Origin of the sequence: Saccharothrix sp. (genome assembly GCF_031180885.1) — a bacterium.
GTDB lineage: Bacteria > Actinomycetota > Actinomycetes > Mycobacteriales > Pseudonocardiaceae > Actinosynnema.
Window position 1 is genome coordinate 89,104 of sequence record NZ_JAPSLK010000001.1, and the last position, 56,098, is coordinate 145,201.

Sequence of the window (56,098 nt, forward strand, 5' to 3'; positions counted from 1 at the left end):
TCCATACCCACCACTATCGACCGCCGGCCGGTTGTCGCTACGCCACCCGCACCCTTACCCGAACCCCCGCTCGATCGCGCCGCACATCTGCGGGGAGCAGCCGTTGTGGTCCGGATCATCGGGGTGTAGGACCTGAAGGCGGCGCACGGGGCGGGGCGGATCGTGGTGGACTCGGTGGACGAGTTGGACCGGATCACCGATGCCAAGGTGTTGCTGAGGGTGCTGCCCGGGATCGCCGCCGATACGCATCCTGCGCTTGCCACCGGGGATACCGGGCAGAAGTTCGGGCTCGGGGAGGGAGAGTTGAGGCGGGCGTTGGATGTGCTTGGTGGGCGGCCGGATCTTGAGTTGGTTGGGTTGCACTGCCACATCGGGTCGCAGATTCGGCACGTTGCCACATACGAGCAGGCTGCCCGTCGCATGGTCGGGTTGATCGCCCGGCTTGGCCGTCCGGTGCGCGAACTCGACCTTGGTGGTGGGTTTGGGGTGGCCTACACCAGTGCTGAGGCGGAGTTCGACCTTGTCGGGTATGCCGAGCGGGTCAAGCGGGCGGTTCGGTACGAGTGTGGGGTGCACCGGGTTCCGGAGCCGCAGCTCGTGGTCGAACCGGGGCGGGCCATTGTGGCCAAAGCGGGGGTCACGCTCTACCGGGTGACGTCCGTGAAGCACCCGTTCGTGGCGGTGGACGGTGGCATGAGCGACAACGCCCGGCCCGCCCTCTACGGTGCCCGCTACCAGCCACGACTGCTGCGCACCGGGCCGACCGCGCGCATGGTGCTCGTCGGGCGGCACTGCGAAGCCGGTGACGTGATCGCCGAAGTCGACCTGCCGAGGGACGTCCACCCGGGTGACGTGGTCGCGGTGCCGGTCACCGGCGCGTACCACCACTCGCGCGCCTCGAACTACAACCAAGTGTGCCGCCCCGCACTGGTCGGCGTGCGGGACGGCACGACGCGCGTCCTGGTCCGGGCGGAGACCGAGGAGGACCTGCTCCGCCGGGACGTGGGCTAGCTGGTCACGCTTGGCACGTCCACAGCCCAGTACAGTCGTTCCCGGCGTCCCTTGGTCCGCCTCCCCGGTAATAGGTATAGACCAATTTCGGTCCGGGGATCGACGCTAGGGCGGGCGGTGAATGCAGCGGGAACGTGCGCGGAAGCGTGGCAGCGATCGTCCGGCGGATGCCTGGCCAACCTCCGTGAAATCGGGTTTGACCTGCGGTTTTTCCGAAATTGTCGTACCCCGCCGGCACCCTGTTGCCCATGACCGTCCAGCTCGAAGCCTGGTCCACCGCGGACCTCGGCCTGCTGCACCGGCTCAACACGCCGGAGATGACGGCCCACCTCGGCGGGCCGGAGTCCGACGAGCGCGTGGCCGACCGGCACCGGCGTTACCTGGCGCCGGGTTCGGGCATGTTGCGGGTGGTGCTCGACGGGGTGGCGGTGGGGGCGGCGGGGCTCTGGCCCAAGGAGTGGCAGGGGCGTGACGGCGGCCAACGAGTCGCTGATGGGCGGCGGCGGGGTGGACGGCGCGATCCACCGCGCGGCCGGTCCGCGGCTGGCCCAGGCCGGCGCGGAGGTGGGTCCGTGCGAGCCCGGTGACGCGATCGCCACACCGGCGTTCGACCTCACACCCCCGGTCCGGTACGTGATCCACACGGTCGGCCCGGTGTGGGAGGGAGGCGGCTTCGGGGAGGAGGCCGTGCTGACGTCCTGCTACCGGCGGTGCCTGGAGGTCGCGGACGGGTTGTCAACGAAGGAGCCGTCGCCCGCCTGAGGCGCGCCTTGGCCTGACTACGGATGCGGGCCGATCGTCACGATGGTCAACTGGCCGTCGCCCGGGCCGTGGATCCACCAGATCCGCCATGCCGACGGTGTCCGGTTCTCCACGTACGACTCCCACAACGTGACGCCACCCGGTCCCGGCACCGACTGGTAGTCGTGCGAGTGGAGTCCGGGGTGGCGTGGTCCGGCCTGCTCCAGCAGGCGAAGTGCTTTGCGGACCTTCTTGAGCTTCGGCGCGTATTGCTGCTTAAACCGAAGATCTTCGAGAACCTTCTCCGCCTCACGCGTGTACAGCAGTACGAACGGTGGAGCGCTCACGCGTCTTCGGAGTCCTCGTCGTCAGCGGTGACCCAGTCCAGGGGCCGCGCGTTGCCCTCGGCCGCGTCCGCGAGGCCGCGGAACAGCGAAGCCCGCAGTTCGTCGTTCTCCCAGACCATCAGCTCGCGCCTCGGGATGCTCGCCAACGGCGTCAGCAGGATCGCGCCATCGGGGTTGACCGCCACGGCGTAGCGGTCGTTCTTGCGCGCACCGGCCTTTCCGACCGCGACCCGCGCGCGTTCGTCGGCTGTCACTTCGGCCACGGGCCGGAAGTCGTCGAGTACCGACATGCGTCCTCCTCGAATGGAGCCGGGGCGGACAACGATACGCCCGCCGGGGTATGTGGGCAATACCCACAAACCCCGACGGATTCGGTCGTATGGCGTCCGCCACTTCCGTCGCTGGGTGACAATGGCCTGGATGTCCACCGCACTCCAGACCTCGACAGACCTCCGGATCGGCCCCTACGCGGTCGACCCGGCCGTGGTGCTCGCGCCGATGGCGGGCATCACCAACGTGGCGTTCCGGCAGCTGTGCCGGGAGTTCGGCAGCCCCACGTCGTTGTACGTCTGCGAGATGATCACGGCCCGCGCCATCGTCGAGCGCGACTCCAAGACCATGGAGATGATCACGTTCGGCGAGGCCGAGCACCCGCGGTCGTTGCAGCTCTACGGGGTCGACCCGCACTCGATGAGCGAAGCCGCGAAGATCATCGTCGGTGAGGACCGGGCGGACCACATCGACATGAACTTCGGGTGCCCGGTGCCCAAGGTCACGCGCAAGGGCGGTGGGGCGGCGCTGCCGTACAAGCGGCGGTTGTTCCGGGACATCGTGCGGGCCGCGGTGAAGGCCGCGGAGCCCGCGGGGGTGCCGGTCACGGTCAAGTTCCGCATCGGCATCGACGACGACCACCACACCTTCCTGGACGCGGGCCGCATCGCCGAGGACGAAGGCGCGCAAGCGGTTGCGCTGCACGCCCGGACCGCCGCCCAGCGGTACTCCGGGCAGGCCGACTGGGACGCCGTCGCGCGCCTCAAGGAGGCCGTGACGAGCATCCCCGTCCTGGGCAACGGCGACATCTTCAGCGCGCAGGACGCCCTCGACATGGTCGCCAAGACCGGCTGCGACGGCGTCGTCGTCGGGCGCGGCTGCCTCGGCCGCCCCTGGCTGTTCGGCGAACTCCAGGCCGCCATGAACGGCCAACCCGTCCCACCGGCGCCGAAGCTGGGCAAGGTCGCCGAGATCATCGCCCGCCACGGCCGCCTGCTCGCCGCGCACCTGGGCGAGGACAAGGGCATCCGCGACCTGCGCAAGCACATGGCCTGGTACCTCAAGGGGTTCCCGGTCGGCTCGGACCTGCGGCGCGGCCTCGCCATGGTGTCCACCACCGCCGAGCTGGACGACCTGCTGGGCCGGCTCGACCCGACCGCCGAGACGCTCGACGCCGAAGGCCCGCGCGGTCGGCAGGGCTCCCCGGGCAAGGTCGTCCTCCCGGAGGGCTGGCTGGACGACCCGGAGGACGGGATGGTCCCCGCAGCGGAAGACATGCACTCCGGTGGCTGACCGGGCGCTGCGCGTCGCCGCGTTCGTCGCCTGCGCGGTCCTGCTGGCCGCGTGCGGTTCGACGGTCGCCGGGACGCCCCGGCCGCTGCGCGTCACCGACGTCGAGCGCGAACTCGTCGCCAGCTACTTCGCCGCGCTCAACGAGGCCGCCGGCCAGGGCGTGTCCGAGCAGCACGAACTGCTCGCCGACACCCAACACCCGGACTTCCGCGACGAGGACTGCGAGTTGCCGAAGGGCATCATCAAGGTGCAGCCGACCATGTCCACGCTCCGCCTCGACCCGGACTGGACGCCGCCCGGCGAGGACGAGCACCCGCGCGGGGTCGTGCTGGTGGTCGCGGTGACGCTCACCGCGTTCCAGGAGGGCACCGAGATCGGCAGCCAGATCGGCTCCCAGCACATCGTGCTGCTCAACGGCAAGGCGTACGGCTTCGCGCCCTGCGCGGCCTGACCACGCTGGGCACACGTTCCGGCTAGTTGATCACCGAACGTCACCAGTTCGGAGCAGTGCACGGTCAACCGGTAGAGGGAAATCCCCCTGTGACGCGTCCCGCCGGCTCAAGCACCGCGTTGCAACAGACGACACCTTGGCAAGTAGGGAGGTGAGCGCGATGACCGCACTGCGACCCGAAGTCGCCGACTTCGACAGAGACGGCCGGTCCGAGGAGGACCGGACCGCGTCGGAGGGCACCGGGCTGGTGCAGCTGCACGAGTCGATCGCCGCGCTGCTCGCCTCCCGCGGTCAGTGGCGGCAGGCGTACCAGCACCTGCGGTCGGCGTTCGACCTGGTCTACGCCGACCAGGACGAGCAGCCGCACGTCCCCGAGCAACTGCGCCGCGAGGTGGACCGGCTGCGCCGCGAGCACGCCGAGGCGCGCGAGCAGAGCCTGAGAGACAGCCTCACCGACAGTTACAACCGGCGGTACCTGGACGAGCGGTTGCTCGGCATGGTGACCGACCGGGGCGCCACCGCCGACGGGCTCGCCATCGCGTTGATCGACCTGGACTGGTTCAAGCAGGTGAATGACACATTTGGCCACCTCCTGGGTGATCGTGTGTTGCAGCGCGTGGTCGAGCTGTTGCAGGAGGAGCTGCCCGAGGACGGGTTCTGCGCCCGCTACGGCGGCGAGGAGTTCGTGCTCGTGCTGCCGGGCGTGGACGCCGCCGGGAGCGTGGAGATCGCCGAGTCGGCCCGCATGCGTGTCGAGCGTCACGCCTGGGCTTCGCTGGCGCCCGGTTTGCGAGTGACCGTCAGCATCGGGTTGGCTTACGAGCCTCCCGCGGGGGACTCGCCGACCCGTCCGCAGGTCGCTCCGGAGCAACAGCTGCTGCGGGCGGACAGCCTGCTGTACACCGCCAAGCAGTCAGGACGGAACGCGGTCGCCTACCGGGAGGGTGGTCGGGTGCGCCTGGCCGGTGCCGCGGCGGGCCGGCGCGGGATCGCCGAACCGAGGGTTGCCGGTTACTGAGTTTTTGCGGCAGCTCACCCGTTCGGACGTAGCCTGCTGAGCGCAACTGACTACACACCACCCCAGTCTCACCGGGAGTGGTCGTCAGGACTGGCGGTCATCCGTAGTATCGCCAAGGCAAGTGACACGCCGTTGGTGCAACCAATGTGTCCTTGATGTCGTCAACTCGTGATGACGACCCCGTATTGACCGCTGTTGCTGAAGGGAGACCGGGTGCCCGACGAGCCCCGCCGTGGCGGCCCCGGACCTCGTGGTGACCAGCCCGTTCCCGACGACCAGCCCACCGGCCGCCGACGGCGGTCGATGGAGGGCAGCGGCGGGCTGAGCGTTTCCGAACTGCTGGAACAGCACAGCCGGACGAACATCCCGCGCCCCGTGCCGCCCACCGACGGCCGCAGACCGGAGTCGACCGGCAGGCGTGCGGCACCCGAGGCGGAGTCCACCGGCCGCCGGGCGCGCCCCAACGGCTTCGCCCCGTCCGCGGGGGACTACGCCGCTCCGGCCGAGCCCACGGGCCGCCGGGCCGCTCCCGAACCGACGGGCCGCCGCGCCCTGCCGGACGACCTCGCCCCCGCCGACCCGACCCGCCACCAGGACACCGGCCGCCGGCGTCGCCCGACCCCCGAGGACGCGCCGGCGCCCCACTTCGGCCCCGAGTCGACCGGCCGCCGCGCCCGCCCGGACCTGTCGACCGACCAACCCCCGGCCCGCCGCGCCGCCACCCCCGAACCACCCCGCCGCCAACCCCCGGCCGCACCTCCACGAGACCTGGGTTCGCCCCGCGACGCGGCCACCGGTGCCCCGCGCGACCTGGGCCTGCCGCGCGACACTGCGGCCGGTGCACCCCGCGGCCGCGACGCGGCTGCCGGCGCTTCCCGCGAGTTGGGCCTGCCCCGCGATTCCGCGGCCGGCGCCCCTCGCGACCTCAGCTCACCCCGCGACGCCGCGCCCGGCGCTCCCCGCGACTTGGGCTCACCCCGCGACGCGGCGGCCGGCACCTCCCGCGATCCCGGCTTGCCCCGCGACGCCGCAGCCGGTGCTCCGCGCGACTTGGCTCCCGGCGTTGGCCGCGACACCGCTCCGCGCGACGGGTCCCCCCGCGTCACGCGCCGCGAACTGGCCGGCAGCCCGCACGACCTGGGCCAGACCCCGCCGCGCAACGGCGCTCCGGCACCTTCCCGCGACCTCGGCGCCGACGGTCCCCGCGACCCCGGCCACCTCACCCCTCGCGACCTGCCCCAGAACGGCCGCCGCGACACCGCACCCGCCGGCCCGCGCGGCGCCGCTCTCACCGGTCCGCACGACACCGCACCCGCCGGCCCCCGCGACGCCGCACCTGCCGGCCCCCGCGACGCCACACTCAACGGCCCGCGCGACGCCGCTCTCGGCGGTCGGCGCGACGTGGCACCTGGTGGTCCGCGCGAGACCGCGCCCGGCGGTGCCCTGCGCGAGACGGCACCCGGCGGCCCTCGCGACGGCGGCATCAGCCCTCGGGACACCGGACCGCGGGATCTCGCCCCCGGTGCTCCCCGCGACTTCGGTCCGGCGAACCCGCGTGACCTCGCGGACGGGAGCGGACCGCGACGGCTTGCCGAGGGTGGCCCGGCCGACACCGGTCGTCGGCCCGTGGATCCCCGCCGTGCCAACGGAACCGGTCCTGACCCGCGCGGGTTCGCGGCGCCGGGGCGTCCCGGTGGTCCGGACGGCAGTGGACCACGGCGTCTCGCGGAAGGCGGTCCGGACGGCAGCGGTCCCCGACGACTCGCGGAAGGCGGTCCGGACGGCAGCGGTCCCCGACGACTCGCGGAAGGCGGTCCGGACGGCAGCGGTCCCCGACGACTCGCGGAAGGCGGTCCGGACGGCAGTGGGCCGCGTCGCTTGGCGGAAGGGCCGGGCGCTGGACGCCGGGTCGCCCCGGGCGGTCCGGACGGCAGTGGGCCTCGACGGCTCGCCGAAGGCGGACCGGACGGCAGTGGGCCGCGTCGGCTTGCCGATGGTGCGCCGCGGTCCGGTGTGGACGGAGACCTGGCGCGGGGTGGCGCCGCGGCCGTGGCTGGGGCTGTGGCCGGTGCCGGCGTTGAAGGGGCGGACATCGCGGGGAGGCTCGGGGGTGCGCCCGCGCCCAGTCCGCGTGACCAGATCGACCCCCTGAGCCTCACCACCGAGATGGAGGCCATCAGCGACGAGGTCAAGAAGCGTCGCGAGGTCGACCACACGCTCGCCCGCTTCTCCGCCGTCCACGACGAACTGGCCGAGCAGGAGCGCCAGAAGAAGGAACGGCGCCAGAAGCTGCTGCCCTGGAAGCAGGACCACGACGAGGACGCCACCGTCTTCGCCGAACCCCTGGACGACCCCGACGACCCCGACACCCCGCGCCGCCGGAAGGCGCGCACGGCCAAGCACAGCAAGATCGTGCGGATCGTCAAGGTGCTGTCGCTGACCGGCGCGGTGCTGGTGTTCGTCGCGACGGGCCTCGGGTGGGGCGCGATGCAGTACATCGACAGCAAGTTCACCGAGATCGACGCGCTCAACACCAACTCCGCCGCCGTGCACCAGGCCGAGAAGCAGTTGGGCGACGAGAACTTCCTCATCGTCGGCTCGGACACCCGCGCGGGCGCCAAGCCCGAGGACGGGGTCGGTGACGCGGACGCCGAGCCGGGCGCGCGGTCGGACGTGCTGATGCTGGCGCACATCCCGGCGGACCGGAAGCGGGTCGTCGTGGTGTCCGTGCCGCGCGACCTGCAGATCACCCGGCCCGAGTGCGAGAAGTGGAACTGGGAGACCGGCGAGTACACCGGCGAGATGCTGCCCAAGGCCAAGGGCGTCAAGGCCAACCAGGCCTACGCCGACGGCGGCCCGCGGTGCGTCAGCACGTTCATGACCGAGCTGACCGGCCTCACCATCAACCACTTCATCTCCGTGGACTTCAACGGCTTCAAGGGCATGGTCGACGCCGTCGGCAAGATCAAGGTCTGCGTGCCGAAGGTCATGGAGGACGAAGAACTCGGCATGATCTTCGACAAGCCGGGCCAGTACGAGATCGACGGCGCGAAGGCCCTCGACTACGTCCGGGCCCGCAAGGTCACCAACGAGCCGCTCGGCGACTACGACCGGGTGAAGCGGCAGCAGAAGTTCCTGTCCTCGTTGCTGCGCACGGCCCTGTCGTCGGAGATGCTGCTCAACCCCGGCAAGCTCAACAACTTCCTCAACGCGTTCGCCGCGTCCACCGTGGGCCAGAACATCGGCGTGAAGGACATGCTGACGCTGGCGCAGTCGTTGCAGGGCATCGAGGCCGGCCGGGTCAGCTTCATCACCGTGCCGCACCGGACGGACGAGGGCCCGACGAAGTCCAACCACGACAACATCGAGCTGTTGCTGGAGGACGAGACCAAGGCGCTGTTCCAGGCGATCATCGACGGCACGCCGCTGCCCGGTGAGACCCCGGACGCGACCCCGACCACGTCGACCCAGCCCGCAGCCCCGACGTCCAACGCGCCCGCGCAGCCCAAGCAGGGCAGCGTGATCGACCCCAAGGGCCTGAAGATCCAGGTGTTCAACGGCGAGGGCGGTCGCGACGGCGCGGCCAAGCTGGCCAAGGACAGCCTGGAGGAACTCGGGTTCAGCGTCGTCAACTGGGGTGGCGGCGAGGCCACGCCGAAGACCGTCATCCGGTACGGCATCGGGGGCGAGGACGCCGCCGCCACGCTGGCCGCGGCGGTCCCCGGTGCGACGCCGGAGTTCCGGCCGGAGATGGGCGGCTCGGTGCTGCTGCTGCTCGGGCCGGAGTGGGACCGCAAGGTCGTCGCCCCCCAACCGGGTGGTACCCAGGGTCAGCCGGGCAAGGCGACCCCGCCGCCGGTCGAGGTGGTCAACGCAGGCGTGGACCCCTGTGCGTAGCCCATCTGGACGTTTCGGGTTCACCTCGGGTTCACTGGGGAATGTCGCCGCCGCGACCACCTGCACGTAGGCTGACGCCCATGCGTGAGGCCTACCACGACCAGCTCGGACAACTCGCCGACCGGCTCGCCGACATGTGCTCGATGGCCGGTGACGCCATGGAGCGCGCCACCGCGTCGCTGCTCCAGGCGGACCTCGCGGTCGCGGAGCAGGTGATCGGCGACGACGCCAAGATCGACGACGTCCGCGCGAGCATCGAGGAGCAGGCCTACGCGCTGCTGGCGCTCCAGGCGCCGGTGGCCACCGACCTGCGCATCGTGCTGGCCGTGATCCACGCGGCGGAGAGCGTCGAGCGCATGGGCGACCTGGCGCTGCACGTGGCCAAGGCCGCGCGCCGCCGGCACCCGAACCGCGTGCTCGCGGACACCGTCGAGCCGTACTTCGCGGAGATGGGCCGCATCGCGGTCAACCTGGCGCGCGAGGCCACCGAGGTCATCCGCACGCAGGACGTCGAGCGCGCCCGGTCCATGGAGGACGCGGACGACGCCATGGACGACCTGCACCGCCACCTGTTCACGGTGATCATGGACAAGGACTGGCCGCACGGCGTCCCGTCCGCTGTGGACACCACCCTGCTGGGCCGCTTCTACGAGCGCTTCGCCGACCACGCGGTGTCGGTCGCCAAGCGCACGGTCTTCGTCGTCACCGGCCGGATGCCCGGCTACGGCGGCGACATCGACGACTGAGCGACGCTCGGAGGCCGGCCCAGGCGGCTGGGGTGGCGGAAGAGCCTGAGGCTCTTCCGCCGTTCCCGGTCAGTCCAGCAGACCTTTGGTCGGTTCCGCAGGGCGTTGGTCAGTTCAGCAGGGCGTTGAGTTCCTGGGCCAGTTGGCCCGCGATGCGCGCGTTGTCGGCCGGGGCGTGGGTGAGCCACTTCTGGCCGTCCTGGCCCTGCCGGGTCTGCGACATGTAGCGGCCCTGGTCGTTGTCGAACCAGGCGATCTGCGGTGCGCGCTGCTCACGGCCGTGCCGGCCGCGGACGGTGACGCCGAACTGGCCCGCGCGCAGGCGGGGCCGCTCGAACACCGCTTCCAGGGCGCGGACCTGCGACCCGCTGGTCGAGCGGGGCGCCATGGCCTGGGTGAAGGTGGCGTTGCCGAAGTCCTCGTCCTGGCGGGGCCGGGGCGGCGGCGCGGACGTGGGCATGGCCACGGTGACCGACTGGCCCGGACCGGGGCGGCCCGGCGGGATCAGGTCCACGACGGCGCGCAGCAGGGACGAGGACCGCATGGTCTCGACCTTCATCTGCCGGTCGTCGAGGACGGCGAGGACCGCCAGCTCACCCTGCGCGCCGCTGCGGGCGAGGAGCTGGCGCTCCACGTTGCGGGCGTCGAGCGAGGCGACCGCGTTGAGCGAGTAGTCGAAGCGCACGAGCAGGGTGAGCGCCTCCTCGACCTCGGCCGAAACCCGGCCCCGCGACGCCAGGCCGCGGGACTCCAGGTCCTGGTAGACGGCGTTGCGGATGCCGCGGCGCTCGTCGAGCGTCTGACCGAGGTAGGGGAACTCGAACGGGTAGGGCCGGCTGCCGAGCTTGAGGTCCTCCCACAGCATGTCGGCCGCCGCGTGGGACAGGGCGAACGAGAACACGCTCACCCGCCGATGACCGGGGGCGCGACCATCGTGCCGTCACCGAAGACGTCCTCGGTCTCGACCAGGTACGACGCGGCCTTGTGCTCCTTGTCCTCGTCACCCTGGCCGTTGGCGGCCCCGGCACCCATGCCGGCGCCCATGCCCGCGCCCATACCGGCGCCACCCCGACCACCGGCACCGCCCAGGCCACCACCGGCCGGCCCGAAGCCGCCCGCGCCGGCCTTGCCCGACTCGCCGAGCATGCCCGCCGCACCGCCCGGCCCGAACCCACCGGGCCCGAACCCGCCGCGCCCGGCCGCGGCCGGGCCACCGGGCCCCATGCCGCCGCGTCCGCCGCCGGGCATGCCGCCCGGGCCACCGGGACCGCGTCCACCACCGGGACCACCGCCGGGCATGCCGGGCCGTCCGGGAACGCCGGGCGGGCGTCCACCGGGCGGGATACCCGGGCCGGGGTAGCCGGGAGTGCCGGGACCACCGGGGTAACCGGGACCGCCCGGGTAGCCGGGGCCACCGGGGATGCCGGGACCGCCGCCGGGCGGGATGCCCGGGTTGCCGGGCGTGCCCGGGATGAGGCCGGACTGGTTGAGGTTGCCGCCACCACCGGGAACGCCGCCACCACCGGGGATGCCGGACCCGCCGATGCCGCCGGGCCCGTCAGGGATCGTCGGCCGGCTGCCGGTGCCGGGCTGCGTGCCACCCGGGTCGCCGCTGCCGCCGGTGCCCTCCATCGGGGGCGGCGGGACGAACGCGGGCATCGTCGAGCCGGACTGCTGGAAGCTCGTCGACATGTTCGTCATGACTTCGGCGGCACGCTCGTGCGCCTGCTGCTTCTCCTCGAACTTCTGCTCGATCTTGTCGATCGTCTCGGCCCACTTGAACGGGTTGGGCTCGGAGAAGAACATCTTGTAGGCGTCGGCCGTGGAGAACTTCACCGGCTCCGGCATGCTGGTCTTCGCGGTGTCCGCGGCCTGGCTCTGCTCGTAGAGCTTGTTGCCGGTGAGCTGCGCGCCCTGGGCGGCGTTGCCGGACCAGGCGGCCATGCTGGTGAAGTATCCCTGCGCGGCCTCGGCGGCCTTGCCCTGCCACTCGCCCTTGCCGGCCTCGGTGGCCTTGGTGAGGTTGTTCTGCAGGTCGACCAGCGTGTTGCCGATCTTGGTCCAGGCCTCGCCCTGCTCGTTGGCGGTCGAGGGGGCCATGTTGTCGGTGACCATCGCCTTGAGCTGGTCGTGCGAGTAGCCCATGTAGAACGAGCCGGCCGTGGACATCGGCGGCCGGTAGTTCTCGACGACCTTCTCCAGGTCCTCCTGCTGCTTCTGCTGGTTCTGCGCGGACTGGATCTTCCAGCGCAGGTAGTCGTCGATCGTCGTGAACTGGCCGAAGAAGCCGGGGTTCTCCCGCTGCGCCTTCTCGTACTCGGCACGCAGCTCGGCATCGGTCTGGCCGGCGTAGGTGACCTTGGTCGCGTTGGGGTTCTGCTGCGTGTTCGGCGGTGTCACGACTCTCCTCCTGTCCTACTTCGGCAGCTTCGGCTCGATGGCGGTGGCGAGCTTGGTCGCCGCGTCACAGGATTCCTGGACGGACGCCGTGGCCTCGGCGACGAAGTCGACCCGTGACTTCGGCCCGACCTCGACCGCGATCAGGCACGACGTGTCGGTGAAACCCGCCTCCACCTTCTTGGCCTTCCGCGAGCCGATGTTGGTGTCGATGAACCGGGCACCACTGGCCCCGACGGCCTCGGCGATGCTCAACTCGGGCTGCACCTTGAGACCGACGGAGGTCGTCGTCTGTCCCCAACGCGCACCACAACCCCTGCTCTCCGCCTCGATGCGTGTAAGGGAGAACTGAGCCGCGACAGCGTTCATCGCGGCGCATGGGTCGAAATCGGCCAAGGCGTCGCCGCCGGACTGCTCCGACGTCGTGGTCGGCTTGCTCGCTGTCGTGGTCGTGGCGGTGGCACCCGCGGACGGGTCTCCCGGTTCTTTCGTGGTGCAGCCCGCCAGCGCGACACCGACCACAGCGATCGACAGGATCGAACGGATCGCCAGATTCCCGGTCAAGTGAATCCCCATCTCAGTAGCGCTTGAGGCCGCTCGAGGCCGCGTCGTCGACTTGGCGGTAGTTTTCAATGGCCTTCTGAACTGCGGCCTTGGCATCTGCCAACGCCTCGCGCAGCTGCTTGATGGCCGGAACGATGCCAGTGGTACCGCCGCCGCCGGTCGCGCTCTCCATGTTGTAGCGGCTCATGGCTTGGGCGTCGGGGCTCGTCCCGAGCTTGGTCTCCTGGCTGACGGTGTTCAGCTGGCGGCTCATGGCGTTCAGCTCGAATTCGGCGTCGTCGATGGCCTTGATGTAGGCCTCCGCACCGGCTTGGCTGATGGCGAAAGAGCCCGACTCCGCTGCCTGCTTCAGCCCCTGCATGCTAGCGGTCATCGCGCTCATCGAGCGTGCGCTCCACGCAGTCTCTGGCGCCACCACTACCCCCTGCGATCACTCAATTCCCGCCAAGCACGTTACCGCGCATGTCAGACCGTGTCCCAGCTATGACGTGATCGGAACAATCCCGGTTCCCCCACCGCACGTCGCAGCCCCATAGCCACCCGATCAGGTGACAGACACCACACGACAAAGGGGTCCTCCCGCACGCGGCGGAAGGACCCCTCTCCCCGAGGCGCAGCCGGTCAGCCGAAGCGGCCGGAGATGTAGTCCTCCGTGGCCTTCTGGCTGGGGTTTGAGAAGATCTTCTCCGTGTCGTCCACCTCGATCAGCCGGCCCGGCTGACCGACGCCCAGCAGGTTGAAGAACGCGGTCTGGTCGGACACGCGTGCCGCCTGCTGCATGTTGTGGGTCACGATGACGATCGTGTACTCCTTCTTCAGCTCCGTGATCAGGTCCTCGATCGCCAGCGTGGAGATCGGGTCCAACGCGGAGCACGGCTCGTCCATCAGCAGGACGTCCGGCTGCACCGCGATCGCGCGCGCGATGCACAGGCGCTGCTGCTGGCCGCCCGACAACCCACCACCGGGGCGGTCGAGGCGGTCCTTGACCTCGTTCCACAGGTTGGCGCCGCGCAGGGAGCGCTCGGCCACCTCGTCGAGGTCCTTCTTGTTCCGGTTGCCCGCCAGCTTGAGGCCCGCCACGACGTTGTCGCGGATGGACATCGTCGGGAACGGGTTCGGGCGCTGGAACACCATGCCGATGGTGCGCCGCACCTGCACCGGGTCCACGGCGGGGGCGTAGATGTCCTCGCCGTCGAGCAGCACCTTGCCCTCGACCCGGGCGCCCGGCGCGACCTCGTGCATGCGGTTCAGCGAGCGCAGCACGGTGGACTTGCCGCAACCGGACGGTCCGATGAACGCGGTCACGTTCTTCGGCGGCACGGACAGCGAAACCCCGTCGACGGCGTGGAACTTGCCGTAGAACAGGTTGAGGTCTTTCACGTCGATGCGCTTGGCCATAACCGCCCGCTCACTTGGTCTTCGGGGCCAGCCACCGCGAGATCACGGTCGCCAGCAGGTTGAACAGCGTGATGATGAGGACCAGGGTGATCGCCGCACCCCAGATGCGCTCGAAGCCCGCCTGCGTCGGGTTGTTCCGCTCCGTGGTCATCATCAGCGGCAACGACGCCATCGGGCCGTCGAACAGGTTGTAGTTGATGAACGGCGCGTAGGCGGCGAGCACGAGCACCGGCGCGGTCTCGCCCATGACGCGGGCCAGGGCGAGCATGATGCCGGTCAGGATGCCGGACAGGGCGGTCGGGATGACGATCTTGACGATGGTCTTCCACTTCGGGATGCCCAGCGCGTAGGACGCCTCGCGCAGCTCGTCCGGGACGATCTTGAGCATCTCCTCGGTGGTCCGCACGATCACCGGCACCATGAGCAGCACCAGCGCCAGGGAAACCGCGAAACCGCTCCGGCTGAACCCGATCGTCGTGATCCACAGCGTGTAGACGAACAGCGCGGCCACGATCGACGGGACACCGGTCAGGATGTCGACCATGAACGTGGTGGCGCGGGCCAGCTTGGACCGGCCGCCGTACTCCACCAGGTAGATCGCCACGAACAGGCCGATGGGCACCGAGAGCAGGCCGCACACCAGCGCCTGCGCCAGGGTGCCGTAGATGGCGTGGTACGCGCCGCCGCCCTGCTGCCGGGACAGCAGGCCGGACAGCGACTTCTGCCACCAGTCGCCGTCGAGGATGACCGGGAAGCCGCGCTGCACGACCGTGTAGAGCACCCAGACCAGCGGGATGATGGCGATGCCGAACGCCAGGTACATCAGCACCGTCGCCACGCCGTTCTTGACCTTGCGCGCGGCGCTGACGCTCTGGAACGTCGGCGGGGTCGCGAGGCGGTTCAGGTCCGCCGTCTCGGTCGTCATTCGTACTCCTTGTGACCGGCGACGATGGACCGGGCGATCGCGTTGACCACGAAGGTCAGCAGGAACAGCACCAGGCCGGCGGCGATGTAGGCGCCCGCGGACTTCGGGTCGTTGAACTCCGGCGCGGCGAGCGCGATCTTGGAGGCGAACGTGGCGCCGCCGTCGAACAGGCTCCAGCCGAACGCCGCGCTGGTGCTGCTCAGGATGATCATCAGCGCGATGGTCTCGCCGAGCGCGCGGCCGAGGCCGAGCATCGAGGCGCTGACGTAACCGGCCTTGCCGAACGGCAGGACCGTGGTCCGCACGACCTCCCACTTGGTGGCGCCGAGCGCGATCGCGCCCTCGATGTGGGCCACCGGCGTGCGGTCGAACACCTCGCGGCTGACCGCGGTGATGATCGGCAGGATCATCACGGCGAGGACGATGCCGGCGGTGAAGATGGTGCCGCCCAGCTCGATGCTCACGTTGCCCTTGGCGAACAGCGGGATCCAGCCGAGGTTGTCCATCAGCCACTCGGCGAACGGCGTCAGCACCGGGCCGAGGACGAACAGGCCCCACAGGCCGAAGATGATCGACGGCACCGCGGACAGCAGGTCCACCACGTACGCGAACGGCCGGGCGAGCCGGCGGGGCGCGTACTGGGTGAGGAACAGCGCGATGCCCAGGGCGATCGGCATCGCGAGCAGCAGGGCGAGCGCGGACGACACCACCGTGACCAGGAGCAGGTCGAGGATGCCGAACCGCAGGTTCTCGACGTCGCCGGTGGACCACTCGCGGCTGAAGAGGAAGTTGACCTGGTCCAGTGCGAGGGAGGGGATCGCCTGGAGCAGCAGGAACAGGCCGATGGCCCCGATGAGGACCACGATGAAGATGCCCGAGCCGGTCGCGAGGCCGCGGAAGATCCGGTCACCCGGCCGGACGTGGGGTGCTTGCTGGTCGGCTTCCGTGGTCGGGGGAATCGGAGCCTCCGAGTCGGGTCGAGCAGCCGGAACGCCCCGGCGGGCACCGGCAGTACCGGTGCCCGCGGGGCGCTTGGCCACGATGCGTTCGTTCATCGCGATGGCGCTGGCGTGGAGAAGTGTGCCGGCCGGATCAGGCGATGGCCTTGATGGCGGTCAGCACCTTGTCCTGGAACTGCTTGGGCAGGGGAGCGTAACCCGCGTCCGCGAGGCCCGCCTGACCGTCGGTCGCGGCCACGGTCAGGAACGCCTTCACGGCCTTGGCGGTGTCGGCGTCGTAGCCCTTCGAGCACACGATCTCGTAGGTGGCCAGCACCAGCGGGTAGGCGCCCGCGGTGGTGGTGCCGTAGATCGAGTCGAGGTCGAGGACCAGGTCGTTGCCCTCGCCCTTGATCTTCGCGCCGTCGATGGCCTTGCCGACGGTCTCGTTGGTCAGCTCGACCGCGCCGGAGCCGGTGTCGATCTTGGCGATGGACAGCTTGTTCTCCTGCGCGAACGACAGCTCGACGTAGGTGAGGGCGCCGTCGATGGAGGCGACGGCCTGCGCGACACCGGCGGACTTCTCCTTGCCCTCGCCGACACCGCCCTTGAAGGCGTTGCCGTCACCCTGGGTCCACGCGCCCTTGGACGAAGCCTTCAGGTACTTCTGGAAGTTGTTCGTCGTGCCCGACTCGTCGGAGCGGTAGACGACCTTGATGTCCTTGTCCGGCAGGTTGGCGCTGCCGTTGAGGGCCTTGATGGCCGGGTCGTTCCACTTCTTGACGGTGCCGTTGAAGATCTTGGCGGCGACCTCGCCGGTCAGCACCAGGTCGTTGACGCCCTCGAGCTTGTAGCCCAGCGCGACCGGGCCGAACACCAGCGGCAGGTTCCACGCCGGGTTGCCCTTGCAGCGCTCGGCGGCCTTCTCGATCTCGCCCTTGTCCTTGTTCAGCGGCGAGTCGGAACCGCCGAAGTCGACCTGGCCGGCGATGAAGTTCTTGACGCCCGCGCCGGAGCCCGAAGCGTTGTACGCGAGGTCGGAGCCCGGGCACTTCTGCTGGTAGACCTGGACGAACGTGTCGATCGCGTTCCTCTGGGCCGTGGAGCCCTCAGCGCTGAGCTTGGACTTGCCACCGCACTCGACAGCGACACCGGACGCGGTCGCGCCCGTCGTGCCGCCGGTACCGCCGGTGTTGTCGTCGCTACCACACGCGGTGAGCAGAAGCGCACCGGCCGCGAAAAGGCCGACAACGGCGCCGTGCCGCTTGGTCTTCACCTGGGTCCTCCACCTAACGGAAGCGGGGTCGGGCGGCGAGCACCGCCGCACGACACGGACGGTAGGCAGCGATGGTGGACAAGCGCCCAGTAGAAGATGAACGGGGGGTGAACTCCACACGGGAGGTGACTAGGGACACCGCCCTTCGGGTGAACCCGTGACCTGCACGTTTGCGTGACGTGACCGGTCTGTCACTACTTGGCGTACTGGACGTCGGAGTCCCACTTCTCGAACCCCAACCGGGTGTACACGGCCAGTGCCGGAGCGTTGTCGGACTCGACGTAGAGCATGACCTCGGTGCGCCCGGTCCCGCGCAGGTGCTCCAGCCCGGCGAGGGTCAGCGCCTTGCCGAGACCGCCGCCCTGGGCGTCCGGGTCGACGCCCACCACGTACACCTCACCCAGGTCGCCGGTGTGCGTCTTGGTCCAGTGGAAGCCCAGCAGCCGCTCTTCGGCGTCCACGGCGAGCAGGAAGCCCTTGGCGTCGAACCAGTGCTCGTGCTCCTTGTCGCGGACGTCCTCGATGCTCATCGCGCCCTGCTCGGGGTGCCAGGAGAACGCGCGGTGGTTGACGTAGACGACGGCCGCCTCGTCCCGGCCCGGCTCGAACGGGCGCAGTCGGACGCCCTCGGGCAGCTTCGGCTGGGGGAGGGTGTCGTCGAGGGGGCGGCGCAGGCGCAGCAGCTCGCGGACCTTGCGGTAGCCGAGCTTGGCGGCCAGGGCCTGCGCGCCGGGGTGGCCGCCGTGCGACCAGATCCGCAGCGGGGTGGCCCGCTCGGCGACCGCTTCGGCGAGCAGGGTGCCGACGCCCTTGCGGCGGTGCTCCGGGTGGACGGCGAGTTCGGCGACCTTGTTGCCGTCCGCGTCGCCGAAGAGGTCGAGGTGGAGGTAACCCACCAACGTGTGATCTTGGCGCACGAGCAGGTGATTGCTCCCGCGAGCACCCGGGCGGAGGCGCAGAACCACCGCCTCGCCCACCGGCGCGACGCCCCCGTCGGCGTACCGGGCGGCTTCGACCAGGTCCATGACCTCACGGACCTGGTCGTCGGTCAGCTCCTCGAACCAGCTCGATTCCACGCCACCGAACCTACTTGGTGATCATCGAACCGTCAGCGGACGCATCGCCGCTTCAGGCCGCGAGGCCGCCGTCGGCTTGTCGCGTCGCCTTTCCCGACGATCAATTTTTCCGATCGGCGGGAAACGCGGCGCGTTGAGCCGACTTCCGGGCGGCCTCGCCGCGCGACGGAGTCGCGCCATCAAGCACGGAAGATCAGCTCTGCCTCGTCCATCGGAGTGTCCAACTCCATCACGTGCTCGGGACGGCGGGAGGCACCCGGGCGCGGCGGGCGGACGAACTTGTAGCCCACGTTGCGGACGGTGCCGATCAGCGACTCGTGCTCGGGGCCGAGCTTGGCGCGCAGGCGTCGGACGTGGACGTCCACGGTGCGGGTGCCGCCGAAGAAGTCGTAGCCCCACACCTCCTGCAGCAGCTGGGCGCGGGTGAAGACGCGGCCCGCGTGCTGGGCCAGGTACTTCAGCAGCTCGAACTCCTTGTAGGTGAGGTCGAGCGGGCGGCCGCGCAGGCGGGCGGTGTAGGTGGCCTCGTCGATGACCAGCTCGCCGAGCTGGAGCGAGCCGTCGCCGCCGGGCTGGGTGGTGCCGCGCCGCGAGCGCACCAGGCGCAGCCGGGCGTCCACCTCGGCCGGGCCGGAGGTCGGCAGCAGGATCTCGTCGACGCTCCAGTCCGAGTTCACCGCCACCAGGCCGCCCTCGGTGACGACCGCCACCACGGGCACGTCCACGCCGCTGGAGTCGAGCAGGCGGCACAGGCTGCGCGCGCCGACCAGGTCGGTGCGGGCGTCCACCAGGACGATGTCGTGCGGACCGGCCTCCAGCAGGGCCGACACCTCGGGTCGCAGCGGGCGCACGTCGTGCGGCAGCAGCGACAGCGCGGGCAGGACCGCCTCGGGGTCGGAGTCGGTGGTCAGCAGCAGCACGTCGATGCTCATCGCGGCGCCCTCTCGTTCGGCCGGTGTCTGGTCACCGGACCAGACAGCGCGAAGTACGGTGACCGGGCCCCGTTGCCTGCGGATGACGGAGACGATACCGGTGCTCGGCACAAAAGGCCCAGGTCAGCCGGCCAGGGTCACAGTTGTTTCCACAAGCGTCACGCGTGTTACACGCATGTCACACAACGCCGTGCTCCTGAGCGGTGTGCACGTGAGCCCCGCTCACCAGGGCTCCGACCTGGCGTTCGTCGTCGGCCACGGGTTCACCAACCACGTCGGCAAGCCGTTCGTGGCCCGCGTCCTGCGCCGGTTCGCCCACCACGGCGGGGTCGTCGCGCTCGACTTCCGGGGTCACGGCCGATCCCAAGGACTGAGCACCGTGGGCGCCGACGAGGTCCACGACCTGGCCGCCGGGGTTTCGCTGGCCCGCGAACTCGGGTACCGACGCGTCGTGACCGTCGGGTTCTCCATGGGCGCCTCCATCGCGCTGCGCCACGCCGCCCTGCACGCGGAGCGCCCGGACGCCGTCGCCGCGGTGAGCAGCCCGTCGCGGTGGTGGGTGCGCGACACGCCGGCCATGCGGCGCGTCCACTGGCTGCTGGAGCAGCCGCACGGCAGGCTGGCCGCGCGGGCGCTGGGCGTCCGGCTGGCGCCGCCGTGGCGGACCGCGCCGGAGAGCCCGCTGGAGGTGGTGCACCGCATCACGCCCACCCCACTGCTGCTCGTGCACGGTGCGGACGACCACTACTTCGACCCCGCGCACGCGCGGGCGTTGCACCGGGCGGCCGGCGGTGCCGCCGTCCTGTGGGTGGAACCACGGATCCGCCACGCGGAGTCGGCGATGACGCCCGCTCTGGTAGACCGGATCGCGACCTGGCTGGACCACGAGTCTTCGTAAAGGGAAGTCGATGACCGTCACGCAGACAAAGCGCCGCCCGACGCGGGGCCGCAAGCTGATCATCGCGGGCCTGGTGGTCGTCGGCCTGCTGGTGGCCGCCGACTTCGGCCTCGCGGCGGCGGGCGAGTACCAGATCGCGCAGCGCATGCGGGACAAGCTGAACCTCACCGAGGACCCGTCGGTGCGGATCAACGGGTTCCCGTTCATCTTCCAGGCGGTCTCCGGCGACTACCGGGACATCGAGATCACCGCGACCGGCGTGCCGGTGCGCGACGACCTGCGCGACCTGGAGGTGCGGGCGAACCTCTACCACACCCGCATCGGGCTGTCCGACCTGCTCGCGGGCGACACGTCCAACGCCACCATCGACCAGGTCAAGGGCAGCGTGAAGATCAAGGCCGCGGACCTGAACCGGCTGGTCAACAACGTCACGCCGTTCACCGACATGGCGATCGAGCCGGACACCCGGCCGGAGGCCACGCCCACGCCCGCGCCGGAGAAGCCGGACCCGACCCGGGCCGCGGTGAAGCTGAGCGGCAACACCACGGTCGCCGGGCGCAAGCTGCGGATCACCGCGTACGGGACGGTGGCGCTGGTCAACGAGCAGGTGGCGGTGGCCGTGCAGGACGTCGAGCTGGACGACACGTCCCTGGCGGGGCTGGCGGAGGTGCTGGGCGCGGTGCGGTCGGCGTTGAGCGTGACCATCGACCCGGGCCGGCTGCCCTTCACGGTGACGCCGACTGCTGTCAAAGTGGAGAGCGGGGCCTTCACCGTCGAGGGCACGATCAACGACATCCCCCTTGATGGAGTGCGATGACCGGGGTGTGGGCGGTGCTCGGGGCGGTCGCCGTGGTGGCGGCCGTCGGGGTGCTGCTGCGCTTCCACGGCGGGAGGGTGCGGGTGACCGCGAAGCCGCGTGAAGACCTGCCGGGCCCGGTGCGCGACCTGCTCGACCCGGCGACCCCGGTGACCCTGCTCCAGATCTCGACGACGTTCTGCGCGCCGTGCCGGCACACCCGTGTCCTCCTGTCGGACCTGGCGGACCGGACCGACGGACTTCGGCATGTCGAACTCGATGTCACCAACCTGCCCGAAGTCGCCGCCGGCCTGGGTGTGTTGCGCACCCCGACGACGCTCGCCCTGGATGCGTCGGGTGCCGAGTTGCTCCGCGTCGGAGGGGTGCCGAAGCGGGACACGCTCATTGCGGCTTTGCGGCCCCACCTGCCTCGACCGATCGGGTGAAACCGGGTACTCCCACGTTCTGGACGCCTCTCCCGGCATGGGGGACGAGCGGCTAGTCTCGTCGCCATGAACAGCCTGCTGACCAAGCGACTCGCGGTGGACCTGTGCCGCGTCCGCAGCAGCCTGTGTCGCGCGGCGAGCTGACCGGGCGGATCACCGGCAGCCGGACGCCCTTGACGGGTGGGTCCGACAGCCCCTAACACCGCCTGAAGACGGACTGCCCAGTCATGTCACCGTCAGGAGGTCGCCGTGTCGAAGGATTCACCCGTGGACCCCCGGGGTCCCCGCTTCAGCGCCTGGATCACCACCGCCATCCTCGCGGTCGTGCTGCTGACCGGGTCGTGGCGGCTCCTCGCGGCGCAGACCGTCCTGTTCGGCCTGTGCGCGTTCATCTCGCTCAAGCTCAACCCGTGGGGCCACGTGTACCGGTTCGCCGTCCAGCCCCGGCTGACGCCCACGTCCGAGCGCGAGGAGGCCGCCCCGCTGCGGTTCGCGCAGGGTGTCGGGTTCGTCTTCGCCCTGGTCGGCACGATCGGGTACGCCACCGGTCTCACCGCGCTCGGAGTGGTCGCCACGTCCGCCGCGCTGGTCGCCGCGCTGCTCAACGCCGCGCTCGGCCTGTGCCTGGGCTGCGAGATGTTCCTGCTCCTGCGCCGCTACGCCCCCGTCCTCGCCCGCCCGCAGTAAGAAACGCAAAGAAACAGGAGCCGCTCGATGAGCCGTGAAGACGTCCTGGTCTCGGCCGCTTGGTCCGAGGAGAACCTCAACACGCCCGGCGTGGTGTTCGTGGAGGTCGACGAGGACACCACTGCCTACGACGGGGGCCACATCCCCGGCGCGGTGAAGATCGACTGGAAGAACGAACTCCAGGACCCGGTCCGCCGCGACTTCGTGGACCGCGCGGGCTTCGAGAAGCTCCTGTCGGCCAAGGGGATCGCGAACGACGACACCGTCGTGCTGTACGGCGGCAACAACAACTGGTTCGCGGCCTACGCGTACTGGTACTTCAAGCTGTACGGCCACCAGTCGGTCAAGCTGCTCGACGGTGGTCGGAAGAAGTGGGAACTCGACGGCCGTCCGCTGGACAAGGAGCCGGTCGAGCGGGCCGCGACGGAGTACAAGGCGCAGGAGCAGGACCTGTCGATCCGGGCGTTCCGCGACGAGGTCGTGGAGTCCATCGGCAACCGCAACCTGGTCGACGTCCGGTCGCCCGACGAGTTCTCCGGCAAGCTGCTCGCGCCGGCGCACCTGCCCCAGGAGCAGGCGCAGCGCGCGGGCCACATCCCCGGCGCGATCAACGTGCCGTGGAGCAAGGCGGCCAACGAGGACGGCACGTTCAAGTCCGACGAGGAGTTGGCCGAGATCTACGGCGAGGCCGGCTTCGACGGCTCCCGCAAGACGATCGCCTACTGCCGCATCGGCGAGCGCTCGTCGCACACCTGGTTCGCCCTGCACGAGCTGCTCGGCCACCAGGACGTGAAGAACTACGACGGTTCGTGGACCGAGTACGGCTCGCTGGTCGGCGTGCCGGTCGAGCTCGGCAGTGGCAAGGAGGCCTGAGGTATGAGCGACTCTTGCGGCGCGCCTGTGCAGGGTGTCGAGGTCGAGGTCGGTTCGGGTGAGGTCGTGCTGACCGGCAAGGTCAGCGACTCGTCCGGCCCGGTGGGCGGCGCGTTCGTGCGGCTGCTGGACGCGTCCGGCGAGTTCACCGCCGAGGTGGTGTCCTCCCCGCAGGGCGACTTCCGCTTCTACGCGGCCCCGGGCACGTGGACCATCCGGGCGTTGCACCGGTCGGGCAACGGCCAGGCGTCGGTGTCGGCGGACGGGCCGGGCGTCCACCCGGTCGAGGTCGCGGTGGCCTGAGGTTTCGGTGGCCTGAGTTTCCGGGAGTGCACGGACCTGGTCCGGCGCTACCCCCACGAGGCCCCGGTGGCACACGCCACCGGGGCCTCCGCTTTGTCCGCGACGCTTCACGCTTTCGGCAGGCCACCCCGCTCCCCCCGCAGGCCGCCCGGCTCGGCCGACATCAGCACCCAGGTCCGGCGGCGACGAAGTCGCTCGCGGCGAAGCCGCGCAGCCGGCGGCCACGCCGGCTTGGCTTGTGCGCCACCAGCACTCCCGACCCCGCCGGAAGCAGAACCCGGCGAGCCACCCGGACCACCGCGGCGATCTGTCCGCGCTTCGGCTGCCGCCCCGGATCCGAACTTCGGCTGCCGCCCCCGGATCCATTCTCCCACCGGGGTACGACAGTCCCGTGCGTACGACGCCGCCGGCAACAGCAGCGCCGAGGCGGGTAAGGGCGGGCGGGGTCCGTTGGGCGGAGGGTCGTGGTGGGTCGTGGCGTTGACCACCGTGGTCGGTGCCGGTCGTCGGGTGGGCGATAAACTCGGCGGGTGGAACACATCTTCACAGGCCTGTTGGTCTTCGTGTCGCTGCTCGTCGTGTGGTTCGCCGGGTACGTCGTCTACCGGCTGTACTCCGACCAGCGCTGATGACCGAGAACGCACCCGTCCCGGGCAGTGGTGACGCGGCGGTCCAGGCGGCTGCCGCGCGTGCCGAGGTGACGCGCACGCGCAACCTCCCGCAGTTCGACGACCTGCCGATCCCGGCGGACACCGCGAACCTGCGCGAAGGCCCCTCCCTGCACGACGCCTGCCTGGCGCTGCTGCCGCTGGTCGGCGTGTGGCGCGGCGAAGGGGAGGTCGTCTACCCGACGATCGACGGCCCCTACCGCTTCGGCCAGCAGATCACGTTCGCGCACGACGGCCGGCCGTTCCTCTACTACGAAGCCCGCTCCTGGCTGCTGGACGCCGACGGCAACGTCATCCGCCCCGCCGCCCGCGAGACCGGCTTCTGGCGCCCGCAGGCCGACGACACCATCGAGGTCCTCCTCACCCACAACACCGGGATCGTGGAGCTGTACTACGGCAAGCCGCGCACCCAGACGTCGTGGGAACTGGGCACCGACGCGGTCATCCGCACGGCCACCGCCAAGGAGGTCACCGGCGCCCAACGCCTCTACGGCATCGTCAACAACGGCGACCTGGCCTACGTCGAGGAACGCGCGATGGTCGGCCAGCCCCTCCAGCCGCACACCTCGGCCCACCTCAAGCGCGTCGTCGGCTGACCGGCGACCGGGCGTAGCCCGTTCGGTCGCATTGTCGAACAGTTCTCTCATGAGATTGTTCAACAATCCTCTTGTCGGCCGTACCCTGTAGCCATGCGGCTGCGGCGTTGCGGCACCCACGCGGTGTTGGTCGAGGTGGACTCCCTCGGCGAGGTGGAGGCGGTGCGCGCCGCGGTCCACGCCGCGCAGCTGCCGGACGTGGTCGAACTGGTGCCGGCCGCGCGGACGGTCCTGATCAGCACCAAGCCCGGCGGGTTGGCGTCGGTGCGGCGGGTGCTGGAGACCGTCGACCTCGAACACCGGGCCGAGACGGACCCGCGCGAGGTCGTGATCCCGGTGGTGTACGACGGGCCGGACCTCGACCTGGTCGCCGAGACGGCGGGTGTCGGGCCGGACGAGGTGGCCCGGCTGCACACCTCGGCGACGTACTCGGTGGCGTTCTGCGGGTTCGCGCCGGGTTTCGCCTACCTCGTCGGACTGCCGCAGGTACTCCAGCAGCCCCGACTCGACTCGCCGCGGACGAAGGTGCCGGCGGGATCGGTCGGGGTCGCGGGCGAGTACACCGCCGCCTACCCGCGGGCGACCCCCGGCGGCTGGCGGCTGATCGGACGCACCGACGCCCCCCTCTTCGACCCGCGCCGAGACCCCGCCGCCCTCCTCCAACCCGGCGACCGGGTCCGCTTCGAGGCCACCTCATGACGACGACCAGCCGCACGACAAGTGACCACCGGGTTGAAGCACCGCGCGTCGGCGAAGAGCCGCCGGCGGACCAGCGAAGCGGGGACCAGTCGAGCGGAGGGTGTGTCGGGCGTTCGGTCACCGTTCTGCGCACCGGGCCGCAGGCCCTCGTCCAAGACCTCGGCCGGCCCGGGCACGCGCACCTCGGCGTCCCCCCGTCCGGAGCCCTCGACCAGCCCGCGCTCCGCCTCGCCAACCGCCTCGTCGGCAACCCCGAGCACGCCGCCGGCCTCGAAGTCCTCCTCGGCGGCCTCCACCTGCGCGCCGACACGGCCTGCACCGTCGCGGTCACCGGACCCTGCACCCCCACACTGGTCAACGGCGTCCACCGCGACTCCCCGATCCACCTCCGGCCCGGCGACGAACTCACCCTTGGCACCCCGACCACCGGCCTGCGCACCTACGTCGCCCTCTCCGGCGGCGTCGCGCTCGACCCCGAGCTCGGCAGCCAGGCCACCGACCTGCTCTCCGGCATCGGCCCCGCCCCGCTCCGCCCGGACGACGTCCTCCCGCTCGGCACCCCGACCGGCATCCCGACCGGCGTGGACGTCCTCCTGCCCACCCACGTCCCCGCCGAACTGGACATTCCCCTCCTCCTCGGCCCCCGCGACGACTGGTTCGACGATCCCGCCACCCAACTCCGCCAAGGACGCTGGGCCGTCTCCGACCGCAGCAACCGGGTCGGCCTCCGCCTCCAGGGCACACCTCTCACCAGCGCCAAAACCGGCGAACTCCCCAGCGAAGGCCTGGTCACCGGCGCGGTCCAGGTCCCCAAGGACGGCCTCCCGGTGATCTTCCTGGCCGACCACCCCACCACCGGTGGCTACCCGGTGATCGGCGTCGTCCCGGAAGAAGCGCTCCCGTTCCTCGCGCAGGCCCGCCCCGGGACCGCGGTCCGCTTCCGCCCGCAGGGCTGAACGGACGCAATTGGTCTAGACCCATTGTCATTCACCGTCACACGACCTACGTTCGGACGTGGCCGCCGTGGTTCTCGAACGATTCCCCGTCAATCGAGAGGCACATTCCATGCGCCGACTAGCCATCGCGCTGGTGGCACTCGCCACCGCAGCCCTAGCCGTCCCCGGCGCGGCGTCCGCCGCCTCCGGCCTCACCGCCACGTTCAGCAGGACCGGCACCACGGGCAAGTTCGTGGTCGCCAACGCCACCACGGCCGCCGTCTCCGGCTGGTCCATCAAGTTCGACCTGCCCGCGGGCGTCACGGTCAGCGGCGCGCAGAACGCGACGACCACCCAGAACGGCACGAGGGTCACGCTCACGCCCGCCTACTACATCAACACGATCCAGGCGGGCCGCAACACCGAGCCGTTCAGCCCGAGCTTCACGCTCAGCGCCGCCGTCGACCCGACGACCTGCACGATCAACGGCTACGACTGCGACGGCAGCGGCGACCCGCCCCCGCCGCCGGCCCCGGTCACCGCGGACTTCAGCCTCAGCGGCAGCACCGGGAAGTTCGTGGTCAACAACAACTCCGACGCCACGCTGACCGACTGGGCGATCACCTTCACCCTGCCCACCGGCGTCACCGCGAGCGGCGCGCAGCACGGCACCATCAGCCAGAACGGCACCGCCGTGACGCTGACACCCGTGCACTACAACAAGTCCGTCGGCGCACGCCGGTCCACCGAGCCGTACAGCCCGACGTTCACGTTGAGCCGCGCCGTCGAACCGGTGACCTGCCGGATCAACAACGCGAACTGCGACGGCTCGCCGGACGTCCCGCCGACGGCCCCGACGAACCTCGCGTCGCCGGTGAAGACCACGAAGACCGTGTCCCTGACGTGGAACGCCTCGTCCCCCGGCTCCCTGCCGATCGCCGGCTACGAGGTCTACAACGGCACCGCCCTGGCCACCACGGTGACCGGCACCACCGCCACGGTCACCGGCCTCACCCCGAACACCGCCTACACGTTCACGGTGAAGGCCAAGGACACCAAGGGAACGCTGTCCGGCGCCAGCAACCAACTCGCCGTCACCACCAACAACCCGGCCGACGACACCACCCCGCCGACCGCGCCCGGCAACCTGCGCAGCACGGCGAAAGACGCGGGCAGCGTGACGCTGGCGTGGGACGCCGCCACTGACAACAAGGGCGTCGCCAACTACGACGTCTACGTCGGCACGACGGTCAAGACCACGGTCACCGGCACGACGGCCAAGGTCGACGGCCTGGCACCGTCCACGGAGTACGCGTTCTCGGTCCGGGCACGCGACCTCTACGACAACATCTCCGGGTCCAGCAACACCTTGCGAGTGTCCACTTCGGACATCGTTGGCGGGTACGCAAGGGTCGGCTACTTCGTCCAGTGGGGCATCTACGGCCGCCAGTTCTTCGTGAAGAACCTGGACACCAACGGCGCCGCCGCGAAGCTGACCCACGTCAACTACGCGTTCGGCAACATCGACCCGGTCAACCTGACGTGCCTGCAAGGCGTCACCAAGGGCACCTCGCCCAACCCGCAGGACCCCAACCAGGGCGACGGCGCGGGTGACGCGGAAGCCGACTACAGCAGGCCGTTCAGCGCGGTTCAGTCCGTGGACGGGGTCGGGGACACCGGTTGGGAGCCGCTGCGCGGCAACTTCAACCAGCTCAAGAAGCTCAAGGCCAAGCACCCGCACCTGAAGGTCCTGATCTCGCTGGGCGGGTGGACGTACTCGAAGTACTTCTCGGACGTGGCCAAGACGGACGCGTCGCGCAAGAAGTTCGTGGCGTCGTGCCTGGACATCTACATCAAGGGCAACCTGCCGACGTACAACGCGGCGGGCGGCCCCGGTACGGCGGCGGGCATCTTCGACGGCGTCGACCTCGACTGGGAGTGGCCGGGCGCGGAAGGTCACGCGGGCAACCACATCAGCCCGGACGACAAGCGGAACAACACGCTGCTGATCGAGGAGTTCCGGCGGCAGATGGACGAGCTGAGCCGGACCACCGGCAAGCGCTACCAGCTGACCGCGTTCACCCCGGCCGACCGGGCCAAGATCGAGGCGGGCTGGGAACTGGGCCGGGTCGCGCAGTCGATGGACATCTTCAACGTCCAGGGCTACGACTTCCACGGCTCGGGCAGCGACAACTCGTGGGAACCCAACCGAACCGGCCACCAGGGCAACCTGTACCCGGACGCGGACGACCCGTACCCGTTCCACTTCAGCGTCGAGGACTCGGTCAACGCGTACCTGGAGGCGGGCGTGCACCCGCGCAAGATCACGGTCGGGCTGGCGTTCTACGGCCGGGGCTGGCAGGGCGTCCAGGACGGCGGGAAGAAGGGCGAGTGGCAGCCGGCGACGGGGGCGGCACCGGGGCAGTTCCAGGAGGAGGCCGGGACGCGCGGGTACTCGAACCTGATCGCCGGCGTGCCGGGTTGCACGGTGTACCACGACGAGGCGGCGGTCGCGACGTCTTGTTTCACCGGGAACGGTGGGCAGTGGTGGACGTTCGATGACGTGTGGTCGATCCAGAAGAAGACCGCTTGGTTGAAGTCGCGCGGGTTGCTGGGCGCGATGATCTGGGAGATGTCCGGTGACACCGGGACCCTGATGGGGGCGGTGGACGCCGGGCTGAAGTAGGCGGCGGTCGCTCCGGGGGCGGAGGAGGCCCCCGGAGCGACGTCCGCACGGCGACCGGCCTTCAGGTGTTTTGTGCTGCTTGTGCGGCCGACTTTCGGTGGGACGGGGGTCGGCTCGCGTTGGGTGTCCACCCACCCAACGAGACCGATCCGCCGAACCCCAGCCCCAATGAACCCAGTCCAACGAACCCAGTCCAGCGATCCCGGCCGGCGAACCCAGGCCGGCGAGCCTCAGTACTCGGACTCGTACAGGTCAGCCAGCTCGGCGTGGATCTCCGTCGAGTCGGGCAAGGGCTTCCCGTCCAGCGTGTGCACCCGGGTCAGCTTCCGCACGCTCGACGCCAACACCACCGCGTCCGCCCCGTACAACTCCTCCACCGCGATGGGCTCGACCTCCACCGCCCACCCCGCCCGCGAAGCAGCCCGGAACAACGCGGCCTGAGTGGTCCCCGGCAGCAACCCCAACGTGTGCGGCGGCGTCGTCAAAGTCCGCCCGCGCGCGACGACCACCGTCGAAGTCGGCCCTTCCAACACCAACCCCGAAGACGTCGTGAACACGACCTCCGCAGCCCCCCGGCGTTCGGCTTCCCGAATCGCCGCCATGTTGACCGCGTACGACAGCGACTTGGCGCTCAGCAGCAGCCACGGCGCCCGCTCCATCAGCCCGGGCTCGATGCCCCGGTCCAACGTCACCGCCGCCAACCCCTCGGCGCGCTGCGTCAGCACCTTGGGCGAGATCTCCATCCCCAGGGCAAACGCGGTCGGCGTGCCGTCGCCGCCCTCGACACCCCGGGTCATCACCAGCTTCAAAGCGATCTCGCGGCCACCGGACCAGTTGGCCAGCACCACGTCCACCGCGCGCTCGAACCCGGCTCGGTCCGGGTCGGGCAGGTCGAGCATGGCCGCCGAACGGGCCAGGCGGTCCAGGTGGGGGCCGAGTTCCCTGGGTTTGCCGTCGACGACGAGGATCGTCTCGAAGACGCCGTCGCCGCGCATGAGTCCGAGGTCGTCGACGCGGATCAGCGGTGAGTCGGGGTCGGCCTGGGTTCCGTCGAGGAGGGCGAGCACGCGCATACCGTGAGACTACTCACGCTCTACCATCGGGTCCGTGGACACCGCGAGCGGCCCGAAAGCCCTGCGCAAGACACTGCACGACCGCGGGATGCGGATGACGCCCCAGCGCCAGCTCGTGCTGGACGCGGTGCGCGAACTCGGCCACGCCACGCCGGAGCAGATCTGCCAGCGCGTGCAGGCCACCGCGCCCACGGTCAACATCACGACCGTCTACCGGACGCTGGACCTGCTCGACCGGCTCGGCATGGTCCGGCACACCCACTTGGGCCACGGCGCGCCCACGTACTCCGTGCACGAGCACGAGCACGTGCACCTGGTCTGCCACAAGTGCGGCCGGGTGGACGAGGCGCCGTGCGACCTGCTGGCCCCGGTGGCCGGAACACTCCGGGACCGGTACGGGTTCGAACTGGATGCGAGCCACCTCGCGCTGTCGGGCACGTGCCGTGACTGCCTCAAGGAGAACGACCAGTGAACTCACCGCTGCTGACCGCACCCGGCGCCGTCGCCCCGTTCGAGGGGTCGGTCGACCCGGGCGTGCCGTGGCACTTCGGCGACCCGTTCGCCGAGCAGCGGTCGGCGGCGCGGTCGGTGGCCGTGTTCGACCGGTCACACCGGGCGCTGATCGCGGTCCCGGGCGAGGACCGGTTGAAGTGGCTGCACTCGCTCACCAGCCAGCACTTCGAGGCGCTGCCCGAGGGCGGGGCGACCGAAATGCTCATCCTGGACGTGCAGGGGCGGGTCGAGCACCACGCGGTGGTGGCGAACGTCGGCGGCGTGGTCTACCTGGACACCGAGGCGGCCACCGCCGGTCCGCTGCTGGCGTACCTGACCAAGATGGTGTTCTGGTCCAAGGTCGAGCCCCGGGACGCGACGAACGAGCTGGCGGTCCTGAGCGTGGTCGGGCCGGAGATCGCGGGGCTGTTCGAGAAGCTGGGGCTGCCGCTGCCGGCGAAGCTGGGCGTCGAGGCGCTGCCGGAGGGCGGGTTCGTCAGGCGGATGCCGTGGCCGGGCCAGGACGCCGTGGATTTCGTGGTGCCGCGTGGCGACCTGGTGAGCTGGTGGGAGAAGCTGACCGACGCGGGCGCGCGTCCGGCCGGGAGCTGGGCCTTCGAGGCGCTGCGGGTGGAGTCGCTGCGGCCCCGGCTGGGCGTGGACACCGACGAGAAGACCATCCCGCACGAGGTGAACTGGATCGGGTCGGCGGTGCACCTGGACAAGGGCTGCTACCGGGGCCAGGAGACGGTCTCGAAGGTGCACAACGTGGGCCGGCCGCCGCGGCGGATGCTGCTGCTGCACCTGGACGGGTCGCGCGAGGTGCAGCCGGAGACCGGTGACCCGGTGGTCGCGGGTGACCGGGTGGTGGGCCGGGTCGGGTCCGTCGCCCTGCACCACGAGCTGGGACCGATCGCGTTGGCGCTGGTCAAGCGGTCCGTACCGGTTGAGACCGAGCTGCTGGTGGGCACGGAGGACCGGGTCGTGCAGGCGAACGTGGACCCCGATTCCGTCCCGCCGGACACCCCGGGGCTCGGTCGTGAGGCGGCCCGAAACCTGGGACGTTAGAAGGGGTTCCAGACCGCCGTTGTGTGCCAGGATCACGACTATGTCGCGACCCGGTTCACACGGCACGCTGCTCACCGTCGCCCCCACCGGGGCCGAGCACGCGAAGGCCGACGTCCCCCAGCTGCCCGTCACCCTGGACGAACTCGTCACCACCGCCGAGGCCTGCGAGCAGGTCGGCGCGGCGATGATCCACGTCCACATCCGGGGCGCGGACACCCTGCCGACGCTGGACCTCGGCCTGCTCAAGGACACCGTGGCCGCGCTGCGGGAGCGCACCTCGCTGATCGTGCAGCTGTCCACCGGCGGCGCGGTGACCGACCCCGAGGCGGACCGGCTGCGGGTGCTCGACGCCCTGCCGGACTCGGCGTCCTGCACGATGGGGACGGTGAACTTCGGCGAGGACGTCTTCCTGAACCGGTGGGAGTTCGTCGTCGCGCTGCACAAGACCATGCAGGAACGCGGGATCGTGCCGGAGTACGAGATCTTCGACATCGGCCAGCTCGCGTCCCTGAACCGGTTGCTGGACAAGCACGGCCTCCCCGCGGGGGGCAAGGTGCACGTCGACCTCGTCATGGGCGTGCCGGGCGGTATGCCGGGTGACGTGGAAACAATGGTCGCGGCGCTGCGCCTGCTGCCCGACGGCGCGTCCTTCTCGGCGACCGGGATCGGGCGCACCACGCTGCCGGTGATGCTGGCCGCGTTGAGCGCGGGCGGTCACCTGCGCGTAGGCATGGAAGACACCATTTCCTACGCCAAGGGGCAGCCTGTGCGGGACAACGCGCAGCTCGTGGCGCGTGCGGCGGGGCTGGCGAAGATCGCCCAGCGGCCGCCGCTGTCACCGGCCGAAGCGCGGGAACTACTCGGCGTGCACAGTCCGGTACAGGTTTGAGACAACTTTGGAAGCAGGTTTGTGTTGGCGGGTGGGCAGGAACTACCTCAGGATGAGTACGTGATCGAGGTGCGTCCTGGTGGGCGCCGGCGGATCGACCGGGTTCTCGCCCCCGGCTACACCGAGGGGATCGAGCGGCTCCCGCTCGCCGACGTGCGCGCCCTGCGTGACGAGGCGGCTCAGGAGGAGACCGACCTGTCGTACCTGCGGCGGCTGCTGCACGCGCGGATCGACATCGTCCGGGCCGAGCAGGCGCGGCGGACGTCGGGCGGTTCGGCGGTGGTCGACCAGCTCGCGACGATCCTGGCGTCCAACGCGGTCGGTCCGGCGACCGGCCTGGGCCGCTACCAGACGCAGGAGCCGTCCCGGGCGGAGGCGCACCGGCGGCACGTCGAGGCCCTGGTCTCGGACGTGGACCTGTCGGACGTGTCGGCGCTGTCGGACGACAAGCTGGACCTGGCGCTGCGCACGTTCGTCAACGAGGAGGCCTCGGTCTCCACGCGGCGGCGCGAGGTCCAGGTCGTGGTCGACCGCCTGAACGCCGAGATCGCGGCCCGGTACCAGAGCGGCAGCGCGTCGGTGGACGAGCTGCTGGCGGCCGAGCGGGGCTGGCCGACGAACCCGGGTCGCTCCAAGGACTGATCGCGGTGTTCGATTGCCGCGAGTCCGTCACGGCGGCTCGACCGCCTGGCAGTCGGCTCACATGCTGGGAGCAGACTCCCGGATGGTGGGCGCGCCGGCCTAGCGTGCCGGTATGGGGTACCGCTGGGTGGTTCTGGCCGTCGGCGCACTGGCGCAGGGCACGAACGCGGCGGTGTTCCTCGGCCTCCCGGCCATCAGCCCCGCCCTGCGCGCCCACTTCGACCTGACCCTGCCCGAGGTCGGCCTCCTGCTCGGCGCGGTCAACCTGGGCACGATGCTGACCCTGGTGGCGTGGGGCGCCGCCGCCGACCGCCGGGGCGAGCGGCTGGTGATGACCATCGGCGGGGCCGGTGCCGCCGCGTGCCTGGCCCTGGCAGCGCTGGGCGGTCCGTGGATGGCCGGGCTGGCGCTTGTCGGTGTCGGGCTCTTCGGGGCCAGCGTGAACGCGGCGAGCGGCCGGGCCGTGATGACGTGGTTCCCGGCGGGCTCGCGCGGCCTGGCCATGGGCATCCGCCAGACCGCCACTCCCCTCGGCGCCGCCGCGACCGCGGCCGTGCTGCCGGTTGTGGCTGTTCAGGCCGGGGTGCCGGCGGCTTTCCTGGCCTTGGCGGGGTTCACCGGGTTCGTCGCGGTCCTGGTCGCCCTGCTGGTGCGGGAGCCGCCGGGGGCGGTCCGGGCGAAGGGCCGGCACGGCCTGGTTCTCGGTGATCGGGCATTGCTGCGGTTGAGCACGGCGAGCGGGCTGCTGGTGGTCCCGCAGTTCACCGCCGCGGCCCTGATGGTCGAGTTGCTGCACGACCACCGGGGGCTGGCGGTCGGGGTGGCGGCGGGGCTGTTCGCGGTCGCGCAGGTGGCGGGCGGGTTCGGGCGGCTGGCGGTCGGGGTGTGGTCGGACCGGGTGCGCAGCCGGGTGGGGCCGTTGAAGGTGGTCAGCGTGCTGGTCGCGGCGGGCTTCGCGGCGTGCGCGGCGCTGGACCGGGCCCCGGTGTGGGTCTTGGCGGTGGTCCTGGTGCCCACGGCCGCGCTGGCGCTGTGCTGGAACGGCCTGGCGGTCACGGCGGCGGCCGAGATGGCGCCCGAGGGCAGCAGCGGGACGGCGCTGGGGATGCAGAACACCGCCAACTACCTCAGCGCGACGCTGACGCCCCCGGTGGCCGGTTGGGTGGCCGCGACCGTCGGCTGGCCGGCCGCGCTCCTCCTGGCCGCCACAGCGGCCACGGCGGCCCGCTTCCTGCTCTCGCGGACACGCCAACCCGTGCGCTAGCCGTGGCGTTCGCGACGGGCCAGCTCGCCCCAGAAGTCCCGAAGTTGTTCGTAGCGGAGGGCCACCTCTTCGGCGTCCCCGGTTTCCAGGGCGTCCACGATCGCGTTCACGTCCTGGGCCGACGTGTCCTCCAGCAGCTCCTTGTCGTCCATGAGCTGCACCAGGCCGCCGTAGTCGAGTTCCACCGCCGCGTCCGCCGCGAAGTGGTCCAGCCAGCGAGCCGTGTCGGCGAGGACCTTGGCCGGTCCCTCGTCGCCCAACGAGCGGGAAACGACCTTGTGGGCCCTCGCCACCCTGCGCCGGGCGTCCGGCATCGACGCCCGCCACGACACCTGGCGCTCCGGGTCGTCCTGCGGGGCCAGCACGATCCGCCGCGCGTCCGGGTCGACCAGGGAGAACCACGGCAGGGGCACGGTCCAGGTCGTGGAGATCACGTGGACCGCCCCGCGGGTCAGCTCCGCCATCACGGCCGACGCCCGGGACCTGATCGCCTCCGGCGGCACGGACAGCGCCGCCTCCTGGAGCACCGGGGTCGAGGTCGCCAGGAAGCCCACCAGGGCCGCCGCCGACCTCGCCCGGAGGTCCAGCGGGCACACCAGCGGACCGGGGCCGACTTCGCCGGGCACCTCGGCGGGGCTCAGGGTCAGCACGTCGAAGGGCGCGTCGGGGGCGACGCTGCCGTCCGACCGCTCGCCGGGCAGCAGCCGGGGCGGTCGGGCCAGTTGTGATCGGAGCCACAGCCCGCGCTCACGGGGTCCGGCGTCCGCCCGGCTCAACGGCCCCGCTTCCAGGGCTTTCCGCACCTGGTCGGCCAACGGTGCGTCAAGAGCCGACAGCGGTTCGTACACCCTGAGGTAGGCGACGAACGGTCGAGGCACCCGCGCATCCTCCCACGCGGAAGATTGGCGGCACGTCTCACGCCTACCGCGTCGCGAGGAACCCCTTCGACACGGTACGGTAGTTACCAGGAACTAGTTGTCGAGACGAGTGGGGCCGCCGTTCCCCCGGCCGCCCCCGTCCCTGTGCGAGGGGGTCGAGCCATGGGGCGCGGCCGAGCGAAGGCCAAGCAGACGAAGGTGGCGCGGGAGCTGAAGTACAGCTCTCACAACACCGACTTCGAGGCCTTGCAACGCGAGCTTTCCGGCGGCAGCAATGCCGACAACGGGCACCGTCGGAGCGATGAGCCTTTCGACGACCCGTCTGACGACGAGTACGACGACTACCGTCGCTGACGCATCCACACCCGCTGACGAGGTTGGGCTGCCGGTGAGCCACCGGCAGCCCGACCTTTGACGCGGCCCTGGACAACGCCCTGGCGCACTGCTTCGGCGGAGTGACCTGCACCCCGAGTTCGCGGGCCGCGTGCAACGGCCGGTACGGGGTCGCGCGCCAACCCCCGCCCGAGCGGCACCAGGTCGACCGCGCCGTCGGTGAGCACGGCTCCCGCCTGCCGGGCCTCGGTGATCTCCACCGCGGTCCCGACGGGCACCTCGGCCTTGCTCCGCACCGCCCCGGCGAACGGCACCCGGTGGCCCAGGCCCGCGCGGGATCTCGTGCACGCTGCCGGCGCTGGACACGTGGACCAGGTCCGCCCCCGCTCCGGCGAGGTCGCGGGCGGGCCCGACGCTGTCCTCGACCGCCCAGCCGCCGTCGACCCGGTCGGTGGCGACGCCGGGTGCGGTTGTCGCTCAGCGGCGACAGGAACTCGCGGCCCGCGTGGGCCGGTTGCACCCACGGCGCCGACCCCTGCGCGGATGAACGCACGGTCGGCCGCCACGCGCAACCGCCGGCCACCGCCTGCTCCCGGCGAACGTCTCCCACGCCGCCGCGTGCGCGTCGCGCAACCGGCCGACCTCCGGCACGGCGGTAGCCTCCGGTCAGCACCAAACCCGCGCCACCGACCGCACGCGAGCCGATGGTGTGCCAGGTGCCGATCGTCGGGCAGCCCGCCCCCATCGGAGTACCGGCACGTCGGGCCGACGGCGATCCGGTTCGGGAGGGTGACCGGGCGCCGGCGGCAAGGGGCTGAACGGGGCACTCGACTGCGTCTCCTCGGGTGGTTGACGGTGCCGGACCGGTTCCTTCGGGCCCCGGAACAGGTCCAAGGTCCCGGATCGGACGCGTTGTTCCCCCGGTGACCCGCGCCCCACCGCACGGGAGCAGCTAAATTCCATTCGATTCGGTATTGCGCGTGCATTAGCACGTGATCTTGAATAGGGGGTTGGCACGCAAAACGCTTGACCAGACAGGGCCAGTTACGCCCATTCGGGTGTACTGTCCGCAGCACGTTCGGGGAGACCATCACTTGCCGCCCCAGTTGAGGTCGGCAGGCGAATTCCAGTTCCCGCCGGTCACGACAGTAACAGGATCCACATGCTGCCCATGCCGACCACGATGACAACGGATCCCATGTGGCCCAGCAACAGTCTGCTGGGTCGCCTCCGCGACAACACCCGACAAGAACTGCTGAACATCGGCACGGTCGTGCGGTACACGGCCGACCGTGAGGTCATCGAGCAGGACGCGAAGGACACTCATGTCCTCCTGCTGCTCGACGGCGTGGTGAAGGTGCAGACCACCGACGAGACCGGCGACACCGCCCTGCTGGCCATCCGGGTCGCGGGCGACCTGGTCGGCGAGATGGCCGCCCTGGACCAGAAGCCGCGCTCGGCCACCGTGGTGACGTGCGGTGACGTGGTGGCCAAGCTGATCACCAGCGGCGAGCTGATGAGCTTCCTGCACCGCCGCAACGACGTGTTCGTGGAATTGATCGGGATGATCAACGACCGGTTGCGCTGGGCGAACCAGCGCCGCCGCGATTTCCTGTCCCACCCGGCCGCCGAACGGGTGGCCCGGGTGCTCGCCGAATTGGTGCAGACCTACGGGCGCGAAGAGGCCCACGGCTGGACGCTCGGAATTCCGCTGACCAAGGTCGAGTTGGCCTCCATCGCCGGGATGAAGCCCCGAACGGCGGAGAAGGCGTTCAGCGACCTGCGCAAGGCGGGCGTCGTGGTGAGCCACCTGCGGCGCGACGTGCTGGTGCCCGACCTGGAGAACTTGCGGAAATTCGCGGGCATCTGAGGGCGAGTCCGCAGAAATGCGGTATTCGCTGCGGTGCGTTCGTCCACAGTGACTCTTCGCGAGCCCGTGTGAACCGCACCCACGTGGAAAGGCCGAGCCCCATGAGTCAAGCCTCTTTCCGGCGCAGCCTGCTGGTCTGCTGCGACCTGCGGCGCTACGGCGCGGCCGACGACCAGTTGCAACGCGACCTCCAGGACCTGCTGGTCCGGAGCCTGGACCGGGCGGGCGCCGCGGCCGGCGTCGACCGGTCGACCTGGCACCGCCAGGCCAAGGGCGACGAGGAGTGGGCCGTCCTGCCGACCGACGCGGACGAACTCAAGGTCGTCGACCAGTACGTCCGCGCGCTGAACGCGGAACTGTCCTCCGCCAATCGCTACCGCCTCCCCGAGGCGCGCGCCCGACTGCGCATGGCGATCCACCACGGCGCGATCGTCGACGGGGCGAACGGATTCCCGGGAAAGGATTCCGTACTCGTTTCACGTTTGTTGAACAGCAAGGCGGCGCACCTCGCGCTCGACGAGTTCCCGGACGCGGACCTGGTCGTCGTGCTGTCCGAGTTCGTGTATTCGACGCTGGTGCAGCCGGGCCACACGACCTTGCGCGCGAGCGACTTCCGCAAGGTCGACGTCACCGAGAAGACCTTCACCGGGCACGGCTGGATGTGGATCCCGAACGGCGACGTCCACGCACTCGACCTCCCGGCGTCGCCCGAACCGGACGCCGCCCCCCGGCCCGCCGAGCCGGTCACCCTCGCGCCGCCCTCGGTGAACCAGAACGCGGTGGCGACCGGCGGGGCGACCGTGATCCAGGCCGGCCGCGACGCGCACGTGCCGACCATGCAGCGGGCCGACGTGATCCAGAACTTCCACAACAACGACCAGCGCGGCTCCCACTTCGGGCGGAGCTAGGTCCGCAAGTACCGCACTTGGCGGGACTTGCCCGTGGCCACCTCGGCGTGGGCGGCGGCGATCTCGGCGCGGTGGGACGTCTCGGGGACGCCGACCTCCCACCACGCGCCCGCCTCCGTCCACGACGACGGGTGGGTGCGCAGGACGACCACGGCCGGCCGGTGCTCGGTCCGCGCGACCTCGCGGGCCGCGCGGTAGGCCGGGGCCAGGTCGGCCAGGCCGTCGACCCGGAAGACCGCGCAACCCATGGCCTCCGCGTGCGCCGCGAAGTCGGTGCGCGGCGGCTTGGCGTGCGGGGTGAGGCAGTCGTCATAGAGGTTGTTGAACGCCGCCCCGCCCTGGCCGGTCTGGAGGCGGTGGATCACCGCGTAGCCGTCGTTGTCGCACACCACGGCCACGAACCCGTGCCCGGCGAACGCGGCGGAGAACAGCTCCGAGTTGAGCATCAGGTACGAGCCGTCACCCAGGAGGGTGGTCACCACGCCACCCTTCCGGGCGATCGCCGCGCCCCACGCCCCGGCCAGTTCGTAGCCCATGCACGAGAACCCGTACTCGACGTCCATGGTCGCCTCGCCGACCGCGCGCCAGCCGCCGATCAGCTCGCCCGGCAGCCCGCCGGAGGCGGTCATGACGTAGTCCTCGGGGCCGCTGGCCGCGTTCACCACGCCGACGACCTGGGCGTACGTCGGCAGCCCGGGACCGGTGGCGCGCAGGCCGTCGATGTGGAGGTCCCAACGTCCCCGCTCCAGCGCCGCGCGGTCGGACCAGGTCGGGTCGGCGCGCCACGTGCCCAGCAGGTCGGTCAGCTCGCGCAGCGACTCGTCGGCGTCGGCGACCACGGCCAGCGCGCCGTGCTTGACCGCGTCGAACCGCGCCGCGTTGAGCGAGACCAGGCGGGCGTCGGGCGCGAACACCGTCCACGACGCGGTGGTGAAGTCCTGCAACCGGGTGCCGACCGCGATCACCACGTCCGCCTCGGCGGCCAGGACGTTCGCGCTGGTCGAGCCGGTGATGCCGAGGGGTCCGGCGTGCAGGGGGTGCTCGTGCGGGACCAGGGTCCGGCCCGCCGTGGTCTCCACGACGGGGACCCCGTGCTGCTCGGCGAACCTCAGCGCCCGCCCGGCCGCGCCCGAGTACCGCACCCCGCCGCCCAGCACGAGCAGCGGTTTCTTCGAGGTGCGGACCGCGTCCGCGGCGGCGGTCAGGGCGCGCAGGTCGGGGCGCTGGCGCTGGGGCCGGTGGACGACCGGGGTGAACAGGGCGTCCGGGAAGTCGTACGCCTCGGCCTGCACGTCCTGGGGCAGCGCGAGCACGACCGGGCCGCAGTCCGCCGGGTCGGTGAGGACGCGCGCCACCTGGGGCAGGGTCGCCAGGAGCTGTTCGGGCCGGGTGATCCGGTCGAAGTACCGGCTGACCGCGCGGAAGGCGTCGTTGACCGTGGTGGTGGGGTCGCCGAAGTGCTCGACCTGCTGGAGCACCGGATCGGGGGCGCGGCTGGTGAAGGTGTCGCCGGGGAGCAGGAGCAGCGGCAGGCGGTTGGCGTGGGCGACGCCGGCGGCGGTGACCATGTTCAGCGCGCCGGGGCCGATGGACGAGGTGGCGACCCCGACCTGGCGGCGGTGGGTGGCCTTGCCGATGCCGACCGCGGCCAGCGCCATGCCCTGCTCGTTGTGGCCGCGCCACACGGGGAGTTCGGCGCGGTGCTCTTCGAGGGCGTTGCCGAGGCCGAGGACGTTGCCGTGGCCGAAGATCGCGAACACGCCGGGGAACAGCGGGGCGGTGGAGCCGTCGAGGAGCTCGGTGCGCTGGGCGAGCAGCCAGCGGACCAGGGCTTGGGCCGTCGTGAGCCTCATGCGGTCCGTCCTTCCGCGGTGGTGACCGGGCAGCGCGGGTCCAGCGATTGGGTGCGCCAGCTGTCGCGGACCCAGGTGTGGGCGGGGTCGTCGCAGAACGCCATCGAGCGGTCCGCACCGGGTCCGGCCAGGACGTTCAGGTAGTACATCGGGTAGCCGGGCGCCGCGACGCACGGGCCGTGGTAGCCGCGCGGGATGAGGAAGACGTCGCCGTCGCGGACGGTCACGTCCTCGTCGATCGAGCCGTCGTCGGTGTAGGTGCGGTGGAAGCCGAAGCCCTCGCGGGACGGCGTCACCCCGTCGCGGCCGGCGATGCGGAAGTAGTAGATCTCCTCGTTGACGACCTCGCACGTCTCGTCGTGCTTGTGCGGCGGGTAGGACGACCAGTTGCCGTCCGGGGTGATCAGCTCGCACGCGATGAGCCGGTCGGCGTGGTCCCACACGCCCGGGACGCCGAAGTTCGTCACCTGCCGGGTCGCGCTGCCCGCGCCCCGCACCTCGACCGGCACGTCCTCCGCCGGCCCGTACCTCGGCGGGAGCCTGCGCTCGGCGCGGGCCATGGGCAGGGCCACCTCGACACCGTCTCTCGTGGACAGTCGGACCGACGCGTCCCGCGGCACGTAGGCGAAGTCCGTGACCCGGGTGAACACGGAGTCGCGGCCGGCCAGGTCGAAGCGCTCGCCGTCGACCTCGACCGTGCAGCCACCGGACAGGGGCAGCACGAAGGCCTCGAACTCGCCGGTCTCGACGGTGCGGGACTGGCCTGGGTGCAGGAGCAGGACGCGCAGGCCCGTGTAGGTCCAGCCGGCGTCCTCGGGGCGGAGTTCGACCGCGTTCTCGCCGTCGGAGAGGGTGCCCAGGGGGCGGTGGAGGTTCTTCACGCGTTGACTCCCGTGTGGGCGGTGCGGAGGACTTCGGCGGCGGCCTCCACGGCGCCGGCCACGTCGCCGTCCGGCGGGTACAGCAGGGCGCGCCCGATGACCAGGCCGCGCACGGTCGGGTGGCGCAGCGACCGGCCCCACGACGCCAGGTCGTCCTCCGGCCGCGCCGAGGGCACGCCGCCCAGCACCAGCGCGGGCAGGGTGGTCGCGTCCAGCACCTCGTCCGGCGAGGCGGGCAGCTTCAGCCAGGTGTGCGCCGAGGTCACGCCCAGGCCGGCCGCGACGCTGGCCGCGCGGGCCAGAGCGGCGGCGTCCTTGCGCAGCACCAGGCGACCGGCGGCGTCCCGCTCGTAGGGCAGCGGCTCGACCATGGCCATCAGGCCCCGTTCGGCCAGCGCCGACACGGCGGCGGCGCAGCTCTCCAGGGTCGGCACGGTGCCCGGGTCGGAGTCGACCAGGCGCAGCAGCATCTTGCCGCCGTCGAGGCCGCACGCGGCGATGGCGGCGGGGTCGTAGGCGGTGAACCGGTCGTCGATCTCCCAGTCCGCGCCGGCCAGGCCGCCCCGGTTCATCGAGCCGATGACGACCTTGTCGTGCAGGCCGTCGAGGAGGAGCAGTTCCTCGATGACGTCCGGGGTGCCCAGGACGCCGTCCACGGCCGGGTTGGCCAGCGCGGTCAGCAGGCGGTCGAGCAGGGAGCGTCGGTCGGCCATGGCGAGGGGGTCCGCGCCGACGCCGAGCGCGCCGCGCGCCGGGTGGTCGGCCGCGACCAGGAACAACGTGCCCCGGTCGGACAGCAGCCGGTCGCGCCGGCGGCGGGCCAGGTAGGCGCGGCGGACGCGGCCCGGGTCGGTGGCCCGGGCTTCCAGGAGGTCCCGCCACTGCTCGTCGGTGATCACAGGCGTTCCTCGATCTCGTCCGGGGTGGGCATGGCGTCGGCGCAGGCCAGGCGGGACGCGACCAGGGCGCCGGCCACGTTGGCGTAGCGGGCGGTGCGCACAGGGTCCCAGCCGGACAGCAGGCCGTGGGCCAGCGCCCCGCCGAACGCGTCGCCCGCGCCCAGCCCGCACACCACGTCCACCGGGTGCGGCGGCACGGTCCACCGGCCCTCGGCCGACGCCACCAGCACGCCGTCCGCGCCCTTCTTGACCAGGGCCAGGTCCAGGCCGCGGGCCAGCAGCCGGTCGGCGGCCTCGTCGGGGTCGGCGGTGCCCACCGCCACCTCGACCTCCGCCCGGTTGCCCACGGCCACCGTCACGTGGTCCAGCATCGACCCGATCTCCCGCCGGGCACTGTCCACATCGGACCAGAACATGGGCCGGTAGTCGAGGTCCAGCACGGTGTGGGCGCGCCGGCCCCGGTGTTCCAGCAGCTTGCGCTGGGTGGTCCGGGCGGGTTCGGCGCACACGCCGGTGCCGGTCACCCACAGCAGCGGGACGTCCGCGACCACGTCCCACGGCACGTCGGACTCGTCCAAGGTGAGGTCGGGCGCGATCGGGGACCGGTAGAACAGCAGCGGCGGGTCCTCCGGCGGGTCCAGCGCGCAGAACACCACCGGGGTTTGGAGCCCTTCGGCGGTGCCGACGAACGCCGACGACACCCCGAACCCCTCCAGCGCCTCCCGCACGTACGGCCCGAACCCGTCCGGCCCGACCTTGGTCAGCACCGCCGACGACCGGCCCAGCCGGGCGGCGGCGACCGCCACGTTGGTCGCGGTGCCGCCCAGCGACTTGGCGAACGTCCGGACCCCGGCCAGCGGCACGCCGCTCTGCTCCGGGTACAGGTCCACCCCGACCCGGCCGACGGTCAGCACCTCGATCATCCGGCGACGCCCCGAAGCTCGTGCGCCAGCGCCTCCAGCTCCGCGCCGCCCGCCATCTGCCGGGTCAGCTCCTCCAGCGTGATCTCGGGCTTCTCGTAGCAGCCCAGCGGACGACCCCGCTTGAGCAGCAGGAACCGGTCGCCCACCGGGTAGGCGTGGTGCGGGTTGTGGGTGATCAGGACGACCCCGAGCCCGCGGTCCCGGGCCTGCGCCACGTACTTCAGCACCACCCCGGCCTGCTTCACGCCCAGCGCGGCGGTCGGCTCGTCCAGGATCAGCACCTTGGCCCCGAAGTGCACGGCCCGCGCGATCGCCACGCACTGCCGCTCGCCGCCGGACAGCGTGCCCACGGGCTGCTCGACGTCCCGCAGGTCGATCCCCATTTCGGCGAGCGCGGACTTGGTGATCGCCCGGCCCTTCTTGCGGTCGAGGAACTTGAACGGCCCGAACCCGACCGTCGGCTCCGAGCCGAGGAAGAAGTTGCGCCACACCGACATCAGCGGCACGACGGCCAGGTCCTGGTAGACGGTGGCGATGCCCCGGTCGAGCGCCTCGCGCGGCGAGGAGAACGTGATCTCCTCGCCCTCCACCAGGAACTTCCCCCGGTCGTGCTGGTGCACGCCGGCCAGGACCTTGATCAGCGTGGACTTGCCCGCGCCGTTGTCGCCCAGCACGCACGTGACCTCGCCGGCGTTGACCACGGTCGACACGTCCCGCAACGCGATCACGCTGCCGTAGGTCTTGCCGATGTCCCGGACCTCGATGAGTGGAGTCATCGCCGCACCCTCTCCGCCCGCCGCCGCAGGGCGTTGTTGACCAGCACGGCGGCCAGCAGCATCACGCCGAGGAACAGCTGGAACCAGTCGCTGTTCCAGTTGGCGTAGACGATGCCCTGCCGGGCCATGCCGAAGATCAGCGCGCCGATCGCCGCGCCCACTGCCGACCCGAACCCGCCGGTCAGCAGGCAGCCGCCGATGACGGCCGCGATGATGAACTGGAACTCCAGCCCGATGCCCTGGTTGGCCTGCACGCTGGTGAACCGCAGGATGTTGATCGACCCGACGAGCCACGCCGCGCCCGCCGTCGTCATGAACAGCAGGACCTTGGTGCGCAGCACGGGGACGCCGACCGCGCGCGAGGCCTGGGACGCCCCGCCGACCGCGAAGATCCAGTTGCCGAACCGGGTCCGCACCAGCACCAGCGCGGCCACCGCGGTGACCAGCAGCCACCACACGATCGAGACGTAGAACGCCGTGCCGCCCAGGTCGAACGTCGAGGCGAACAGGAAGCCCGCCGACTCGTAGCCCTCGGCCGACCGCATCCCGGACACCTGCACGGTGCCGGTGACCAGCCGGGTGACGCCGAGGTTCAGGCCCTGGAGGGCCAGGAAGGTGCCCAGGGTGACGATGAAGCTGGGCAGGCCGGTCCGCATCACCAGCCACCCGTTGAGCGCGCCCACGGCCAGCGCGAACGCCAGCGACGCGAGCAGCGCGAGCCAGACGTTCCAGCCGAGGCGGGTGGAGAGGATGGCCGTGACCAGCGCGGTGGACGCGGTCATCACGCCGGCGGACAGGTCGAACTCGCCGCCGATCATGAGCAGGGCCACCGCCACCGCCATGATGCCCAGCGTGGACGCGTCGTCCAGCCAGGTCGCCACCCCGCCGGGGCTCAGGAACCGCTCGGTGACCACCGAGAAGAACACGAACACCAGCAGCGCGCCGAGCAGTGCGCCGATCTCGGGCCTGACCACGAGCCGGTCGAGCAGCCTCGGACTGCCCAGCCGCTCATCCCTGAGTGGTGCTTCCGCTGCCACGGCCATCCTGTCGTCTCCCTTGCTGTGTTCGATTGACCCGCCTCCGGCGGGTCGGGTGCCGTCGCCGGAGGGTCGGTCGGCCGGCCCTCGTTTTCGGCGATCGAAGAACGTGATCGCCGAAAACGCGCCCCGGCCGACCGACGCGACGTCACCTGGTGCCGCGCTTGGCGTACTCGGCGACCTTGTCCACGTTGGACTTGTCGACGAAGCCCGGCCCGGTGAGCACCGGCTTGCCGCCGCCGACGGTGTTGGCGTTGTCCCGGAACAGCTTGAGCATCACGATCGGCAGGTAGCCCTGCTCGTACTGCTGCTGGTCGACCGCGAACAGCACGTCACCGGCCTTGATCGCGTCCGTCACGTCGGCGTTCAGGTCGAACGTGGCCACCGCCGCCTTGGACGCCGCGCCCTTGGCCGCGTTCACCGAGCTGACCGCGACCTGCGGGTTCAGCGCCAGCACCGCGTCCACCGACGGGTCGGTCTGCAACGCGCCCTTGATCCGGGACTCCACGTCGGTCGGGTTGTTGATGTCGACCTGGAGGTTGGTGACGGTGCCGCCGAAGCCCGCGCGGGCGCCGTCGCACCGCTGGTTGAGGCCCACGTTCCCGGCCTCGTGGATCACGCACAGCAGCTTGGTCTTGCCCGCGGCCTTGAGCTTGCGGCCGGCTTCCTCGCCCGCGACGCCCTCCTCCTGGCCGACGTGCGCCAGCGCGCCGAACGACGCGCTCTTGTCGCCGCCGGAGTTGATGGTGATGACCGGGATGCCCGCCTTGACGGCGTTCTCGATCGAGGTCTTGAGGGCGTCCGGGTTGGCCATCGACACCACGATGCCGCCGACCTTCTGGGACACCGCGTTGTCGATCAGCGTGGCCTGCCGGCCGGGGTCGCCGTCGGAGTTGTAGTCGACCTGCACGCCCAACTGCTTGCCCGCGTCGGTCGCGCCGTTCTTCACGACGTTCCAGAACGCGTCGCCGGCGGTGCCGTGCGAGATCACCGCGACCCGGAGGTCACCGGTCGGCTGAGCGGCGCCGGTGTTCTCCTTGTTCTCGGACTGGTTCGACGCGGGACCGCTGCACGCGGCCAGCAGCGCGAGGCTCGCGGCCGCGATGCCCACGCGCAGGGCTTTCCTGACAGAGCGAACGGACGTCATCGTCTCTCCTCGCTGGGGTTGGTCAACCGGTGAACTGGGTGAGGTGCGCGAGGCTGCGCGCGGTGTCCTGCACGGGTGCGTCGACGGGGTCGTCGGCGGAGAGCGCGGTGTCCTGCTCCAAGACCAGCCAGCCGGGGTAACCCCGGTCCCGCAGCAGTTCCACCAGCGCCCGGACGTCCACGTCGCCGTCGCCCAGCGGCACGTACATGCGCTGCTGGACCGCGGCCATGTAGCCGGTCTCGCCGGAGCGCACGGTCGCCGCGATGTCGGCGCGCACGTCCTTGAGGTGCACGTGCCCGATCCGCTCGGGGTGGCGGCGGGCCAGCTCGACCGGGTCCGTGCCGCCGATGAGGAGGTGGCCGGTGTCCAGGCAGAGCGGCAGGTCGGAGTCCGCGAGGAACCGCTCGACCTCGGCGGTGCGCTCGACGTGCGTGCCCACGTGGGGGTGCAGGACGGTGCGCAGGCCGTGGCGGGCGGCGGTGTCGCGGACGCGGGCGGCGGTGGCGACCAGGGTCCGCCACTCGTCGTCGGTCAGGTCGGGGCGCTCGTCGTAGCCGTCGAGCCCGGTGGCGGCGGCGAGCACCAGCACGTCCGCGCCGGCGGCGGCCAGCAGCCGGGCCACCCGGTCCGCCTCCTTGACCGTGGCCTCGACGTCGGTGTGCAGGGTGACCGCGAGGAACCCTCCCACCAGTTGGAGGCCGTGTTCGTCGAGGAGTTTCCGCAGCTCATCCGGCTCGGACGGGAGGTAGTCGGGCGGGCCGAGTTCGGTGGCCTCCAGACCGAGGGAGGCCATCTCACCGAGCACTGTTTTCGGGTCCAGAACATGACCCCAGCCCGGCACTTCGCAGACGCCCCAGGAAATGGGCGCACCGGCGATCTTCACGCGGTCACCTCCGTGTTGGACTGTCCCGCCTTCGGCGGGACGGCGGGGCCGCCTGGAAGTCGCGGCCCCGCGTCGATGCGGACCGGGGCACCAGACCGCCGCGACTTCTCGCACGCCTCGGCGAGCTGGAGGCTGATCAGACTCTCCCGCGCCGGCGAGGGGTTCGCCACCCTGCCCGCCACCACGTCGGCGAACACCGCCATCTCGTTGAGGTAGGCGCGGTGGAAGCGCTCCGGGAAGCCGGGGTAGGGGTCGTGCGCGCGCGGGCCGTCGGGTTCCAGCGAGGTCAGCGGGGTGCGCGGGTCGAGGCCGGCGGCGAGCGAGTCCTTGCTGCCCAGCACCTCGATGCGGTGGTCGTAGCCCAGCGGGTCGTGCCGGCCGCCGGCCAGCGTGGCGTGCGCGCCGCCCGCGAACTTCAGCAGGACGACGGCGTTGTCCACGTCGTCGGCCTCGGCGAACGCCCGGTCGACCAGCACCGACCCGGACGCGTACACCTCCACCACGGGCTGCCCGACCAACCACGGCACGGCGTCCAGGTCGTGGATGAGCAGGTCGCGGAAGATGCCGCCGGAGTGCGGCAGGTAGGAGAAGTCGGGCGGGTTGGCGTCGTTGCCGATCGCCCGCACCAGGTAGATGTCGCCGACCTCGCCGGCCCGCACGCGGCGGTGCAGTTCGGCCACGGCCGGGTCGAAGCGGCGCTGGAAGCCGACCAGGACCTCGACACCGGACTTCTCCACCTCCTCGACCAGCGCTTTCATCTCGTCCAGGTCGCTGGCGATGGGCTTCTCGCACAGCGTCGGCACACCCGCCGCGACCGCCTCGCGCAGCAGCGCCGGGTGGGTGGTGGTGGGCGTGGCCAGCAGCACGCCGTCACAGGCAGTGAGCAGCTCGGCCAGGTCGTCGACGCTCTTGGTGCCCGGCAGCCCGGCCGACGCCTGTGCGGCGCGGCCGGGGACCGGGTCGAACAGCAGGACCTCGTCGACCTGGTCGAGGGCGGCCAGGTTGGTCGCGTGCATGGTGCCGATCCGGCCGACTCCGGCAACTCCGATCCGCATCCGGAGAGTCTCCGTCCTGGTAGGAGGGGGTTCGCGTTAGAGCGCTCTATTGGTTGGAGCGCTCTAATGCTGTAGCCTCCATCACGCCTGAGTCAAGAGTGGAGTTTTCGGACGGGGGAGGTGCGGGTGGTCAGGCCCACGATGGAGGACGTCGCCGCGCGGGCGGGGGTGTCCCGCGCCCTGGTGTCACTGGTGATGCGGGGGTCACCGAAAGTGAGCGACCAGCGGCGCAACGCGGTCCTCAAGGCCGCCGAGGAACTGGGGTACTCGCCGCACGCGATGGCCCGCTCGCTGGCCAGCCGCACGTCCCACGTGCTCGGCGTCATGGTGTCCGACCTGCACAACGCGTTCTTCGCCGAGGTCGTGGACGGGCTGGACGCGGTGGCCGCCGAGCAGGGCTTCGACCTCATCATCAACACCGGCGGTCGCAGCCCCGCCCGGGAGCGCCGCGCGGTGCAGAGCCTGCTGTCCTTCCGGCCGGCCGGGCTCGCGCTGCTGTCCCCGGTGGTGCCGTCGGCGGCGATCAAGTCGGCGGCCGACCAGACCTCCGTCGTCCTGGTGGCCCGGTCGTCCCGGCTGTCCACTGTGGACACGGTGAACGACGACGGCGAGCGCGGCATAGGGTTGGCCGTCGACCACCTGGTGTCGTTGGGGCACACCAGGATCGCGCACCTCGACGGCGGCGAGGGCACGCAGTCCGCGCCGCGCCGCCGGGGCTACCTGGCCGCGATGGAAGCGCACGGCCTGACACCCCGGGTGGTCGCCAGCGAGTACACCGACGCGGCCGGGGCGAAAGCCGTGCAGGCACTGCTGAACGACGGTGAAATGCCCACGGCCCTGGTGTGCTGCAACGACTTCAACGCGATCGGTGCGATCTCGGCGTTGGAGGAAGCCGGGTACCGCGTGCCGCACGACGTGTCCGTGGTGGGCTACGACAACACCTCGCTGGCGGCCCTGCGGCACGTCTCCCTGACCACGATCGACCAGCCCCGCAACGAATTCGGCCGGCTGGCCGCCGAGGCGCTGCTGCAACGGGTGCGCGGCGAGCGCACGGAGCCCGTCCGGCACCTGCTGCACCCGTCCCTCGTCGTCCGCAACACCACCGCCACACCTGGAGGACCGCGTTGAGCACCATCCCGCACTGGATCGACGGCAACCGCACGACCGGGGTCTCCACCCGCACTTCCGAGGTGTTCGACCCGGCGACCGGCGAGGTCGCGCGGCAGGTCGTGCTGGCCGAGCAGGCCGACGTGGACGCGGCGGTCGAGTCCGCGTCGAAGGCGTCCGTGGCGTGGGGCGAGTCGTCGCTGGCCACGCGCAGCCGGGTGCTGTTCAAGTTCCGCCAGTTGGTGGACGAGCACCGCGAGGAACTGGCCGCGCTGATCACCGCCGAGCACGGCAAGGTGCTCTCGGACGCGGCGGGCGAGGTGCAGCGCGGGCTGGAGGTCGTCGAGTTCGCCTGCGGCATCCCGCACCTGCTCAAGGGCGAGCACGCGGAGCAGGTGTCGCGCGGGGTGGACGCGTACTCGCTGCGCCAGCCGCTGGGGGTGGTCGCGGGCATCACGCCGTTCAACTTCCCGGTCATGGTGCCGATGTGGATGTTCCCGGTGGCGATCGCGGCGGGCAACGCGTTCGTGCTGAAGCCCTCCGAGCGCGACCCGTCCGCGTCGGTGCGGCTGGCGGAGCTGTTCCAGGAGGCGGGTTTGCCGGACGGGGTGTTGACCGTGCTGCAAGGGGACGCGGTGGCGGTGAACGCGCTGCTGGACCACCCCGACGTGGCGGCGGTGTCGTTCGTCGGGTCGACGCCGATCGCGAAGCACGTGTACGCGCGCGGCACGGCGGCGGGCAAGCGGGTGCAGGCGTTGGGGGGCGCGAAGAACCACATGGTCGTGCTGCCGGACGCGGACCTGGACGTGGCGGCGGACGCGGCCGTGTCCGCCGGGTACGGCAGCGCGGGCGAGCGGTGCATGGCGATCTCGGTGGTGGTCGCGGTCGGGGACGTCGGCGACGCCCTGGTGGAGAAGATCGCCGCGCGGACGCGGGAGCTGGTGACGCTGCCCGGGACCGATCCCCGTGCGCAGATGGGGCCGTTGGTGACCGGTGTGCACCGGGATCGCGTTCGGTCCTATGTGGATGCCGGCGTCGCGGAGGGTGCGTCGCTGGTGGTGGACGGCCGGGGGTACGCGCCTTCCGGGCACGAGGGCGGGTTCTGGCTCGCGCCGACGCTGTTCGACCACGTCACGCCGGAGATGTCGGTGTACCGGGACGAGATCTTCGGGCCGGTGCTGGGCGTGGTGCGGGTGCCGACGTTCGAGGACGCGGTGGAACTGGTCAACGCCAACCCGTACGGCAACGGCACCGCCATCTACACCGGTGACGGGCTGGCGGCGCGCGAGTACCAGCGGCGAGTGCACGTGGGCATGGTCGGGATCAACGTGCCGATCCCGGTGCCCATGGCGTACTTCTCGTTCGGCGGGTGGAAGGACTCGCTGTTCGGCGACACCCACGTGCACGGCGCGGAGGGCGTCCGGTTCTACACCCGCGCCAAGGCCATCACCGCCCGCTGGCCGCGCCAGCACGGCGTCGACCTGGGCTTCCCCACCCACGGCTGACCGGGTTCAGCGGTCGGGCGGGCGGATGGTCGCGATGCCGAAGTGCTTGTCGGCCAACGCTCCCGTGTCGTCCACGCACCGCACGTCCACCCAGACCTCGCCCAGCGGGGCCGGGAACGCCTGCCGGCCCTGCGTGTGGCAGTAGCCGGACTCGGTCGCACCGGAGAACGCCGTGCCGCCCCACGTTCCGACGCCCTCGACCACTACGCGGTACTGGCCGACGCCCAGGCGGTGCAGGGTGAACGCGCCGCCGGTGGTGTTGTGCGAACGGGCCGGGTCGATGCGCAGATCCGGTGCGGTGCCCGTGGTCTGGGCGTACGCGCCCACCTCGCCCGCCGGCACGACGCGTTCGACGTGGGTCGCGGCCCACCGGGTGTCGCGGTCGCAGTGCACGCGCAACGCCCTGTTGTGCACGCCCGACGACTGGCAGCGCGCGGGTTCCGGGTCGTACGGCGTGACCTGGGTGCAGCCGGTGCCGTCGGTCGTGGTCGTCGTCGTCGTTGTGGTTGTCGTGGTCGGGGCGATGGCGGGCGGTTCGGGTTCGGCCGGGGCCGGCGCGGCGGAGGTTCGGGCCGGCGGCGGTCGGGCGCACCCGTCCCCGGAGACGCGGCGGTGGCGGGTGCCCGGGCACCCGCCACCTCGCAGCTCGCTAAGCGTCCACCTTCTCCCGCTCCACCTGCGGCGACGGCTCGACCGGCGGCGGCTTACGCACCAAGCGGCGCACCAGTGGCCACGCCAACAGCACAGCCACCACCGCGTACACCGCGATCGAGAACGGAGTGTTGAACAATCCGACCAGTGAACCATCCGACAACTGCAACGCCCGCCGCATCTGCTGCTCGGCCGCCGGCCCCAGGATGGTCCCGATGATCGCCGGCAGCACGGGCAGGCCGTAGCGGCGCATCGCGAAGCCCAAGAGGCCGATCACGAACATCACCAGCAGGTCGAACACGTCCGCGTTCACCGCGTACGCCCCGACGCTCGCGAAGAACAGGATCCCCGCGTACAGGTACGGCCGCGGGATCCGCAGCAGCTTCGCCCACACCGGCGCCAGCGGCAGGTTCAGCACCAGCAGCAGCACCAGGCCGATGAACAGCGACGCGATCAAGCCCCACACCAGCGCCGACTCCCGCTGGAACAGCAGCGGACCGGGCTGGATGCCGTACTGCTGGAACGCCGCCAGCATGACCGCCGCGACCGCCGTCGTCGGCAGGCCCAGCGTCAGCATCGACACCAGCGTCCCCGCGGCCGACGCGGACGCCGTCGACTCCGGCCCGGCCACGCCCTCGATCGCGCCCTTGCCGAACTCGCCCCGGTGCTTGGACAGCCGCTTCTCGGTCACGTACGACAGGAACGTCGGGATCTCCGCGCCACCCGCCGGCACCGCCCCGAACGGGAACCCGATGAACGGCCCGCGCAGCCACGGCTTCCACGCCCGCTTCACGTCCGCGCGCCCCAGCCACGGCCGACCCACCGGGATCGCCTCGCTCGTCTTGCGCCGCAGGTGGGCGGCCACCCACAGCGACTCGCCGACCGCGAACAGCGCCACCGCGACCACCACGACGTCGATCCCGTCGGCGAGGTGCAGCGAACCGAACGTGAGCCGCTGCTGGCCGGTCATCTCGTCCAGCCCGACCAACCCGATCGTGAGACCGATGAGCAGCGACGCGAACCCGCGCACACGGGACGCGCCCAGCACGGACGTGACCGCGATGAACGCCAGCACCATGATCGCGAAGAAGTCCGGCGCACCGATGTCCACCGCGTACTTCGCCACCGTCGGAGCCAGCAGGACCAGCAGGGTCGTGCCGATGACGCCGCCCACGAAGTGCCCGACGGCCGCGGCCGCAAGCGCTTGCGCGCCCCGGCCCTTCCGGGCCATCGGGTTGCCGTCGATCGCCGCGACCACCGCCGCGCTCTCACCCGGCGTGTTGAGCAGGATCGACGTGGTCGACCCGCCGAACATGCCGCCGTAGTAGATGCCGGCGAACATGATGAACGCGCCCGTCGGCTCCAGCCCGTAGGTGACCGGCAGCAGCAGGGCCACCGCCATCGCCGGGCCGATCCCGGGCAGCACGCCGATCGCCGTGCCGAGCAGGACGCCCAGGGCGGCCAGCGCCAGGTGGGTCGGGGTCAGCGCGGTGGCGAACCCCTCCATCAGGTTGGCGAACACGTCCATCAGAGCACCCCCACCAGCGGACCGCCCGGCAGGGGCACGCCGAGCACGTTGTCGAACAGCACGAACGTCACCACCGAGAGCCCGGCGGCGATGAGCGGGTCGCGCACGAAGTGCCGGCTGCCCAGCGCGTAGGCCGCGCCCCAGAACAGGATCGCGCCGGAGATCGGGAACCCGACGACACCGATGAGCGCCGCGTTGGCCAGGAACGCCCCGCACAGCAGCAGCACGGTGCGCCAGTCGGCGGGCGCGGAGAGGTCGACGTCCTCACCGCCCTCGGCCTCGCCCCGACCGCCGCGCAGGACGTCCCGCGCGAGCAGGACCGCGACCACGATCAACGCGACCCCGACCACGACCGGCACCGCCTTCGGGCCGACCGGGCCGCGTTGCGCGAAGTCGGTCGGGATGCGGATCGCGTCCACCAGGACCAGCCCGCCCAGCGCCACCAGCACGGCGCAGATGCCCAGCTCCGAGTGTTCCCGCCACCACGACCGGCGGGGCTCCGCTTGTGTCGTCATGCCAGCCCCAAGTCCTTCAGCACCGTCGCCACTCGCTCGTTCTCCTCTTGCAGGAAGGAACCGAACTCCGCACCGGGCGTGAAGGCGTCGGTCCACCCGTTGCGCGCCAACGCCTCCCGCCACTGCGGGGTCCCGTGCAGGTCCGTGAACAGGTCCACCAGCCGGGCGCGGTCGGCGTCCGACACCCCCGGCGGGGCGACCACGCCGCGCCAGTTGTTGAACTCGACGTCCACGCCCGCCTCGCGCAGCGTGGGTGCGTCCACCCCGGACACCCGCTTGCCGCTGGTCACCGCCAGCACCCGGATCTGCCCGGCCTCGATCTGGTCGCGGTACTCGCCCACCCCGGACACGCCGAACGCGACCTTCCCGCCCAGCACGGACGCCAGCAGCTCGCCGCCGCCGTCGAACGGGATGTAGTTGACCTGCTTGGGCGGGAGCCCCACGGCCTTGGCGATCAGCATCGGCGCGAGGTGGTCCGGGCCGCCCGGCGAGGACCCGCCGCCCACCTGCACCGCGCCCGGGTTCGCCTTCCACGCCGTGATCAGCTCGTCCAGCGTCCGGTACGGCGAGTCCTTGCCGACCACGACGATGTCCGGCTCCTCGATGAGCTTCGCGATCGGCGTGGTGTCCAGCAGCGACGACGGCGACTTGTTCGTGTAGACGCTGCCCACCACGCCCAGGCCCATCGACATGACGAGCTTGCCGTTGCCCCGCTCGTTGACCGTCCGCCCGAGGCCGACCGTGCCGCCCGCGCCGGGCAGGTTGAACACCTCGGCGTTGCGGATCAGCTCGGCGTCCTCCATGGCCTTCGCGGCGGTGCGCGCGGTGACGTCGTACCCGCCGCCGGGCGAGTTCGGCACCAGCACGCGCAGCCCGCGCAGGGTGGCGCCGCCGCCGTCCGCGCCGGAGGTCAGCAGCGGCGGCACCAGCACGACGGCCGCCAGGGCGGCGGCCACCGCCAGCCAGCTCTTCACCCGTCCGGACACTGTGATCCCCGCCTCTCTTCCGCGTGGTTGGACATGTTGCACTCGTGTAAACAAGGAAGTCCCGCTTGCGCGCCTAGAGGTTTTTTTGGTCGTTGTGGTCACGGAGGTGCCCATGGGTGGACGTGGGTCGCTGGCCCGCCAGCTGCTCGTGTGGCAACTGGTAGTGGTCGTGGCACTGCTGTGCGCGGTCGGCGTGCTGTCCGTCCTCCAGGCGGGGGCGAACTTCCGCACGACCGAGGGACGCCGGATGCTGTCCGTGGCCGAGGACACCGCCGCGACGGCCGGGGTGCGGGCTTCGCTGGCCGACCCGCTGCGCCACTACGCCCTGGCCCCGTTCGCCACCACGGCGCAGAGCCTGTCCGGCGCGAGCTACGTGATCATCGCCGGCGCGGACCGCAAGGTCCTCACCTCACCGGACCCGAACCAGGTCGGCGAACCGCTCGAACTCGGCGACAGCACCGCCCTCCAGGGCCGGTCGTGGGTGGGCGAACTCGGCGGCGCGACCGTCGCGCACGTCCCGGTCATCGGCGACAACGGACAGGTCATCGGTCTGGTCGCCGCCGGGCAGCAGGCGCCGGGGTTCTGGGAGGGTGTGCTCGACTCGCCGGACAACGCGCTGCGCCTGCTCGGCGTGGCGCTGGTGATCGGCGTGGCCGGCTCGCTCCTGCTGGCCCGGCGGGTCAAGAACCAGACCCTGGGCCTGGAGCCGCACGAGATCACGGCCCTGGTCGAGTACCGCGAGGCGCTGCTGCACGGCATCAAGGAGGGCGTGGTGGCACTGGACCCGCAACACCGCGTCACCCTCGTCAACGACCACGCCCGCGAACTGCTCAACCTCCCCGAAGACGCCGTCGGCCGCTCGGTCGACGACCTGGGCGTAGACGAACGCCTGCGCGACGTCCTGACCGGCCGCGTCACCGGAGCCGACCAGGTGGCGCTGGGCGAGGGCCGGGTCCTCACACTGAACCGCATGCCCCTCGACGTGCACGGCTCGGTCGTCACCCTCCGCGACCGCACCGAACTGAGGACCCTCCAGGACGAGCTCGACGCGAGCCGCCACGCCACGGACACCCTCCGCGCCCAGGCCCACGAGTTCAGCAACCGCCTGCACACCATCGCCGGCCTGGTGGAACTCGGCGAGTACGACGAGGTCCGCGGGTTCATCAACCGGATCAGCAGCGCGCAGGGCCGTTGGCGCGCGGAGGTGTCCTCCCGCATCGCCGACCCGGCCGTCGCCGCGCTCCTGATCGCCAAGTCGAGCCTCGCGGCGGAACGCGGCATCGGCCTGCGCCTCGACCCGGCCAGCGAGCTGTCCACTGTGGACGAGGTGCTGTCGACGGACCTGGTGCTGGTGTTGGGGAACCTCGTCGACAACGCGCTGGACGCGCTGAACGAACAGGGCTGGATCGAGGTGTCCGTACGCCAGGTGGAGGGCGAAGTCCTCGTGGTGGTGCGAGATTCGGGTCCGGGCGTCGCGCCGGAACTGGCCGAGGAGGTGTTCCGCCACGGCTTCACCACCAAGGCGGCGGAACAGGGCTCCCGGGGGCTGGGCCTGGCGCTGATCCGGCAGACCTGCTTGCGGCGCGGCGGTTCCGTCCGCGTCGACGGCGCCGTGTTCACCGCGCGGCTGCCCGTGGAGGTGGCGCTGTGATCAGGGTTCTGGTGGTGGACGACGACTTCATGGTCGCGAAGGTCCACAGTGGATACGTGTCGCGGACACCGGGCTTCGAGGTCGTCGGTGTCGCGCACACCGGCACGGACGCGTTGAGGCTGGTCCGCGAACTGCGCCCCGACCTGGTCCTGCTGGACATCTACCTCCCTGACCTGGACGGCCTGGGCGTGCTGCGGGAGCTTCGGTCCGGGCCGGACGAGGTCGACGTCATCGTGATCACGGCGGCGACGGACGTCGACACGGTCCGCAGCGCCATGCGCGGCGGCGTCCTCCACTACCTGATCAAACCGTTCGAGTACGCGGCCCTGCGCGACCAGTTGGCCCACTTCGCCGCGCTGGACCGCCGGCTGGACCAACTGGCGTCGGCCGGCCAGGCGGACGTGGACCAGGTGTTCG

The 56,098-nt window shown here is 71.3% G+C and carries 57 protein-coding genes (1 of these 57 cut by a window edge); 30 read left to right on the forward strand and 27 right to left on the reverse strand.

The genetic code is table 11. The annotated features are described in order from the left end of the window. Positions 1 to 132 precede the first annotated feature (132 nt). Positions 133 to 1,011 (forward strand): hypothetical protein, encoded by an 879-nt coding sequence (locus RIN75_RS00480; protein ID WP_309110412.1) that lies wholly within the window; start codon positions 133 to 135, stop codon positions 1,009 to 1,011. Positions 1,012 to 1,479: 468 nt separating this feature from the next. Continuing rightward, positions 1,480 to 1,773: a macro domain-containing protein gene (locus tag RIN75_RS00485; protein ID WP_309109704.1), complete on the forward strand. Its 294-nt coding sequence runs from the start codon at positions 1,480 to 1,482 to the stop codon at positions 1,771 to 1,773. Between the two features lie 17 nt (positions 1,774 to 1,790). Here RIN75_RS00485 and RIN75_RS00490 read toward each other — a convergent pair whose 3' ends face one another. Beyond that, positions 1,791 to 2,099 (reverse strand): hypothetical protein, encoded by a 309-nt coding sequence (locus RIN75_RS00490; RefSeq protein ID WP_309109705.1) that lies wholly within the window; start codon positions 2,097 to 2,099, stop codon positions 1,791 to 1,793. After that, on the reverse strand, positions 2,096 to 2,389 hold the full coding sequence (locus RIN75_RS00495; protein ID WP_309109706.1) for a hypothetical protein: 294 nt from the start codon (positions 2,387 to 2,389) through the stop codon (positions 2,096 to 2,098). Before RIN75_RS00495 ends, RIN75_RS00490 begins: the two co-directional genes overlap by 4 nt. A gap of 130 nt (positions 2,390 to 2,519) precedes the next feature. Here RIN75_RS00495 and dusB point away from each other — a divergent pair, with 130 nt between their 5' ends. The 5 genes from dusB to phoU all read left to right on the forward strand — a co-directional run bounded on the left by dusB (position 2,520) and on the right by phoU (position 9,774). Further along, positions 2,520 to 3,662 carry a tRNA dihydrouridine synthase DusB gene (gene dusB / locus RIN75_RS00500; protein WP_309109707.1) on the forward strand — a complete coding sequence of 381 codons (1,143 nt, stop codon included), beginning with the start codon at positions 2,520 to 2,522 and terminating at the stop codon, positions 3,660 to 3,662. Further along, positions 3,655 to 4,113: a hypothetical protein gene (locus RIN75_RS00505; RefSeq protein ID WP_309109708.1), complete on the forward strand. Its 459-nt coding sequence runs from the start codon at positions 3,655 to 3,657 to the stop codon at positions 4,111 to 4,113. The genes dusB and RIN75_RS00505 overlap by 8 nt, the downstream gene beginning before the upstream one ends. 160 nt (positions 4,114 to 4,273) lie before the next feature. Continuing rightward, positions 4,274 to 5,131, forward strand: a complete 858-nt coding sequence (locus RIN75_RS00510) for a GGDEF domain-containing protein (RefSeq protein WP_309109709.1) — start codon at positions 4,274 to 4,276, stop codon at positions 5,129 to 5,131. Positions 5,132 to 5,344: 213 nt separating this feature from the next. After that, positions 5,345 to 9,028, forward strand: coding sequence for an LCP family protein (locus RIN75_RS00515; protein ID WP_309109710.1), 3,684 nt, complete (start codon positions 5,345 to 5,347; stop codon positions 9,026 to 9,028). 80 nt (positions 9,029 to 9,108) lie between these two features. Further along, positions 9,109 to 9,774 carry a phosphate signaling complex protein PhoU gene (phoU, locus tag RIN75_RS00520; RefSeq protein ID WP_309109711.1) on the forward strand — a complete coding sequence of 222 codons (666 nt, stop codon included), beginning with the start codon at positions 9,109 to 9,111 and terminating at the stop codon, positions 9,772 to 9,774. A 109-nt stretch (positions 9,775 to 9,883) separates the two neighbouring features. On the opposite strand, the gene RIN75_RS00525 is transcribed toward phoU, so the two are convergent. From RIN75_RS00525 to RIN75_RS00570, 10 genes are all read right to left on the reverse strand, one after another. Beyond that, positions 9,884 to 10,681, reverse strand: coding sequence for an ESX secretion-associated protein EspG (locus tag RIN75_RS00525; RefSeq protein ID WP_309109712.1), 798 nt, complete (start codon positions 10,679 to 10,681; stop codon positions 9,884 to 9,886). Continuing rightward, on the reverse strand, positions 10,678 to 12,174 hold the full coding sequence (locus tag RIN75_RS00530) for a hypothetical protein (RefSeq protein WP_309109713.1): 1,497 nt from the start codon (positions 12,172 to 12,174) through the stop codon (positions 10,678 to 10,680). Before RIN75_RS00530 ends, RIN75_RS00525 begins: the two co-directional genes overlap by 4 nt. A gap of 15 nt (positions 12,175 to 12,189) precedes the next feature. Next, positions 12,190 to 12,735, reverse strand: coding sequence for a DUF3558 family protein (locus tag RIN75_RS00535; RefSeq protein WP_309109714.1), 546 nt, complete (start codon positions 12,733 to 12,735; stop codon positions 12,190 to 12,192). 13 nt (positions 12,736 to 12,748) lie between these two features. Beyond that, positions 12,749 to 13,117: a hypothetical protein gene (locus RIN75_RS00540; RefSeq protein WP_309109715.1), complete on the reverse strand. Its 369-nt coding sequence runs from the start codon at positions 13,115 to 13,117 to the stop codon at positions 12,749 to 12,751. 239 nt (positions 13,118 to 13,356) lie between these two features. Then, the gene (gene pstB / locus RIN75_RS00545; RefSeq protein WP_309109716.1) at positions 13,357 to 14,133 is read right to left on the reverse strand and encodes a phosphate ABC transporter ATP-binding protein PstB; all 777 of its coding nucleotides are present in this window, start codon (positions 14,131 to 14,133) and stop codon (positions 13,357 to 13,359) included. 10 nt (positions 14,134 to 14,143) lie between these two features. Beyond that, the gene (gene pstA, locus RIN75_RS00550) at positions 14,144 to 15,058 is read right to left on the reverse strand and encodes a phosphate ABC transporter permease PstA (protein ID WP_309109717.1); all 915 of its coding nucleotides are present in this window, start codon (positions 15,056 to 15,058) and stop codon (positions 14,144 to 14,146) included. Then, positions 15,055 to 16,113: a phosphate ABC transporter permease subunit PstC gene (gene pstC / locus RIN75_RS00555; RefSeq protein WP_309109718.1), complete on the reverse strand. Its 1,059-nt coding sequence runs from the start codon at positions 16,111 to 16,113 to the stop codon at positions 15,055 to 15,057. The genes pstA and pstC overlap by 4 nt, the downstream gene beginning before the upstream one ends. Before the next feature lie 37 nt (positions 16,114 to 16,150). Then, positions 16,151 to 17,272: a phosphate ABC transporter substrate-binding protein PstS gene (gene pstS, locus RIN75_RS00560; protein ID WP_309109719.1), complete on the reverse strand. Its 1,122-nt coding sequence runs from the start codon at positions 17,270 to 17,272 to the stop codon at positions 16,151 to 16,153. A 194-nt stretch (positions 17,273 to 17,466) separates the two neighbouring features. Next, positions 17,467 to 18,348 carry a mycothiol synthase gene (mshD, locus tag RIN75_RS00565; protein ID WP_375295882.1) on the reverse strand — a complete coding sequence of 294 codons (882 nt, stop codon included), beginning with the start codon at positions 18,346 to 18,348 and terminating at the stop codon, positions 17,467 to 17,469. A gap of 179 nt (positions 18,349 to 18,527) precedes the next feature. Continuing rightward, on the reverse strand, positions 18,528 to 19,280 hold the full coding sequence (locus RIN75_RS00570) for a response regulator transcription factor (protein WP_309109720.1): 753 nt from the start codon (positions 19,278 to 19,280) through the stop codon (positions 18,528 to 18,530). 211 nt (positions 19,281 to 19,491) lie between these two features. On the opposite strand from RIN75_RS00570, the gene RIN75_RS00575 reads away from it, so the two are divergent. The 11 genes from RIN75_RS00575 to RIN75_RS00620 all read left to right on the forward strand — a co-directional run bounded on the left by RIN75_RS00575 (position 19,492) and on the right by RIN75_RS00620 (position 28,867). Beyond that, positions 19,492 to 20,178: an alpha/beta fold hydrolase gene (locus RIN75_RS00575; protein ID WP_309109721.1), complete on the forward strand. Its 687-nt coding sequence runs from the start codon at positions 19,492 to 19,494 to the stop codon at positions 20,176 to 20,178. A 10-nt stretch (positions 20,179 to 20,188) separates the two neighbouring features. Beyond that, entirely contained in the window at positions 20,189 to 20,995 is an 807-nt protein-coding gene (locus RIN75_RS00580; RefSeq protein WP_309109722.1) for a DUF2993 domain-containing protein, read from the forward strand. After that, positions 20,992 to 21,420 carry a thioredoxin family protein gene (locus RIN75_RS00585; protein WP_309109723.1) on the forward strand — a complete coding sequence of 143 codons (429 nt, stop codon included), beginning with the start codon at positions 20,992 to 20,994 and terminating at the stop codon, positions 21,418 to 21,420. The genes RIN75_RS00580 and RIN75_RS00585 overlap by 4 nt, the downstream gene beginning before the upstream one ends. A gap of 66 nt (positions 21,421 to 21,486) precedes the next feature. Further along, the gene (locus RIN75_RS43965; RefSeq protein WP_358256176.1) at positions 21,487 to 21,564 is read left to right on the forward strand and encodes a putative leader peptide; all 78 of its coding nucleotides are present in this window, start codon (positions 21,487 to 21,489) and stop codon (positions 21,562 to 21,564) included. A 105-nt stretch (positions 21,565 to 21,669) separates the two neighbouring features. Continuing rightward, positions 21,670 to 22,107 carry a DUF4395 domain-containing protein gene (locus RIN75_RS00590; RefSeq protein ID WP_309109724.1) on the forward strand — a complete coding sequence of 146 codons (438 nt, stop codon included), beginning with the start codon at positions 21,670 to 21,672 and terminating at the stop codon, positions 22,105 to 22,107. Between the two features lie 27 nt (positions 22,108 to 22,134). After that, positions 22,135 to 22,980, forward strand: coding sequence for a sulfurtransferase (locus RIN75_RS00595; RefSeq protein ID WP_309109725.1), 846 nt, complete (start codon positions 22,135 to 22,137; stop codon positions 22,978 to 22,980). Between the two features lie 3 nt (positions 22,981 to 22,983). Further along, on the forward strand, positions 22,984 to 23,283 hold the full coding sequence (locus RIN75_RS00600) for a DUF1416 domain-containing protein (RefSeq protein ID WP_309109726.1): 300 nt from the start codon (positions 22,984 to 22,986) through the stop codon (positions 23,281 to 23,283). Between the two features lie 628 nt (positions 23,284 to 23,911). After that, positions 23,912 to 24,547 carry an FABP family protein gene (locus tag RIN75_RS00605; RefSeq protein WP_309109727.1) on the forward strand — a complete coding sequence of 212 codons (636 nt, stop codon included), beginning with the start codon at positions 23,912 to 23,914 and terminating at the stop codon, positions 24,545 to 24,547. 93 nt (positions 24,548 to 24,640) lie between these two features. Beyond that, positions 24,641 to 25,246 carry a 5-oxoprolinase subunit PxpB gene (pxpB, locus tag RIN75_RS00610; RefSeq protein ID WP_309109728.1) on the forward strand — a complete coding sequence of 202 codons (606 nt, stop codon included), beginning with the start codon at positions 24,641 to 24,643 and terminating at the stop codon, positions 25,244 to 25,246. Further along, on the forward strand, positions 25,243 to 26,202 hold the full coding sequence (locus RIN75_RS00615) for a biotin-dependent carboxyltransferase family protein (RefSeq protein ID WP_309109729.1): 960 nt from the start codon (positions 25,243 to 25,245) through the stop codon (positions 26,200 to 26,202). The genes pxpB and RIN75_RS00615 overlap by 4 nt, the downstream gene beginning before the upstream one ends. Positions 26,203 to 26,311: 109 nt before the next feature. Then, complete coding sequence (locus RIN75_RS00620; protein ID WP_309109730.1) at positions 26,312 to 28,867, forward strand: glycosyl hydrolase family 18 protein; 2,556 nt, start codon at positions 26,312 to 26,314, stop codon at positions 28,865 to 28,867. Positions 28,868 to 29,097: 230 nt separating this feature from the next. On the opposite strand, the gene RIN75_RS00625 is transcribed toward RIN75_RS00620, so the two are convergent. After that, on the reverse strand, positions 29,098 to 29,940 hold the full coding sequence (locus tag RIN75_RS00625) for an aminodeoxychorismate lyase (protein ID WP_309109731.1): 843 nt from the start codon (positions 29,938 to 29,940) through the stop codon (positions 29,098 to 29,100). Positions 29,941 to 30,028: 88 nt separating this feature from the next. Between RIN75_RS00625 and RIN75_RS00630 the strand changes: the two genes are divergently transcribed. The 5 genes from RIN75_RS00630 to RIN75_RS00650 all read left to right on the forward strand — a co-directional run bounded on the left by RIN75_RS00630 (position 30,029) and on the right by RIN75_RS00650 (position 34,295). Next, positions 30,029 to 30,412, forward strand: a complete 384-nt coding sequence (locus RIN75_RS00630; RefSeq protein WP_375295903.1) for a Fur family transcriptional regulator — start codon at positions 30,029 to 30,031, stop codon at positions 30,410 to 30,412. Beyond that, a complete protein-coding gene (locus tag RIN75_RS00635; RefSeq protein ID WP_309109733.1) occupies positions 30,409 to 31,500 on the forward strand; it encodes a glycine cleavage T C-terminal barrel domain-containing protein in 1,092 nt (363 codons plus the stop codon). Before RIN75_RS00630 ends, RIN75_RS00635 begins: the two co-directional genes overlap by 4 nt. A gap of 40 nt (positions 31,501 to 31,540) precedes the next feature. After that, entirely contained in the window at positions 31,541 to 32,389 is an 849-nt protein-coding gene (locus tag RIN75_RS00640; protein ID WP_309109734.1) for a 3-keto-5-aminohexanoate cleavage protein, read from the forward strand. A gap of 60 nt (positions 32,390 to 32,449) precedes the next feature. After that, positions 32,450 to 33,031: an aerial mycelium formation protein gene (locus RIN75_RS00645; RefSeq protein ID WP_309109735.1), complete on the forward strand. Its 582-nt coding sequence runs from the start codon at positions 32,450 to 32,452 to the stop codon at positions 33,029 to 33,031. A gap of 112 nt (positions 33,032 to 33,143) precedes the next feature. After that, entirely contained in the window at positions 33,144 to 34,295 is a 1,152-nt protein-coding gene (locus tag RIN75_RS00650) for an MFS transporter (RefSeq protein ID WP_309109736.1), read from the forward strand. Here the strand turns inward: RIN75_RS00650 and RIN75_RS00655 are convergent. Next, complete coding sequence (locus RIN75_RS00655) at positions 34,292 to 35,173, reverse strand: hypothetical protein (protein ID WP_309109737.1); 882 nt, start codon at positions 35,171 to 35,173, stop codon at positions 34,292 to 34,294. The two genes, RIN75_RS00650 and RIN75_RS00655, sit on opposite strands and share 4 nt — an antisense overlap. Positions 35,174 to 35,335: 162 nt before the next feature. Here RIN75_RS00655 and RIN75_RS00660 point away from each other — a divergent pair, with 162 nt between their 5' ends. From RIN75_RS00660 to RIN75_RS00670, 3 genes are all read left to right on the forward strand, one after another. Continuing rightward, positions 35,336 to 35,527 carry a DUF3073 domain-containing protein gene (locus RIN75_RS00660; RefSeq protein ID WP_309109738.1) on the forward strand — a complete coding sequence of 64 codons (192 nt, stop codon included), beginning with the start codon at positions 35,336 to 35,338 and terminating at the stop codon, positions 35,525 to 35,527. Between the two features lie 1,162 nt (positions 35,528 to 36,689). Then, a complete protein-coding gene (locus RIN75_RS00665) occupies positions 36,690 to 37,376 on the forward strand; it encodes a Crp/Fnr family transcriptional regulator (RefSeq protein WP_309109739.1) in 687 nt (228 codons plus the stop codon). A gap of 101 nt (positions 37,377 to 37,477) precedes the next feature. Beyond that, entirely contained in the window at positions 37,478 to 38,284 is an 807-nt protein-coding gene (locus RIN75_RS00670; protein ID WP_309109740.1) for a hypothetical protein, read from the forward strand. Here RIN75_RS00670 and iolD read toward each other — a convergent pair. The 9 genes from iolD to RIN75_RS00715 all read right to left on the reverse strand — a co-directional run bounded on the left by iolD (position 38,281) and on the right by RIN75_RS00715 (position 47,738). Next, positions 38,281 to 40,137: a 3D-(3,5/4)-trihydroxycyclohexane-1,2-dione acylhydrolase (decyclizing) gene (gene iolD, locus RIN75_RS00675; protein WP_309109741.1), complete on the reverse strand. Its 1,857-nt coding sequence runs from the start codon at positions 40,135 to 40,137 to the stop codon at positions 38,281 to 38,283. The genes RIN75_RS00670 and iolD overlap by 4 nt on opposite strands. Then, complete coding sequence (gene iolB / locus RIN75_RS00680; protein WP_309109742.1) at positions 40,134 to 41,018, reverse strand: 5-deoxy-glucuronate isomerase; 885 nt, start codon at positions 41,016 to 41,018, stop codon at positions 40,134 to 40,136. The genes iolD and iolB overlap by 4 nt, the downstream gene beginning before the upstream one ends. After that, positions 41,015 to 41,917 (reverse strand): aldolase, encoded by a 903-nt coding sequence (locus RIN75_RS00685; protein WP_309109743.1) that lies wholly within the window; start codon positions 41,915 to 41,917, stop codon positions 41,015 to 41,017. The genes iolB and RIN75_RS00685 overlap by 4 nt, the downstream gene beginning before the upstream one ends. After that, positions 41,914 to 42,840 carry a 5-dehydro-2-deoxygluconokinase gene (iolC, locus tag RIN75_RS00690; RefSeq protein WP_309109744.1) on the reverse strand — a complete coding sequence of 309 codons (927 nt, stop codon included), beginning with the start codon at positions 42,838 to 42,840 and terminating at the stop codon, positions 41,914 to 41,916. The genes RIN75_RS00685 and iolC overlap by 4 nt, the downstream gene beginning before the upstream one ends. Continuing rightward, positions 42,837 to 43,616, reverse strand: a complete 780-nt coding sequence (locus RIN75_RS00695; protein WP_309109745.1) for an ATP-binding cassette domain-containing protein — start codon at positions 43,614 to 43,616, stop codon at positions 42,837 to 42,839. The genes iolC and RIN75_RS00695 overlap by 4 nt, the downstream gene beginning before the upstream one ends. Further along, on the reverse strand, positions 43,613 to 44,659 hold the full coding sequence (locus RIN75_RS00700; RefSeq protein WP_309109746.1) for an ABC transporter permease: 1,047 nt from the start codon (positions 44,657 to 44,659) through the stop codon (positions 43,613 to 43,615). The genes RIN75_RS00695 and RIN75_RS00700 overlap by 4 nt, the downstream gene beginning before the upstream one ends. Before the next feature lie 142 nt (positions 44,660 to 44,801). Continuing rightward, positions 44,802 to 45,800: a sugar ABC transporter substrate-binding protein gene (locus RIN75_RS00705; protein WP_309109747.1), complete on the reverse strand. Its 999-nt coding sequence runs from the start codon at positions 45,798 to 45,800 to the stop codon at positions 44,802 to 44,804. Between the two features lie 22 nt (positions 45,801 to 45,822). Continuing rightward, positions 45,823 to 46,683: a TIM barrel protein gene (locus RIN75_RS00710; RefSeq protein WP_309109748.1), complete on the reverse strand. Its 861-nt coding sequence runs from the start codon at positions 46,681 to 46,683 to the stop codon at positions 45,823 to 45,825. After that, positions 46,680 to 47,738 carry a Gfo/Idh/MocA family oxidoreductase gene (locus RIN75_RS00715; RefSeq protein WP_309109749.1) on the reverse strand — a complete coding sequence of 353 codons (1,059 nt, stop codon included), beginning with the start codon at positions 47,736 to 47,738 and terminating at the stop codon, positions 46,680 to 46,682. Before RIN75_RS00715 ends, RIN75_RS00710 begins: the two co-directional genes overlap by 4 nt. 126 nt (positions 47,739 to 47,864) lie before the next feature. Between RIN75_RS00715 and RIN75_RS00720 the strand changes: the two genes are divergently transcribed. Together RIN75_RS00720 and RIN75_RS00725 are read left to right on the forward strand one after the other, a co-directional pair. Continuing rightward, positions 47,865 to 48,866 carry a LacI family DNA-binding transcriptional regulator gene (locus RIN75_RS00720; RefSeq protein WP_309109750.1) on the forward strand — a complete coding sequence of 334 codons (1,002 nt, stop codon included), beginning with the start codon at positions 47,865 to 47,867 and terminating at the stop codon, positions 48,864 to 48,866. Then, the gene (locus tag RIN75_RS00725; protein ID WP_309109751.1) at positions 48,863 to 50,350 is read left to right on the forward strand and encodes a CoA-acylating methylmalonate-semialdehyde dehydrogenase; all 1,488 of its coding nucleotides are present in this window, start codon (positions 48,863 to 48,865) and stop codon (positions 50,348 to 50,350) included. Before RIN75_RS00720 ends, RIN75_RS00725 begins: the two co-directional genes overlap by 4 nt. Before the next feature lie 6 nt (positions 50,351 to 50,356). Here RIN75_RS00725 and RIN75_RS00730 read toward each other — a convergent pair whose 3' ends face one another. The 4 genes from RIN75_RS00730 to RIN75_RS00745 form a co-directional block, all read right to left on the reverse strand. After that, complete coding sequence (locus RIN75_RS00730) at positions 50,357 to 50,764, reverse strand: hypothetical protein (protein WP_309109752.1); 408 nt, start codon at positions 50,762 to 50,764, stop codon at positions 50,357 to 50,359. A 235-nt stretch (positions 50,765 to 50,999) separates the two neighbouring features. Then, positions 51,000 to 52,529, reverse strand: a complete 1,530-nt coding sequence (locus RIN75_RS00735; RefSeq protein ID WP_309109753.1) for a tripartite tricarboxylate transporter permease — start codon at positions 52,527 to 52,529, stop codon at positions 51,000 to 51,002. Continuing rightward, a complete protein-coding gene (locus tag RIN75_RS00740) occupies positions 52,529 to 53,044 on the reverse strand; it encodes a tripartite tricarboxylate transporter TctB family protein (protein WP_309109754.1) in 516 nt (171 codons plus the stop codon). The genes RIN75_RS00735 and RIN75_RS00740 overlap by 1 nt, the downstream gene beginning before the upstream one ends. Then, positions 53,041 to 54,006, reverse strand: coding sequence for a tripartite tricarboxylate transporter substrate binding protein (locus RIN75_RS00745; RefSeq protein ID WP_309110414.1), 966 nt, complete (start codon positions 54,004 to 54,006; stop codon positions 53,041 to 53,043). Before RIN75_RS00745 ends, RIN75_RS00740 begins: the two co-directional genes overlap by 4 nt. 136 nt (positions 54,007 to 54,142) lie before the next feature. Here RIN75_RS00745 and RIN75_RS00750 point away from each other — a divergent pair, with 136 nt between their 5' ends. Continuing rightward, a complete protein-coding gene (locus tag RIN75_RS00750; RefSeq protein WP_309109755.1) occupies positions 54,143 to 55,681 on the forward strand; it encodes a sensor histidine kinase in 1,539 nt (512 codons plus the stop codon). Further along, positions 55,678 to 56,098 carry the 5' portion of a response regulator gene (locus tag RIN75_RS00755; protein ID WP_309109756.1) on the forward strand. It continues 248 nt past the right edge of the window, so the window shows 421 of its 669 coding nt (coding positions 1-421); the start codon lies at positions 55,678 to 55,680; its stop codon lies off the right edge, out of view. The genes RIN75_RS00750 and RIN75_RS00755 overlap by 4 nt, the downstream gene beginning before the upstream one ends.

Bases quoted from the DNA above. Each gene is read 5' to 3' on its own strand.
- RIN75_RS00670 (WP_309109740.1), top strand. From the start codon at position 37,478: ATGAGTCAAGCCTCTTTCCGGCGCAGCCTGCTGGTCTGCTGCGACCTG.
- RIN75_RS00615 (WP_309109729.1), top strand. From the start codon at position 25,243: ATGACGACGACCAGCCGCACGACAAGTGACCACCGGGTTGAAGCACCG.
- RIN75_RS00580 (WP_309109722.1), top strand. From the start codon at position 20,189: ATGACCGTCACGCAGACAAAGCGCCGCCCGACGCGGGGCCGCAAGCTG.
- RIN75_RS00650 (WP_309109736.1), top strand. From the start codon at position 33,144: ATGGGGTACCGCTGGGTGGTTCTGGCCGTCGGCGCACTGGCGCAGGGC.
- phoU (WP_309109711.1), top strand. From the start codon at position 9,109: ATGCGTGAGGCCTACCACGACCAGCTCGGACAACTCGCCGACCGGCTC.
- RIN75_RS00715 (WP_309109749.1), bottom strand. From the start codon at position 47,738: ATGCGGATCGGAGTTGCCGGAGTCGGCCGGATCGGCACCATGCACGCG.
- RIN75_RS00585 (WP_309109723.1), top strand. From the start codon at position 20,992: ATGACCGGGGTGTGGGCGGTGCTCGGGGCGGTCGCCGTGGTGGCGGCC.
- RIN75_RS00600 (WP_309109726.1), top strand. From the start codon at position 22,984: ATGAGCGACTCTTGCGGCGCGCCTGTGCAGGGTGTCGAGGTCGAGGTC.
- RIN75_RS00605 (WP_309109727.1), top strand. From the start codon at position 23,912: ATGACCGAGAACGCACCCGTCCCGGGCAGTGGTGACGCGGCGGTCCAG.
- pstA (WP_309109717.1), bottom strand. From the start codon at position 15,058: ATGACGACCGAGACGGCGGACCTGAACCGCCTCGCGACCCCGCCGACG.
- RIN75_RS43965 (WP_358256176.1), top strand. From the start codon at position 21,487: ATGAACAGCCTGCTGACCAAGCGACTCGCGGTGGACCTGTGCCGCGTC.
- RIN75_RS00740 (WP_309109754.1), bottom strand. From the start codon at position 53,044: ATGACGACACAAGCGGAGCCCCGCCGGTCGTGGTGGCGGGAACACTCG.
- RIN75_RS00620 (WP_309109730.1), top strand. From the start codon at position 26,312: ATGCGCCGACTAGCCATCGCGCTGGTGGCACTCGCCACCGCAGCCCTA.
- RIN75_RS00660 (WP_309109738.1), top strand. From the start codon at position 35,336: ATGGGGCGCGGCCGAGCGAAGGCCAAGCAGACGAAGGTGGCGCGGGAG.
- RIN75_RS00595 (WP_309109725.1), top strand. From the start codon at position 22,135: ATGAGCCGTGAAGACGTCCTGGTCTCGGCCGCTTGGTCCGAGGAGAAC.
- pstC (WP_309109718.1), bottom strand. From the start codon at position 16,113: ATGAACGAACGCATCGTGGCCAAGCGCCCCGCGGGCACCGGTACTGCC.
- RIN75_RS00570 (WP_309109720.1), bottom strand. From the start codon at position 19,280: ATGAGCATCGACGTGCTGCTGCTGACCACCGACTCCGACCCCGAGGCG.
- RIN75_RS00495 (WP_309109706.1), bottom strand. From the start codon at position 2,389: ATGTCGGTACTCGACGACTTCCGGCCCGTGGCCGAAGTGACAGCCGAC.
- RIN75_RS00630 (WP_375295903.1), top strand. From the start codon at position 30,029: ATGCGGATGACGCCCCAGCGCCAGCTCGTGCTGGACGCGGTGCGCGAA.
- iolD (WP_309109741.1), bottom strand. From the start codon at position 40,137: ATGAGGCTCACGACGGCCCAAGCCCTGGTCCGCTGGCTGCTCGCCCAG.
- RIN75_RS00750 (WP_309109755.1), top strand. From the start codon at position 54,143: ATGGGTGGACGTGGGTCGCTGGCCCGCCAGCTGCTCGTGTGGCAACTG.
- RIN75_RS00665 (WP_309109739.1), top strand. From the start codon at position 36,690: ATGACAACGGATCCCATGTGGCCCAGCAACAGTCTGCTGGGTCGCCTC.
- RIN75_RS00700 (WP_309109746.1), bottom strand. From the start codon at position 44,659: ATGGCCGTGGCAGCGGAAGCACCACTCAGGGATGAGCGGCTGGGCAGT.
- dusB (WP_309109707.1), top strand. From the start codon at position 2,520: ATGTCCACCGCACTCCAGACCTCGACAGACCTCCGGATCGGCCCCTAC.
- RIN75_RS00640 (WP_309109734.1), top strand. From the start codon at position 31,541: ATGTCGCGACCCGGTTCACACGGCACGCTGCTCACCGTCGCCCCCACC.
- pstB (WP_309109716.1), bottom strand. From the start codon at position 14,133: ATGGCCAAGCGCATCGACGTGAAAGACCTCAACCTGTTCTACGGCAAG.
- RIN75_RS00705 (WP_309109747.1), bottom strand. From the start codon at position 45,800: ATGACGTCCGTTCGCTCTGTCAGGAAAGCCCTGCGCGTGGGCATCGCG.
- iolC (WP_309109744.1), bottom strand. From the start codon at position 42,840: ATGATCGAGGTGCTGACCGTCGGCCGGGTCGGGGTGGACCTGTACCCG.
- RIN75_RS00540 (WP_309109715.1), bottom strand. From the start codon at position 13,117: ATGAGCGCGATGACCGCTAGCATGCAGGGGCTGAAGCAGGCAGCGGAG.
- RIN75_RS00695 (WP_309109745.1), bottom strand. From the start codon at position 43,616: ATGACTCCACTCATCGAGGTCCGGGACATCGGCAAGACCTACGGCAGC.
- RIN75_RS00510 (WP_309109709.1), top strand. From the start codon at position 4,274: ATGACCGCACTGCGACCCGAAGTCGCCGACTTCGACAGAGACGGCCGG.
- RIN75_RS00625 (WP_309109731.1), bottom strand. From the start codon at position 29,940: ATGCGCGTGCTCGCCCTCCTCGACGGAACCCAGGCCGACCCCGACTCA.
- pxpB (WP_309109728.1), top strand. From the start codon at position 24,641: ATGCGGCTGCGGCGTTGCGGCACCCACGCGGTGTTGGTCGAGGTGGAC.
- RIN75_RS00735 (WP_309109753.1), bottom strand. From the start codon at position 52,529: ATGGACGTGTTCGCCAACCTGATGGAGGGGTTCGCCACCGCGCTGACC.